A 57,671-nucleotide genomic window follows, 5' to 3' on the forward strand; every position below is an offset into this window, starting at 1 on the left:
CATACCAGCATGATCTCCAGCGGGAAATGCAATCGCTTGATCACCCGCCGCAGGGTGGAATTTGACAGTTGAAGTTGCAGTGGTGCCATCGCTCATTGTCCATCGACGGCCTTATTGCGACAGAACCGCAAAAAGCCCCGCGTGGTGCGGGGCTCTGAGCGCCTGGCAACCCGACTGAGCGAGTTAGCAGGACTTGTTCTGGCGGAGAGGGAGGGATTCGAACCCTCGGTGATGTTGCCACCACGCCTGATTTCGAGTCAGGTACATTCGACCACTCTGCCACCTCTCCTACACTCAACTTTGCGGCTGGTCACTGCCGCAAATTCTATCAGCGGACTTTAAGCGCGTAGCTCCGTGATGCCGCCCATATAAGGACGCAACACTTCAGGCACCGTCACTGAACCATCTGCATTCTGATAATTCTCAAGCACCGCCACCAAAGCGCGACCCACCGCCAAACCTGAACCGTTCAAGGTGTGCACCAACTCATTCTTGCCTTGCGCATTTTTAAAACGCGCTTGCAAACGACGTGCTTGGAAAGCCTCGCAGTTAGAGCAAGAACTGATCTCACGATAAGTCCCTTGCGCCGGCACCCAAACTTCCAGGTCATAAGTTTTGGTAGCGCCAAAACCCATGTCACCTGAACACAGCAACATCACGCGATATGGCAAGCCCAGTTTTTGCAAAATGGCTTCAGCGTGGCCTGTCATTTCTTCCAGCGCTTCGTAGCTTTTCTCTGGATGAACAATTTGAACCATTTCTACTTTGTCGAATTGGTGCTGACGAATCAGGCCACGTGTGTCACGCCCTGCACTGCCCGCTTCTGAACGGAAGCAAGGTGTGTGAGCAGTCAGCTTCATGGGCAAGTCTGACTCGGCCAAGATTTCATCGCGCACAACGTTGGTCAAAGTGACTTCTGAGGTGGGAATCAAATACAGCGCTTGATTGTCTGCAGCCTCTTCGCCTTCTTGACCGCCCTTTTTGGCAGCAAACAAATCGCCTTCAAACTTGGGCAACTGACCCGTGCCGCGCAGTGTTTCGGCATTCACCACATAGGGTGTGTAGCATTCGGTGTAGCCGTGTTGCTGCGTTTGCGTGTCTAACATGAACTGCGCCAAGGCGCGGTGCATGCGAGCAATTTGACCGCGCATGAACGTAAAGCGTGAGCCGGACAGTTTGATGCCGGTGTCAAAGTCGAGACCCAACTTTTCGCCAATGTCGACGTGGTCGCGCACTTCAAAGTCGAAGGTCTTGGGGCCTTTGCCGTCCACACTCCATTTGCGAACTTCCACATTGCCGTGTTCGTCCGCGCCAACAGGCACGCTTTCGTGGGGCAAGTTGGGCACGGCCAACAGCATGTCCTGCAACTCAGCCTGCAAAGCCTCTAAGCGAATGGCTGAAGCATCGAGTTCTGTTTTGATGCTGGCCACATCGGCCATCACCTGGTCAGTGCTTTCACCTTTGGACTTCAACATGCCAATTTGCTTTGACAAATTGTTGCGCTGACTTTGCAATTCTTCCGTGCGAGTTTGCAAAGTTTTGCGCTCATTTTCTAAAGCACGAAACTTTTCCACATTCAAAAAAGTTTGTGGATTTTTACGAGTTTCCAGGCGCGCCACAGCAGCGTCGAGGTCTTTGCGGAGTAGAAGGATGTCTAGCATGTTGAGAGAGAGATTGAAGCGGCCAAAAAATCAATGGCCATCGTTTAATTTGAGGCCCTTGGGCAAGGGGAATTTGATAGTTTCGGTGACACCGTCCAATTTGCGAATGGAGGTAGCACCCAATGCGCGCAAGCGAAGAATGACATCTTGCACCAACACTTCAGGCGCGGAGGCACCCGCTGTCAGGCCCACACGGTGTTTGCCAACAAACCATTCATTTTCCAGTTCGTCAGCACTGTCAATCATGTAACTGTCGGCGCCCATGCGGCTGCCCAATTCGCGCAAACGGTTGCTGTTGGAACTGGTGGGGCTGCCCACCACCACCAACACATCCACCTCAGGCGCCATCAGCTTGACGGCATCTTGTCGGTTTTGGGTGGCGTAGCAAATGTCTTGTTGTTTGGGCTCGCGCACCTTCGGAAAGCGTTGCTTCACGGCCAACAAAATTTCTGCGGCATCGTCCACACTCAAGGTGGTTTGCGTCACAACGGCCAAGAGTTCGGTTTGCTTTGGCTGAACTTTCAACACATCCTGAACGTCTTCTACCAAGTGAATGCCATCGGGCAATTGACCCATGGTGCCTTCCACTTCAGGATGGCCCTTGTGGCCAATCATGATGAACTCATAACCTTCTTTGTGCAGCTTGGCCACTTCCACATGCACCTTGGTGACGAGGGGGCAAGTGGCATCAAAAATATTGAAGCCGCGCGCTTCTGCTTCGGCTTGCACAGCTTTGCTCACGCCGTGAGCGCTGAAGACCAAAGTGGCGCCAGGCGGCACATCACTCAGTTCTTCGATGAAGATGGCGCCTTTGGTTTTGAGGTCGTTGACCACGTAGGTGTTGTGCACAATTTCATGGCGCACGTAAATGGGCCGGCCAAATTTGGCAATGGCCGCTTCCACAATGTCAATGGCACGGTCAACACCTGCGCAAAAGCCGCGAGGTTCAGCCAATAAAATTTCTTGTACGCCCATGAGTTGCCCGTTTCAATGATTGACTTCTTGGGTTTTACAAAATGCCAATGATGTGCACTTCAAACGTCACTGGCTGTCCGGCCAAGGGATGGTTGAAGTCGAACAACACCGCGCCATCTTCGGCCACTTGCATCACGGCGCCTGCATAGGTGCCATGGCCATCGGGTGTGGGGAACTGCACCACATCGCCAGGCACATAGTGTTCTTGCGCAGCACCCAATTGGGCCAACAATTTGCGGGCCACCCATTGCTGCATGTCGGGGTTGCGATCACCAAAGGCTACGCCTGCGGCCAATTCAAAGGTGGTGCGCACGCCCTCTTCCAAGCCCATCAAGCACGCCTCCATGCCGGGCGACAACTCGCCCGAACCCAACGACAGGGTGGCGGGCTTGTCCTCAAAGGTGTTGATGAGGGTGCCTTGTGGCCCTGCCAATCGGTAGTGCAGCGTCAAAAAGGATCCGGCTTGTACGGTGGTCATAGTGTGTCAATGCAAATAAGGCAATTCAATGCAGGCCAATGAAAAAGCAAAGCACCGCCAAAGGCAGGCTGAGGGCACAGACTCGAACTGTCCATCCCCGCATTGTAAAAAGCTTCTAGGCCTTTGGCCGGGAAATGCGCTGCAAAGGGGCATTTATCTGAAAGAACTGGCCCATGAACCTGCAAGAAATACCGCCTGACGCCCGTCCCCGCGAAAAAATGCTCGCCCGGGGACCCAGCGCCTTGAGCGATACCGAACTGCTGTCACTGCTGCTCAGAACAGGGGTGGCCGGCCGCAATGTGCTGCAATTGGCGCAAGACATGTTATTGGCCAGTGGCGGATTGGCCAACTTGCTCATCACGCCGGCTTATCAGCAGGGGCACATCAAAGGCTTGGGGCCGGCCAAACAAACCGAGCTGTTGGCCGTGATGGAACTGGCCAAACGGGCCATGTCGCAGCAGTTGCAAACACGTGAGGTGATGCAAAACGCCGCCAGCGTACAACTGTATTTGCAACTGCACATGGCCCACAAACACCACGAGGTGTTTGCCATGCTGTTTTTGGATGCTCAGCACAAATTGCTGTGCATGGAAACTTTGTTTCGCGGCACGCTCAGCCAAACCAGCGTGTACCCCCGCGAGGTGGTGCTGCGGGCGCTTCACCATCACAGCGCCGCCGTGGTTTTGGCGCACAACCATCCCAGTGGCTCGGTCCATCCCAGTCCCGCCGATTTGCACCTCACCCACACCCTCAAGTCGGCATTGGCCATGGTGGATGTGCGGGTGCTCGATCACGTCATTGTGGGCCCAGGCCAAGCCTTCTCCATGGCAGAGCAAGGTGTTTTGTAAGTGAAGCGAAAAATGGCACTGGCTTATGGCAACATTGGACCGTGAAATTTCAATCGCTTCAAGACCTCAAACACATTCAAAAGCAGATTGCCGAGGCGCAAGCCAAAGCAGCTGCTGAGGCGGCCGCGCGCGCCGCCGCTTTGAAGAAGGCTGAAGCCGAAAGGAATTTGTTCACACGGGCCATCGGCAAAGTGGCCCCTTTGCCTGTTCACAACAAAGCGCATCTGCCTAAAGCTCCCCGCGCACCCGTGGCCACGCAGTTGAAAAAAGACGAAGCCCAGGTCATTCAAGACTCCCTCAGCGATGAGTTTGATGTCAGCACCTTGCTCGACACCGATGAGGCCCTGAGTTTCAGAAGGCCCAGCGTTGGACCCGAAGTGACGCGCAAATTGCGCAAGGGCGATTGGTCGATTCAACGTGAAATTGATTTGCACGGCTTGCGCAGCGATGAAGCCCGCTTGGCTCTCACCACTTTCATTCGCGAAGCCCACAAGCACGGCATACGCTGTGTGCGTGTGGTGCATGGCAAAGGGCTTGGCTCGCCTGGTAAAACGCCTGTCCTCAAATCCAAGGTGCACAGTTGGCTGGTGCAAAAAAACCAGGTCATGGCTTTTGTGCAAGCCAAGCCTGCAGAAGGTGGCGCAGGTGCACTGGTGGTTTTGCTGACCCCCTCAGAGGCGCGCTAACTTTATTCAGCAGCTTGTCGCAGCGTTTGTGACACGGGCTGACGCAACACTTCCGACAAGCCCCACCATCCGGCCAGCCACGCCAGGCCAGCGCCAGACAAAGCGCCTGCTAAGGGCACCCACAAAGAGGCGGTCCAATCGAATTCAAAGACGTAATGGGCCAAGCCCCAACCGACGCCCACGGCCACCGAACTGGCCAAGAAACCAGCCAAAAGTCCAACACCCATCAGCTCTGCCGTTTGCACCTGGCTCAGCAATCGACCTGTGGCGCCCAACGCTCGCATGATGGCAAATTCACGTTTTCTTTCTTCGCGGGTTGAAGTGACCGCAGCCATCAGCACCAGCAGACCCGCAATCAGGGTGAAAGCAAACAAAAATTCAACCGCGCGAATGACCTGGTCCAAGACTTTTTGGACTTGGGTGATGGTGGCCCGCATGTCAACGCTGGTGATGTTGGGAAACTGTTGAAGCAAATTGCGTTCAAATGATTTTTGAGGCGGCGTTTTGAATGCAGCCATGTAACTCAAGGGCACGTCGGGCAACTCGTCGACGGGGTACATCACGAAGAAGTTGGCGCGCATCGAGCCCCAGTCCACTTTGCGAATGGAGGTGATGCGCCCTTCAGAGATCACACCACCCACATCAAAGCGCAGGCGATCGCCCATTTTCAAACCCAAGGTCTGGGCAATGCCCGCCTCGACGCTGACGGCATCTTTTTCGCCATCGGTCCAAGTGCCCTCAACCACGGCATTGTGATCAGGTTTGGCCGCTCGTGCGGACAAATTGAACTCACGATCGACCAAACGTTTGGCGCGGTCTTCAACGTAATCGGCCGGGCTGACGGCTTTGTCATTGATGGCAACCAAACGGCCGCGAATCATGGGGTACCAATCGTATTGCGCTACACCGGCTTGCGAGAGGGCAGATTGAAATGCAGCTGTTTGATCGGGCTGCACATTGATCACAAAACGATCGGGTGCATTGACGGGTGTGGCCTTGCGCCAACTGCTGATCAAATCGGTTCTGAGCAAGACCAACAACACCAAAGCCAACAAGCCCACAGACAACGCACTGACTTGGACCACGGCATACACCGGACGTGCCATCACTTGCCTTGTGGCCAACAGCAACCAACGTGGTGTGGCCGAGCTGGGCACCCATTGACGAAGCAACTTCAACAAGACCCACGTGATGGCCGCAAAGAACAAGGTGGCCGCCGCAAAACCGCCGACGGTCATCAAGCCCAGCTTCACATCACGGCTGGCCCACATCAAGGCAGCCGCAAAACCCAACAAGCCCGTGAACAACACCCCCACTGAAGCAGGTTGCAAACCACCCATGTCACGGCGAATAACGCGAATGGCCGGTACTTTGGCCAATTGCAAAACAGGCGGCAATCCAAAGGCCAACAACAGGGTCAAGCCCATGCCCAAACCCAAGATGGCCGGTGCACCCGAGCTAGGCGGCAACTGCGCATCCACCAGACCTGCCAACAACCAAACAAAGGCATGGTGAACACCATAGCCCAAAGCCAGACCCAAGAGGCTGGCCAGCACACCCGCTGTGACAAACTCAAAACCATATGCCAGTGTGAGCGTGCGTTGGCTTTGACCCAAGACGCGCAACAAGGCGCAACCATCCAAATGTCTGGCAGCAAATGTGCGCGCTGCGAGTGCCACTGCCACAGCACATAGCAAGGCTGCCAGCAGCGCTACCAGGTTCAAGAACTTTTCGGCACGGTCCAAAGTTTGGCGCATTTCAGGGCGGCCGCTTTCCATGGACTCTATTTGCACGCCTCTGATGTGGGGACTTTGCACTTGCTCGCGTGCCCAGTTCAAAAACTTTTGCACATCGCGCTGATCTTCAGCACCGGCCACCGCCATGCGATAACTGATGCGGCTGGCCGGTTGCACCAAGCCAGTGGCCGCCACATCTTGTTGATGCATCATGACGCGCGGTGCGAAATTCATAAAGCTGGCACCACGGTCGGGCTCGCGCTCAATGAGAGCGGCTATTTGAAAAGCTTGATCGCCCAACCACAAGCGATCGCCCAATTGCAAGTTGAGGCTTTCTAACAAAGGGGGATCGACCCACACCGTACCAGGCTTGGGCACATCACGCGTTGTGACCACTTCGTCGCTCAACATGCTGGGCTGCTGCACATTCGCTTTGAACAAGCTCATGTTGCCGCGCAAGGGATAACCTTCTGAGACGGCTTTCAAAGCCACCAACTTGGTCTCTCCTCCCTTGGCGTCGTCTGCACGTGCCATGCTGGGAAAGTTCAAGGTGGTTTGAGTTTTCAACGCGAGGGATTTGGCTTTTTCAAAAAAGACATCGGGCGTGGGCTTGTCACTCACCACCACCGCATCGCCGCCCAGAAGTTGCCTTGCGTCACGCCAAAGGCCTGCTTGCAAACGGTCTGCAAAAAATCCTACGGCTGACAGCGCCGCCACGGCCAGCACCACCGAGACGATGAGCAAATTCAGTTCGCCAGCGCGAAGGTCGCGCCACAGATTGCGCCAACCCAATTGAGTGGCGAGCAGCCACTCAGGCCTTGTAGCTTGCGTCAAAGCTTTAGTCATGCGCAACTGACTTGACGCTAGGCTCTGCCAGTTCAGTTTGCCATGTGAGGCGATGCGCAGCGCTGAAGCACAAGAAACGTTTGTTGGTGGCACGGCCAATGGCACAGAGGTCCACACGCTGTGCAACTTCCAAACCCATTTGGGTGATGCCACTGCGCGATACCGCAATGGAGACACCCATTTGCGCAGACTTGATCACCATCTCACTGGTCAGTCGACCGGTGGTGTAAAACACTTTGTCGTGGCCACTGACATCGTTCATTGCCATCCATCCCGCAATGGTGTCAACTGCATTGTGGCGGCCTACATCTTCCACAAACATCAGCATCTCTGCGCCTTTGAACAAAGCACAGCCGTGCACAGAGCCAGAAGATTTGTAAGTGGTTTCTTGCACGCGAATGGCATTGACCAAGGCATACAAGGTGGCTTGGTCAATGCGTGAATCGCGTGGCAATTGAATGGCATCGATGTCGTTGACCAGATCACCGAACACACTGCCCTGACCACAACCTGTGGTCACCACGCGTGCCGCCGTTTTGCTGCCTGCTTGGCTTTGACCTTCACGTGTCTTGATGGCAGCGACACCCGGCTGCCCCATTTCACCTTCGCCCAAGCTCCAATCGACCGTGATGGACTCAATTTCGGCAACAGAATGAATGAGGCGCTGGTTCAACAAAAAGCCCAACACCAAGAATTCAGGGCTGGCGCCCAATGTCATCAGGGTCACCAGTTCACGTTTGTCCAAGTACACCGTCAGTGCACGCTCTGCAGGAATGTGAACTTGCGAGCTTTCACCAAACTCGTTGACGACCTCAATCTGCCGCGTCAATTCGGCATGGGCTTGGGTCAGTCGGGGTTTGAGAGAAGATGGGTGCGACATGGGTAATACAAAGTTCAGGCACGAGCCTAACGCAAAAAGTCCCTCGCTGACTCAGCGAGGGACTTTCAACCTGTTGAATTCAGGGAAAAATCAGGATTTTTTAGCGGGCGCTGCTGCGGCGGGTGCAGCAGGCGTGGCACCCGGCTTGGCTGCCGCTGGTGCAGGTGCTGCTGCCACTGCAGGCGCTGCTGGTGCTGCGACGTAGGGGCCTGGATCTGCACAAGCTGGCGTTGCCACAGGCGGCGTGGTGGGCTTGCCAGTGGCCTTGGCTGTCTTGTAATAGTGCGCAGCCACTTTTTCACGTGACTTGCAAAGTTGATAGTCAGCGACTTTGTTGCCGTGGGCCGTTTTGGCTGCAGCTTCTGCCGCTTTGGCTTTGGCCTCGTCACTGGGTGCTGGCAACTTGGCCATGGCCGAGACGCTGAAAAGAGATGCCAACAACAGTGTGGCCAAGCTGATGAATGTTTTTTTCATGATTTGAATCCTCAAACGTCAGGCAGATGCCGAGGTAGAAGCAGCACCACCATGGGCGGGCGCTTCGGGAGATCGTTGCGCAGGAATCTTGCCTGCTTTGATGTCGTTGTACCAAAGTTCGTGATGCTCTTTGGCCCAAGTTTCGTCAACATAACCATCGCGCATGGCACTGTAGGCGCCTTGCATGCCAATGGTGCCCATGTAGATGTGGCCCATGAACATGGCCATCATGAGGATGGTGGCGACACCATGAATCATGTTGGCAATTTGCATGGTGCTGCGCTCGTACATGAGACCGGGAATAAGTTTGTCGAGAACCAAACCTGACGCCACCACAATAAGGCCCAAGCCCAAGACACCGAACCAGAACACCACTTTTTCACCGGCATTGAAGCGATGCGAAGGAACTTCTTGGCCAGAAAGCAAGCCACCGCCCTTCAACAACCAAGTAATGTCTTCTTTGCTGGGGAAGTTGTCCTTCAAGAAGGTCACAAACACAATGATGAGGGATACCGCAAACAAGGGGCCTGCAAAATTGTGGATGTTTTTCAAGGCATAAGTCAGCCAACCAAACAAAGCATTGCCAATGATGGGTTGAATGAAAAACTTACCGAAAGCCATCACCACGCCAGAAACTGCCAACAATACAAAGGCAATGGCATTGGTCCAGTGGGCAGCGCGCTCAAGGGGTGTAAAGCGTTCAATCTTGCGGCCAGTTTCAGCGCCATGCAATGTCATAGTGCCTTTGCCGTAGTAAAAAAGCGCAATGGCCAATGCTGCAATCAGCAACAAAGAACCCCCATAAGGAATGATCCAGTTGTTGCGAACTTGACGCCATGCCTCACCTGCGGTGGTGAGTTTGGAGCCTGGGTATTGCACAAAAGGCTGAATGAGGTTGCCGGCTTCGGGCGCTTGCGACGCTGGCAAGCTGCTGTAGCCCGTCACACCCGCACCCACTTGGCGCCACATGGGGGCATTGTTGCCAGGCTGAACCTTGCCACGCTCACCATTGTTTTGGTCTGCGTATTTAGGATCTGTGTTGGCGTCGGGTGCAATGGAAAAGATGTTGGCACTTTGAACACCCGGTGCGACTGCTTTGGCGCTTTCAGCTGCAGGCGCAGCAGTTGCAGGCTGCGTTTGTGCGGAAACGTTCCATACAGCCCCCAACATCAAACAAGCCGCCATCAGACCCGACTGAATGTGTGTGGATACCGAAGATCGGTTCATGGTTGCTCTCCCACTTTCAGTTGGATCGCGAGTGATCGTTTTGCCCATATTGAGCGCGTGTTTTGAGTTGCTGGGCCCAACTGTTTTTGTCGCCGGCTTTCCAGTCGGACGTAGTGAACACTTGAACGCCGGTGCCGGTGTGGGGCGCTGCGTCAAGTTTAGGTTGGCCTGCCAACTCTTGCACTTTGTCGCCGCAAGCGGAAAGGCCTGAAGCCAACAACACGGCGCAAGCCAGGCCTGTTAAACGATGGATGCGGCTCATGATTTGGCACCTTTCGAATCGGTTTTGCTGCCATAGGCAGTGCCCCAACCCCAAACTTCTGCGCCTTTGCCGCGTTGTACAACGCGGTTGCGGAAGATGTCGGCCACCACGTCGCCGTCGCCAGCAAGCAAGGCTTTGGTAGAACACATTTCGGCGCATGCAGGCAACTTGCCTTCTGCCAAACGGTTGCGACCATACTTTTCAAATTCGGCTTGGCTGCCGTTGGCTTCGGGGCCGCCTGCGCAGAATGTGCATTTATCCATCTTGCCGCGAACACCAAAGGTGCCTGCGCTTGGGAACTGGGGTGCGCCAAAGGGGCAAGCATAGGAGCAGTAACCACAGCCAATGCACACATCTTTGTCATGCAACACCACACCCTCTTCGGTGCGATAGAAACAGTTCACGGGACACACCGCCATGCAGGGGGCGTCTGAGCAGTGCATGCAGGCCACCGAAATGGATTTCTCGCCAGGCACGCCGTCGTTCAAAGTCACCACACGGCGGCGGTTCACGCCCCAAGGCACTTCGTGTTCGTTTTTACAAGCCGTGACACAACCGTTGCATTCAATGCAGCGCTCTGCATCACAGATAAATTTCATTCTTGCCATGTTTTACTCCTGTGTGTGGCAAAGGCTTTACGCCTTCTCCACATCGCAAACGGTGGTTTTGGTTTCTTGCATCATGGTGACGCTGTCGTAGCCGTAAGTGGTGGCCGTGTTGATCGCCTCACCGCGCACAATCGGTGCTGCGCCATTGGGGTAATGCGCCAGCATGTCGGCACCTTGCCAACGACCTGAAAAGTGGAAAGGCAAGAACACGGTGTCAGGCGCCACGCGCTCTGTCACCAAAGCTTGCACATTCAAGCGTGCACCCGTAGGTGTTTTGACCCATGCACGTTCACCATTGCGAATGCCGCGTTTGGAAGCAGTTTGAGGATTGATCTCCACAAACATTTCTTGCTGCAACTCGGCCAGCCATGGGTTGGAACGTGTTTCTTCGCCACCGCCTTCGTATTCCACCAAGCGGCCTGAGGTCATGATGAGCGGGAACTTCTCATGCACCTTGTCGGCAATGTTCTTGTCTTGAATGGTTTTGTACAAAGTGGGCAGACGCCAGAAGGCTTTCTTGTCGTCGTGCGTGGGGTACTTGGCCATCATGTCTGGACGGGTGCCATACAGTGGCTCGCGGTGCTGAGGAATAGGATCGGGGAAGTTCCAAACCACTGCACGGGCCTTGGCATTGCCGAAGGGATGGCAACCGTGGTTCTTCATGAACACGCGCATCATGCCACCAGAAGAATCGGTCTTCCAGTTTTTGCCTTCAGCTGCTTTGGCTTCAGCTTCGGTGAGTTCACTCCACCAGCCCAATTTCTTGAGCAGCACATGGTCGAGTTCGGGGTAGCCGGTGGTGATGTCAGCGCCCTTGGAATGAGAACCGTCTTCGGCCAACAAGGATTTACCTTCACGCTCCACGCCAAAGTTAGCGCGGAAGTTGCCGCCGCCTTCCATAACGTGTTTGGAGGTGTCGTACAAATTGGGGGAACCTGGGTGTTTGAGTTCGGGCGTGCCGTAGCAGGGCCATGGCAAACCAAAATAATCATCACCAAAGTCGTAGCCTGTTTCTTTGTCTTTACCGCCCTTGGATTTGAGCGTTTTGACATCAAACAAATGCATATTGCGCATGTGCGCTTTCAGGCGCTCTGGGCTTTGGCCGGTGTAGCCAATGGTCCAGACGCATTTGTTGATTTCGCGCAGGATGTCTTCGGGCACGGGTTCGTCCATGCCTTTGACTTTTTGCATTTTGTAGTTCTTGACCAGCTCTTTGCCAAAGCCCAATTTGTCGGCCAATTGGTACATGATCATGTGGTCAGAGCGGCTTTCCCACAAGGGATCGATGACCTTGTCGCGCCATTGCAATGAGCGATTGGACGCTGTGCAAGAACCGCTGGTTTCGAACTGTGTGGCTGCGGGCAACAAATACACCGCGCGATTGGGGTTCAGGTCTTCTGGCTTGCCAGGCATGGCCGCCATGGCAGCGGTTGCGGATGGATAGGGATCGACCACCACCAACAAGTCGAGCTTGTCCATGGCGCGCTTCATTTCCAAACCACGTGTTTGAGAATTGGGGGCATGGCCCCAATAGAACACGCCGCGCAAGTTGCTGTCTTGGTCGATGAGTTCGTTTTTCTCGAGCACACCATCGATCCAGCGCGACACCGTGATGCCGTTTTTGCCCATCATGGCAGGGCTGGCGTAGCGGCCCTTGATCCATTCAAAGTCAACATCCCACGCTTTGGCAAAGTGCTTCCAAGAGCCTTCAGCCAACCCGTAGTAGCCAGGCAATGAATCGGGGTTGGGGCCCACGTCGGTGGCGCCTTGTACGTTGTCGTGACCACGGAAAATGTTGGTGCCACCACCCGATTTACCGATGTTGCCCAACGCCAACTGCAAGATGCAAGAGGCACGAACCATGGCATTGCCAATGGTGTGCTGAGTTTGACCCATGCACCACACGATGGTGCTGGGGTTGTTTTCGTGCAGCATCTTGGCCACTTTGAAAACTTGCTCTTCTTTCACACCACAAGCTTCTTCCACTTTGTCGGGTGTCCACTTGGCCATGATGTCGGCCTTGACCGCTTCCATGCCGTACACACGGTCATTGATGTACTTCTTGTCTTCCCATCCGTTTTTGAAGATGTGATAGACGATGCCAAACAAGAAAGGAATGTCGGTGCCGGAGCGAATGCGCACGTACTCGTCGGCCTTGGCCGCAGTGCGTGTGAAACGTGGATCGACCACGATCATCTTGCAGCCATTTTCTTTGGCATGCAACATGTGCAACATGCTGACAGGGTGCGCTTCGGCCGCATTCGAGCCGATGTACAAAGCGCACTTGCTGTTCTGCATGTCGTTGTACGAATTGGTCATGGCGCCGTAGCCCCATGTATTGGCCACACCCGCCACCGTGGTGGAGTGGCAAATGCGCGCTTGGTGATCGGTGTTGTTAGTGCCCCAGAAACTCACAAACTTGCGCATCAAATAGGCTTGCTCGTTGTTGTGCTTGGAAGAGCCAATGAAATAAACGCTGTCGGGGCCACTGGCTTTGCGCAGCTCCATCATGCGTTCGCTGATTTCTTTCAGGGCCAAGTCCCAGCTGATGCGCTCGTACTTGCCATTGACCAACTTCATGGGATAGCGCAGGCGGTATTCGCCGTGGCCGTGCTCACGAAGCGCTGCACCTTTGGCGCAATGTGCACCCAAATTGATGGGCGAATCGAACACAGGTTCTTGGCGAACCCACACGCCGTTTTCAACAACGGCGTCAACAGCGCAACCCACTGAGCAGTGGGTACAAACGGTACGCTTCACTTCAACTTTGCCTGCGCCAATGATGGAGCCGCCTTGCGTGCCCGCCTGGGCTTTTTTCACCAAGCTCAGTTGCGAAGCGGCCAAGCCAACGCCAACCCCTAAGCCAGAACGGCGCAAGAAAGTGCGTCGATCGAGTGTGGGCAATGCCTGTGTGAGGCCGCGGCGCAAACTGTGCACGAACGGCGACGCTGAAGCACCTGAGGTGCCAGAATTCTTTTTGGTCAACAACATGAAACTCTCCAGAAGAGGTGAGTGTTTGAGAAAGGACTTAGACCAAGGTGGTCTTGTAGTAACGCTTGACGTGCTCGGATAGCTCGTAGCCACCACCGCGTTCGGGTTTGGCTTTTTGAGTGATTTGGGGCGCCAAGTCTTTTACTTGGGGTAAGAAACTTGTTGCAGTTGCCACAGCACCAACTGTGCCTGCACCAGCGAACAATGTGCGACGTGAAACTTTAGGGTTTTGCGTACTCATGAATGTTTCCTTGAAAGATGCTTAGGAAATACTTTGCATACCTCAGTGATGTTAACAGTTCGCCTTATTGCAACAATGGGGAAACCCTTATGTTTGTGCGCTTTCCGGCTTGACAATTTTCAAGTCAGCAAATCAAAACCTTGGGTCTCAATGTTCAAAAATGCTTGGGTGAACGCAGCCAATTGCGCAAAGAATTGCGCTCTGGGATGTTTCAAGATGACATCCAGCATCTCTTGAACCCAAGGCTGAACATGCTTTGCGAAGAACTCGCGTTGTTGTGTGAGGTTGGAGATGGCCACATCGTCACCCGCAATCAGATAGCGCATCACTTCGCAAAGGCACGCAAAATGGTCCTCTGTTTCCGACATGCTGTCGTCGCGCTCCAAGCCTAGCGCGGCCAAATCTTCACGCAATCTGGCAACCGGTTTGTCGTTGAGAAAACCACTCACGTAATGTGAGGCGTAAAGGTAAATTTCAGGCTTGCCCACACCCCCAAACAATTGGTTGTACTCCGAGGCGATGTCAGCATCAGTTGACACTCGCGATGCAGCAACAAGTTGACGCCATGGCTCTTCTAAAAATCCACCGGCCACGGGCGCATCCGTCACTGCAACGCGCAGTTGTGCCAACAATTCAGGACTGGGCACTTGATAAAACAATTGCGCGAGCAAGCCATAAATTTCAGCGCGCGCCGTTTCTTCGTCTAGGGCTGAGGACGATGACAGATTGGAAGTCATTTGGATTTCTTCAAGATTTGGGAGGGATGTTGGCAATCTTGGCCTCATCCGAATTGGAATAGATGTCGATGACGCGGCAATCGCCACACATCTTGAGGCGCTCTAATGCGGCACCTTGGAACATACTGTGACCGGCCAATTTACCCAACATGGCCTCGATGGCCTTGAGGGTGCCAAATGGTTTGCCACACTTTACACAACCATAGGGTTGAGATTGGTTCAAGACTTGCGCTTGCTTGCGCTCGGGCGTGCGCAAGAAACGTGGCACCAACTCAATGGCATCTTCGGGGCACGTGGTGGCACACAAGCCGCACTGCACACAGTTCTTTTCGATAAAACGCAGTTGCGGCAAATCGGGGTTGTCTTGCAATGCGCTGGCTGGGCATGCACTGACACAACTCAGGCACAACGTGCATTTGTCAGCATTGACTTTCAAAGCACCTAAAGGTGATGCTACAGGCAACGCAATGGCGCTGTTGCTGGCCTGCAATGCCGAGGGTGCATGCTCGCTCAAGTGGTCCAATGCCAATTCAAGGGTGCTGCGCTTTTCGGGGGCTACGGCGTACTTGGCATACACGGCCGGCACTTGGTTCTTCCATTTGGCTTGTGCTTTTGCGGCGCTGTTGGCTTGCAAACTAGCGTCTAAGTCCATGCCGTTTTTGGCACGCATAATTTGAAAATGAATGCCTTCGTAGCCTAGGCCCGCCAACAAACTCTGGGCAACGGCCATTTGCGCCTCTAGCCCCTCCAAATATTGTGGTGCTTCTTCGTGTGTGCAGAGCACCAAAACTTGATGCGCACCATAGGCCACTGCCGTTAGCCAAACTTCCAAACCCAAACTGGCGGTGTGCCACAAAGACATGGGAATGACATTGGCGGGGATGCCCTTGGCCAATTTGAGTTGCGCTGCACGGCCTAACTCTTCCACCACTTTGAGTCCGGCTTCTTGGCTGTGCAACATCAGCACTGCCTCTTTGCCACCTGCCGCATGGTAGGTAGACAATAGCGTTTTGATTTTCGAACCTTGCTCTTGTGCCTTGGGGTAGGCATACGTCAAAGCGCCCGTAGGACACACGGTGGTACAAGCGCCACACCCCACACACAAGTTGGGATTGACTTTGATTTGTTGGCGCGACTTGTCGCTTGAAATGGCCTCGGCAGAACAAATGTCGACGCAGGCATTGCAGCCCACCGTTTCGTTGCGGCTGTGTGCACAAAGTTTTTGTTTGTAAACAAAGAACTTGGGTTTTTCAAACTCGCCCACCATGTCGCGCAACTTGATGAGCGTCGCCAGATCCTGTCCGTTCCATTTGAAATAACCTTGTGGTGGCGCGTGTTGCAAAAACTGCGGACCTGTCGTGCCTGCAGGGCGGAGGTCCAAAATGAGGTCGAACTTTTCGGAAGCTTCTGTGGGCACACGGTTGAAATCAATGGCCCCAGCAGATTGGCAAACCTTGACGCACGCGCGGCTGTCATTGCACACGCTCATGTCGATCTGGTAATCCAAACCAATGGCGTTCTCGGGGCAAGCCTGCACGCAAGCATTGCAGCGTGTGCACAAATCCAGGTTGATGGGGTTGTTGTCAGACCATGACACATCAAAGGCGCCCAACCAACCGCTCATTGATTTCAATTCGCCAGCGATCACAGGGTATTGACGCTCTTGCGAGCCACCTGCTTCGCCAGCACCCTGTGCAAAGATCACCACTTGCAAGACATCGGCCAGCATGGCGGCAGCCTTTTCAGCTTGATCGAGAGGTCCAATGATCAACAAGCGCCCTTCACTTTTGAAAGGGACGACAGGCACTGGGTCGGGTTCAGGCAGATGGGCTGCGGCCAATAGCGCAGCCAGTTTGGGGGAGGCGTTTTGTGCATCGCTGCTCCAACCACCCGCCTCACGGATGTTCACAAATTTGATGGGGGACGTTGCGCCTTCTGTTTGTGAAGCCAACTCAGAGAAAAGCTTTTTCTCTTGGGTACAGGCCACCACCACTTCTTGACCCGATTGAATGGCCTTCTGAAATGCGCCCGCTTCTCGGCGGCAAAGTGTGCTGTGCAGTGTGAGCGATTCACCCAGCGCCTGACCCAGCTTCTGGGTCTGCAGGGGCATGGTTTGATTGCAATCGCAAATGAGTGTGGTCATGTTGTACCGAGTTGTTTTCTAGGGGCTCAGGGTTGTCTAAGTTGTTTGCGTTGGCAGCCAACTTTGTCTCTGCAGGTTTGGGAGTGTCGCCATCTGAAGTGCTGGACTGTGCCACATCTTCGGGGGCTTTCACCAAACCCAAAAATTGGGCGCCCACCATTTTGGCCAGCATGCCAGCGGGCAAAGGATCTGGCGTGTTGTAGTCGCCAATGTAAATGTCCAAACCGTCCATCACGTTGTAATGCGGATCGGTGAAAAGTTTTTTCATGGCCGCATTGCGAACTTCTGGGGAGACGCCTTGCGTCATGAACGTCGAAAAATCAGAATCAGGTGTCAATTGCTCAACATCCGACAACGTGGGCAACTTGGGTGGCTCAGCAGCAGGGTCGGCCGATTCAGGCTTGACATTGGCCACAGAAACTTCGCTGTTCTGTACAGAGGGCTGCGGTTTGTCTTGCACTTTGTTTGGACTGATGTCTTCTTCAGCCAATCCCAACTTCACAGCCTGTTTGCGCTGCGACCAACGGCTGAAAAAACCACCGGAATTCTCAGTCATGCGCCGTCCACCTTTCGGCCAGAGCGATCACTGGTGGTGACCTTGGCGGGTTGACCAAAACGATCGGTGAGCGCTTGAAAACTTTGCGGCCGCTGGCGGCGCTTCACCTCGGGTGTGTAATGTTGCTTGGCAAATTCACGCACCCATTCAACGATGTCGGGTGAAGCAGGAACCTGCTCGATGGTTTCTTGCGCGTCTAGCCATCGGCCAGCATCGTGATAACTGAGCGAGACGCGTTCGGGCACGGCCACCAGATCGTCGCTCAAGGCAGCTTGCTCTTCCATGCGCCACATCACAAAGAAACAGGGATCGGGCGAGGTGACGTTCAAAAGGTAGCCTTCTGCATCGTCTGGATACAACTCGACTTTGAAATTGGGAAACAGCCACAGCGCGCCATCCTCCCCCTCGCACAAGCACTTGGGGTGCTTGCCAAAGCCTTCTTCGTGGGGCGTGACGTCGTCCAGAATCCAACGCCAAGTCTGCCATTTGGCCATGTCACCCTGCACGCGCTCGCGGCGCATGACAACGGCAACATCAATGGAGGGTCTGGAACTCATGGGCGGATAGTACCAATGATTCAAAGTCATTGGCGCTTGTCCGCCTTTCAGACGGCGTGAAACTTCTGAAATTCAACGAATGCTCAGAAGTATGGGTCAGAAACTCAATAAGTTTCTAGGTGCAAACGGCCTTCTTTTTTGAGCGTGGCGCCCAACTGGTCCCAGTTCAGTCCTGCATGGGTGGCCACGTCGTGTAAAGCCAAGACCACGCCTTCTTCCATGCTCTTCAAACCGCACACATAGAAATACGTGTTGGGATCTTGAAGTAAGGCCACCAAATCGGCAGCACGCTCGCGCATGGCGTCTTGCACATAGCGCTTGGGCTGACCTGGTGTGCGCGAGAAAGCAAAGTTGATGTCAATGAAATCTTTGGGCAACTTTTGCAGCGGACCAAAGTAAGGCAGCTCTTCTTGGGTGCGGGCACCGAAGAACAACATGAGTTTGCCACCTTCAAACTTGCCCGTTTGACGCAAACGACGGCGCCACTCGGTCATGCCGCGCATGGGCGCACTGCCTGTGCCGGTGCAAATCATCACGATGTTGGACTTGGGGTGGTTGGGCATCAAGAAGCTGCTGCCGAACGGGCCGATCACTTGAATCGTGTCACCCACTTTCACATCGCACAAATAGTTGGAACACACGCCTTTGACCGGCTTGCCGTCGTGATCTTCCACCACGCGCTTCACCGTCAAAGACAAATTGTTGTAACCGGCGCGCTCACCATTGCGCGGGCTGGCAATGGAGTACTGGCGTGCATGGTGCGGCTTGCCAGAAGCATCCACACCTGGCGGCACGATGGCCACAGACTGACCTTCTAAAACTGGGAAAGGCATGCTGCCGAAATCAATCACGATGTGATGGGTTTCGTTGCTGGTGCCCGCCTCGTTCACTTTGAAATTGCCGACCACTGTGGCTTGTGTGGGCGTTTTAGGGCCATACAAGTTGGTGTACGCGTGCGCTGCGGACCAAGGTGGCAAGGTAGAACCATAAGCGGCGGAATTGAACACAACTTCGCCAGAGGCATTGACAGCTTGTGCAGGTGCAGCCTCTACGGCAGGGGCAGAAGTCACAGCTTGACTGTCCACACCCATGGCTTGAAGCTCAGCATCGCTCAAGGCGGCAGGCAAGTCATCCCATGTCAATTGCTCTTCGATGGAATAGGCCTTGGCCTTGGGCATGCTGCGCCAGTTGTCAATGGAGCCTGTGGGGCAAGGTGGCACACAGGCCATGCACAGATTGCATTTTTCAGCATCAACCACATAGTTGCGAGAGTCGTGCGTGATGGCGCCTACGGGGCAAGTGGCCTCGCAGGTGTTGCAACGAATGCAGATCTCGGGATCAATCAGGTGTTGCTGAATTAAAACGGCTTCTGTGGTCATGGCGTGTGGGTAAGATCTTTTCAGATCTCAGTTGAAACGAACGTAGTCGAAGTCTACAGGCTGACGGTTGATGCCCATGACAGGAGGGGCAATCCAGTTGGCAAACTTGCCTGGCTCTGTGACGCGGCCCATCAGGCTGCCCACATAAGCGCGGTCTTCGTTGGTAGGCAACCACTCGCCCACTTTGGCCATCCACTCTTCGGCTGTCACCACACGGCCATCGGGCGTGATTTTGGCGCCAGACAAAGAACCGATGTTGCGGTGGAAAGCTTTGTGAGGGGCTGTGAGCTTGAAAGGAATGCCTGCCTTTTCAATCACACGGTTCCAACGCTCAATGCCGCCTTTGGAATCAACGATGTAATCGTCACGCAGAACTTCGTTCAAGGCGTTCAACATGGGCACTTCTTTTTCAATCAGCTTGTCATTTTCAACAGCCAAGATCTTGTAAGTGTTGCCCTTCAACACGTGATCGTCATTGCGTTTGCCTTCTTCGTAGCGGCCCTTCAAGCCAGAGCTGTAGAAAGTCGCAGCATTAGAAGACTCGTCGGCACCAAACAAATCAATGGTGACGGAGAAGTGGAAGTTGATGTAACGCTGGATGGTGGGTAAATCAATCACGCCGGCAGCGCGCAGTTTGGCCACGTCATCGGTTTTGAGTTGGTTCATCACATCCACTGTGCGCTGGATGGTGCGGCTGACACCAGACTCACCCACAAACATGTGGTGCGCTTCTTCGGTCAACATGAACTTGGTGGTGCGTGCCAAAGGATCGAATGCAGATTCGGCCAAGGCGCACAATTGGAACTTGCCGTCACGGTCTGTGAAGTACGTGAACATGAAGAATGAGAGCCAGTCAGGGGTCTTCTCGTTGAAGGCTTGCAAGATGCGGGGATTGTCTTCGTTGCCGCTGTTACGTTGCAACAAAGCATCGGCTTCTTCACGGCCATCTCTGCCAAAGTATTTGTGCAACAAGTAGACCATGGCCCACAGGTGACGGCCTTCTTCGACGTTAATTTGGAACAGGTTGCGCAGGTCGTACATGCTGGGCGCTGTGAGGCCCAAGTGACGCTGCTGCTCCACAGATGCTGGTTCCGTATCGCCTTGCGTCACAATAATGCGGCGCAGGTTGGCGCGGTGTTCGCCTGGCACATCTTGCCAAGCTTTCTCGCCCTTGTGATCGCCGAAGTGAATTTGACGGTCTTGCTCGCCTGGGTTCAAAAACACACCCCAACGGTAGTCGCGCATTTTGACGTGACCAAACTGTGCCCAACCTTGTGGGTCAACGCTCACCGCGGTACGCAAATACACGTCCATGTCGGTTGAACCTTCAGGGCCCATGTCGTCCCACCAGTTGATGAAGTTGGGCTGCCATTGTTCCAAGGCGCGTTGCAACGTACGGTCTTCAGACAAGTTGACGTTGTTAGGAATCTTTTCGCTGTAGTTGATACCGGACATGTGAGTCTCCAGAAATTAAAGCAACGGTGGGGTCAAATTTTGGTTGCAGCAAAGACCACCGGGAACCTTGCTGCACAACACTTTCAAAAAACTTTTTGTACGTTGAGGCTTAAACGCGGTTCATGTCGAACTGCACTTTTTCGCCTTTGCCGTACACCTTCAAAGCACCTTTTTCACCCACGGCATTGGGGCGCTGGAAGATCCAGTTTTGCCATGCAGTCAGGCGACCAAAAATACGGGTGAGCATGTTCTCTTGGCTGGCAAAACGCAGGTTGGCTTCGAGGCCTGTCAGGGCGTCTGGCGACATGGCCGCGCGCTCTTCCAAGCACATGCGAATTTCGTCATCCCAATCGATGTCATCGGGTGCAGCGGTGACCAAGCCGAGTGCCAATGCAGCGTCAGCGTCCAATGCTTTGCCAATGGCGCCGCGCGCAGCTTCCATGGCGGGCACTTCTTCGTAGAAGCGACGTGCCAAACGGGACTGATCGTTCACCATGGGGTAGAAGCCAAAGTTGAACTCATTCAATTGAATGGTGGGCGCTTTGTCTGCATCATCGGGCAAGGCCAACATGTAAGTGCGGTCGGCACAGAAAGCCAACTCAGCGAAGGTGCCTACGAAGCAAGTGCCTGGTTCAACGAGTGCAAAAATGCTGCGTGAAGAAACGTCCAAGCGTGCCAAGGTACGGCGCAAGTGACCAATGGTTTCGCGCACGAACCAGTGGTCTTTGTGAGCCAACAAAGTCGCATCGCTGGCCAAGACTGCTTTGGCATCGCCTGTGGCTTTGAGCAACCAAGTGCCAATGTCGAGTTCATTGGTGCGCATGTGCAAAATGGCGTCGTCCAATTCACGCACCATTTGTAAAGGCCACCACTGAGCGCCAGCTGCCAAGATGCCGGCGATGTCTGTGGGTTGTGCAGATGCTGGTGCTTTCACAGTGAAGGTGGCCAGGCGCTTGGCCCGGTCAATTTCAACCGTCACGTTGTTGTAGCTGATGCGGTCGGCTTCAATGTTGCGCTGAATCGGTGTGAGCGCCACGCCTTTTTCTGCAGCAGGACGATCGCTTTTTGCAGCCAAATTGTCGGCACGCTGGCGCACCACTTGCTGGAATTGGTTGGGCTTGGCAATGGCATCGACCAAGCGCCAGTCTACGGCTTTTTGACCGCGCACACCTTCCACGCTGGTGCAGAAAATATCGGCCAAGTCGTGGCGCACGTGGCGCTTGTCGGTCACGCGTGTGAGGCCACCTGTGCCTGGCAATACGCCGAGCAATGGCACTTCGGGCAAAGACACTGCAGAAGAACGGTCGTCCACCAACACGATGTCATCGCAAGCCAAGGCCAACTCGTAACCGCCACCAGCACATGCGCCATTCAATGCAGCCACAAACTTCAAGCCAGAGTATTTACTGGAGTCTTCAATGCCGTTGCGTGTTTCGTTGGTGAACTTACAGAAGTTCACTTTCCAGCCGTGAGTCGACACGCCCAACATAAAGATGTTGGCGCCAGAGCAGAACACGCGATCTTTCAAGCTGGTGACCACCACAGAGCGAACTTCGGGGTGTTCAAAGCGGATGCGCTGCAAGGCATCGTGCAATTCAATGTCCACGCCCAAGTCATAAGAGTTGAGCTTCAATTTGTAACCAGGGCGAATGCCTGCGTTTTCGTCGATGTTGATCGACAGGGTGGCCACGGCACCGTCAAAGGCCAAGCTGATGTGCTTGTAGTTTTCGGGTGAGGTTTGGTAATTGACGATGGGCGCTGTGGTCATAAAGGTCTCCAATGAAGGTCTTTGTAAGGTCTGAATCTCTGGTGCGAGACTTAAAAAGCCATCGAACCGCGTTGACATGCAGTTTATTGCATTCAACTTAGGGACTCAACATGCAATTTAATGCAATTATTAAGTATTTACCCTATGTTTTGAGAATTTTTCCCAAACCCTACTCAACCCATTGAATGACTTTGCGAACTTCCGTTTTCAAGCGCTTGAAACTTTCTTCGGCATCTTGTGCACTGGTATCGATGCTGAGATCGGCTTTGGAATAAAACGCAGAGCGTCCTTCCAAAATGCGTTTCAAATCTTCCATCGCCTCGGGACTGGCGGCCATGGGGCGCAGGTCACCTTGCGCAGCGACGCGTGACATGTGGTCGTTGGCACTGGCTTGCAACCACACGGTGGTGCAATGGGTCAGCAGCAAATTGAAATTGGCGGAGTCAGAGACCAAACCACCCGGCGTGGCAATCACCACCTCTGGGTAAATTTGAATGGCCTCTTCCAATGCACGTCGCTCATATCGGCGATACGCATTGGCACCATACAAGTTGTGAATTTCACTGATTTGGCACCCTGCAAACTTTTCAATTTCACGGCTGAGTTCAATGAACGTAAAACCCAAATCATCGGCCAAACGCTGGCCCAGTGTGGTTTTGCCAGCCCCTCGCAAACCAATGAGGGCAATGCGGGTGCGGCGTGCTGTGGCGTCACCACTTTCACCAAACATTTCTGTCAACTGAACGCGCGCACGACGCAGATCGGCCTCTGTGCGCTTGCTGAGCAGTTCACGAATCAACAACCATTCGGGTGAGCTGGTGCTGATGTCACCCAACAATTCTGCCAATGAACATTGCAATGCATGCGACACCTGCAACAACACCAACACAGAGACATTGCCTGTGCCGTACTCCAAATTGGCCAAGTGCCGTTCTGACACATCGGCCGCTAAAGCGACTGCTTTTCGGGTCATGCCTTTGCGAGAACGCAAGTTGCGCACACGATCACCCAGCGCCATCAAAAATGGGCTGCGCAGGGGCTCTAAAGAGCTACCCACTTCAACAAATGCGGTCGATGATTCGGTCACCGAAGTCTCCAAAGACAATGAATTGGCGATGCTGATTTTTCAAAATAAAGGGAAAACCCTGATTTTTCATGACAGACAAAACATGCACTTTATTGCATACTCGTCCGCAAGCAAGATAGTGCATTTATACCGCGAGTTGTCCTAAAGCCCAAGCGTTTTAATGCACACCATCCAAATTTTTGATCAAGATCACGGAGATCAACATGACGCTGCCCTCAGCCCCACCCGCGCAATTCAACTTCGCGCAATTTTTGATCGCAGCCAACAACAGTCGCAAAGACAAGACCGCGCTCATCGACGATATCGGCAGCCTCACTTATGGCGAAATGGGTGAACAGATCAGAGCCTGTGCAGCGGGTCTGCGCAAGTTGGGACTCAAGCGCGAAGAGCGCGTGCTCTTGCTGATGCAAGACAGCACCGATTGGGTTGTGTCATTTTTGGGCGCTCTTTATGCTGGGGTGGTGCCCGTGGCGGTCAATACGCTGTTAACAGCGGACGACTATGCCTTCATGATCAACAACAGCCGCGCGCAAGCGGCCTTGGTGTCCTCCGCATTGCTGGGCACGTTGAATGCCGCCATTGCACAAGGCACCAAAAGCATCAAACACATCGTGGTCTCACGCCACGAGGGTGATTTGCCTGCACCCAACCTGCACTTCAAGGATTTCTTGGCTTCGGCAACAGGCCCCAGCTTGCCTGCCGAAACACATGCCGACGAACCCGCCTTCTGGCTGTTCTCTTCAGGTTCTACTGGCAACCCCAAAGGCACAGTGCATACCCAAGGCAATTTGTATTGGACTGCGCAGTTATATGGCAAAGGCGTGTTGGCTTTAACGTCTAACGACGTGGTGTTCTCAGCTGCCAAATTGTTCTTTGCATACGGTTTGGGCAATGCCCTCACCTTCCCGCTAAGCGTTGGCGCCAGCGTGGTCTTGATGGCTGAACGTCCCACACCCCAAGCCACCTTCAAACGTTTGGTGGAACACAAGCCCACCGTGTTTTACGGCGCGCCCACAGGTTACGGCGGTATGTTGGCAAGCCCTGACTTACCCACCAAAGACAAAGTGGCCTTGCGCCTTTGCTCATCTGCAGGCGAGGCCTTGCCCGCAGACATTGGCGAACGTTGGACGGCTCAATTTGGCTGCGAAATCATTGACGGCATTGGCTCGACTGAAATGCTGCACGTGTTCTTGTCCAACACACCAGGCGATGTGCGCTATGGCACCACTGGCAAACCTGTACCCGGCTACGAAGTGCAATTGCGCGGCGAACAAGGTGAAGTGCTGACCGGCCACAACGAGATCGGCGACTTGTACATCAAAGGCCCTTCAGCCGCTTTGATGTATTGGAACAACCGAGAAAAATCTCGCGACACCTTTCAAGGTGAATGGACCAAGAGTGGCGACAAATACTCGCGCGACCCCGAAGGCTATTACACCTATGCTGGCCGCAATGACGACATGCTGAAAGTCAGTGGCATCTATGTGTCACCTTTTGAAGTGGAATCAACCTTGGTTCAGCATCCCGCCATTTTGGAAGCCGCCGTCATTGGCAAAGTGGACGCCGATGGCCTGACCAAAACCAAAGCTTTCATTGTGCTGAAGGCGGGACAAAGCTTGACCGAAGAAGAGGTGAAGTCCTTTGTGAAAGAGCGTTTGGCGCCCTACAAATACCCACGCTTCATTCAATTCATCACCGAACTGCCCAAAACCGCCACAGGCAAAATTCAACGATTCCGTTTGCGCGATTTGGAAAACAAAAAGGCTTGAAAGCCTAAGCCTTCAAGCCTTTGCGAAGTGGCCTCATTCAGATGCCACTGCTTTTTGTATCAAGTGTTTTTTGACACAGTGATGGTTGGGAACTTGGCAGAAAAGTCCTTGGCCTTGGCCGCAATTTTGATGGCCACTTGGCGCGCCACCGATTTGTAAATGCTGGCCACTTCGCCATCGGGATCGGCCACCACAGTAGGTTTGCCATTGTCAGCTTGCAAACGAATTTGCATGTTCAAGGGCAAGGCACCCAGGTAGTCCATTTGGTAGTTCTCGGCCATTTTCTTGCCGCCATCAGCGCCAAAGATGTGCTCAACATGACCGCAGTTTGTACAGACATGAACCGCCATGTTTTCCACAATGCCCAAAATAGGCACGCCTACTTTTTCAAACATCTTGATGCCCTTTTTGGCATCCAACAAAGCGATGTCTTGGGGTGTGGTCACAATCACGGCGCCTGTCATGGGCACGCGTTGGCTGAGGGTGAGTTGAATGTCACCCGTGCCAGGAGGCATGTCGATGATCAAATAATCCAGGTCTTTCCAATTGGTTTGACGAAGCAGCTGCTCAAGGGCCTGAGTGGCCATCGGGCCGCGCCAAATCATGGCCTCGTCTTGGTTCACCAAGAAACCAATTGACATGACTTGCACGCCATAGTTTTCCATGGGCTCCATGGTTTTGCCGTCTTCGCTCTCAGGACGGCCTTCAATGCCCATCATCATGGGCTGGCTGGGGCCGTAAATGTCGGCGTCGAGCAAGCCCACACTGGCGCCCTCTGCGGCCAGCGCCAAGGCCAAATTGACTGCCGTGGTGCTCTTTCCCACGCCGCCTTTGCCAGACGCAACAGCGATGATGTTTTTGACTTGCGGCAGCAAGGCCACACCGCGCTGAGCTGCGTGAGCCACAATTTTCATGGTGACGTTGGCCGAGACATTGGTCACGCCGGGAACCTGCTTGGCAGCGGCAATGAGGGCATTGCGCAAACCCGGAATCTGGCTCTTGGCGGGATAGCCCAACTCAACGTCAAATGCCACATTGCCGCCGTCTACCACCAGGTTTTTCAGGGCTTTGGTGGAGACAAAATCTTTGCCGGTGTTGGGATCGATGACCGATTCGAGGGCTTTTTGGAGTTGTTCTGGGGTCGACATGTGAAACTTTCTGCGAATGGCCGGAAGTTTAGCGACATCAAGTGGCTGAAGCCCATAAAATCAAGGATTCCCCTACAAATTGACCCCTCATGTCTGCCTCGTCTGTTTCGAACCTCACTGCTGCCCAGCGACAAATTTTTGTCACGACCGCATTGCCTTATGCCAATGGCAATTTCCACATCGGTCACATCATGGAGTACATCCAGGCCGACATCTGGGTTCGCGCACAACGCATGCAAGGCCATGAGGTGCATTTCGTGTGCGCTGACGATGCGCACGGTGCCCCCATCATGATTGCCGCCGAAAAAGCCGGCATCACACCTCAACAGTTTGTGGCCAACATTGCAGCGGGCCGCAAACCCTATCTCGACGGCTTTCACATTGCCTTTGACAATTGGCATTCCACCGATGGCCCCGAGAACCACGAACTGGCGCAGCAAATTTACCGCGACCTCAAAGCCGCCGGCTTGATTGCCACCAAAACCATTGAGCAATTCTTTGACCCCGAAAAGTCAATGTTCTTGCCCGACCGCTTCATCAAAGGCGAGTGCCCCAAGTGTGGCGCCAAAGACCAGTACGGCGACAGCTGCGAATCTTGCGGTGCGGTTTACTCGCCCACAGAGGTCAAGAACCCCTACTCCGCTTTGTCTGGCGCAACACCCGTGCTCAAACAATCGGAGCACTACTTCTTCAAATTGTCTGACCCACGCTGCGTTGAGTTCCTTGAAAAATGGACACACGACACCGGCCGCCTGCAGCCCGAAGTGCTGAACAAAATCAAAGAGTGGTTTGCGAAAGACGAAGAGGGTCAAGGCGGCCTGGGCGACTGGGACATCAGCCGCGACGCACCTTACTTCGGCATTGAAATTCCCGACGCACCCGGCAAATATTTTTATGTGTGGCTCGATGCGCCCATTGGCTACTTGGCTTCGCTCAAAAACTATTTGGGCAAGATCGGTGTGGACTACAACGCCTACATCAACAACCCCAATGTCGAGCAGTACCACTTCATTGGCAAAGACATCACGTATTTCCATACGCTGTTCTGGCCGGCCATGCTGCACTTCAGCGGCCGCAAAACACCCAATGCGGTCTATGTGCACGGCTTCTTAACCGTCAGCGGCGAGAAGATGAGCAAGAGCCGCGGCACCGGCCTCGACCCGCTCAAGTATTTGAAGCTCGGCATGAACCCCGAGTGGTTGCGTTACTACATTGCCGCCAAACTCAATGGCCGCAACGAAGACGTCGATTTCAACCCCGAAGACTTCATGGCCCGCGTCAACTCCGACTTGGTGGGCAAGTACATCAACATCGCATCGCGCGCTGCAGGCTTCATTGCCAAGCGATTGGGCGGCAAGTTGGGCACGGTGTCGGCTGATGGCCAGGCTTTGCTGAAGCAATTGCACGAAGGCGTGCCCCCTATTGCCAAACTTTATGACGAGCGTGACTACGCCAAAGCCCTGCGCGAAGTGATGCTCTTGGCCGATCGCGTGAACGAGTACGTCGATCAAAACAAACCTTGGGAATTGGCCAAACAAGAAGGCATGGATGCACGCCTGCACGACGTTTGCACCACCTGCATTGAAGCCTTCCGTTTGCTCAGCCTGATGCTCAAGCCGGTGCTGCCTTCATTGGCCAGCAACGTGGAAAAATTCTTGAACATCGATGCCATGAACTTCACCCATGTGCAAGCTTCCCTGGGTGCAGGTCACGCCATCAACGACTACAAACATTTGATGCAGCGTGTGGATGTGGCCATGCTCGATGCCTTGTTCGAAGCGCCCGAGCCCATGGTTGAAGCGGCACCGCTGCCAGGTGGCGAGGCCATTGCGCCCACCATCTCGATTGATGACTTCGCCAAAGTAGATTTGCGCATCGCGCAGATCGTGCAATGCGAAGCAGTGGAAGGTTCGACCAAACTCTTGCGCCTCACTTTGGATGTGGGCGAAGGCAAACACCGCAATGTGTTCAGTGGCATTGCCAGCGTTTACAAACCTGAAGACTTGGTGGGCAAGCTCACCGTGATGGTGGCCAATTTGGCGCCGCGCAAAATGAAGTTTGGTGTGTCTGAAGGCATGGTGCTGGCCGCCAGCCATGCCGATGAAAAAGCCGAACCCGGCATTTATGTGTTGAACCCATGGCCCGGTGCAAAACCTGGCATGCGCATTCACTGATCGGCGTCACATCAAAGGCCATTTGCAACGCTACACTGACACATGGCCTTTTTCTTTCGCCCCAAGCTCGTTGACTCGTTAAAGGCTTACTCGCGCGAGCAGCTGGGCGCTGACATCGCCGCTGGACTTACCGTTGGCGTGGTGGCCTTGCCCTTGGCCATGGCCTTCGCCATTGCCTCTGGCCTCAAACCCGAAGCGGGTTTGTTCACCGCCATCATTGCAGGCTTCATCATTTCTGCATTGGGTGGCAGCAAGGTCCAAATTGGCGGTCCAGCCGGCGCCTTCATCGTCATTGTGTATGGCATCTTGGAACGCTATGGGTTGGCCAATCTAATCATTGCCACCGCCGCATCGGGCGTGCTCTTGTTCATCATGGGCTTGCTCAAATTGGGTACCCTCATTCGCTTCATTCCGGTGGCGGTGGTGATCGGTTTCACCAACGGCATTGCTGTGCTCATCATGCTGTCTCAGGCCAAAGATTTTTTGGGTCTCCAAGTGAACAACATGCCCGCCGACTTCTTTGGCATCTTGCGCGCTTTGAGCGATGCATTGCCCAGCTTTCAACCCACTTCTTTTGCTTTGGCTTTGGGATCTCTCCTGTTGATTGTGGTGTGGCAACGCACTTTTGCAGCTCGCCCGTCACAAACTCAAGCCAGTGGCTTGCGCCGCACATTGCAAGTCATCCCAGGCTCCATCGTGGCCTTGGTCGTAGCCACTTTGGTGGCGCAAAGCTTGAGCTTGCCTGTGGAAACCATTGGCAGCAAATTTGGCGGTATCCCTTCCGCGTTGCCCAGCTTTGTGTGGCCCGAGTTCAGCTTGGAGGCATTGAAGAACTTGAGCATGCCCATCTTCACCATCACCTTGTTGGGCGCCATTGAGTCATTGTTGTGCGCACGCATTGCCGATGGCCTGATTGGCGACAGGCACAACCCCAATCAAGAACTGATGGCGCAAGGCGTGGCCAACTTTGTCACACCCTTCTTTGGTGGCATGCCCGCCACAGGCACCATTGCGCGGACCGTGACCAACGTGAAAAGTGGCGGACGCTCGCCGGTCGCAGGCATGGTGCATGCGCTGACCTTGTTGGTGGTGGTGTGGGTGGCCGCGCCGCTGGCCAACCACGTGCCCTTGGCTGCCTTGGCCGCCATCTTGATGTTTGTGGCATGGAACATGGGTGAATGGCACGCATTTTCTGATTTGAAACAGTTCCGTGCGCCCTATCGCATCACCCTGCTGGCTGTGTTTTTGCTCACCGTGATGGTCGACCTGACAGTGGCGGTTGAATTTGGCTTGTTTGCGGCTTGCGTGACCTTCATTTACCGAATTTCCAACCTCAGCCGGGTGGAGCAACTGTCGCCTGTGGACACCCAAGCCCTGATTGGCCAAGACGGACGCATCAGCGCTTATCGGTTTTACGGCGCTTTGTTCTTTGGTGCGGTCAAACTGGTGGAGGCCATCGAAGACCACTTACCGCAAAAAGCGGTCATTTTGGACCTCAAAAACATCATTTACATCGATTCTTCAGGCGCTGATGCCTTGATGGCATTGGCGCAGGTCTGTCAAAAACGGCAGGTTCGACTCTTGATCTGTGGCCTGAACCACCAACCCATGGACATTGCCAAGCGCACAGGGCTTCTGGATTTGGTCGGCAAGGACTGCCAGCCCGATTGGGGCACGGGCCTCGAAACCGCCTTGTCGTCAGAAAACCTCTAGCGCCAGCCCGCTAAAATACGGACTTCTAACCAGAAAGCGCTTTGTCATGTCGCTCTTGCATTTTTTCCGTCGTCCAGACTATCAGTCCGACGCCACACAATTCATTGAACAGCTCAAAGCTGACCGCCCGCATTTGGATGCCGCCCAACAAGAAGCCCGCGCTTTGTTGTGGAACGCATCAGTTGACCGTCATGTGTTGAAAGAATTCAACGAAGGTCGCGTCGCTCAAAAACCTTACGTCTATCAGACTAAAGGTTGAAACTTTTGGAAAACACGGCCACATCTCCCGAGGTTCTTCCCGCGATTGACAACACCGCGGGCTTGCCCGAGGTCATCGACCACGTGGCCGTGGCACGCCTGTATGGCGAGCCTTTGTTTTCCATGCCCAACGACCTCTACATCCCACCGGATGCCTTGGAGGTTTTTCTAGAGGCCTTTGAAGGTCCTCTGGACTTGTTGTTGTATTTGATTCGCAAGCAAAATTTCAACATCCTCGACATTCCCATGGCGGCGGTCACGCGCCAGTACCTCAGCTATGTCGACGAAATTCGCGAGCACAACTTAGAGTTGGCCGCTGAATATTTGCTGATGGCGGCCATGCTGATTGAAATCAAATCACGCATGTTGCTGCCACCCAAGAAAGTGGCTGAAGGTCAAGAACCCGAAGACCCACGTGCCGAATTGGTTCGCCGTTTGCTCGAGTACGAGCAAATGAAAATGGCCTCCATGCAATTGGGCAATTTGCCCCAATACGGCCGCGACTTCCTGAAGGCACAGGTTTACATCGAGCAAAGTTTGCAACCCCGCTTCCCCGATGTTCATTTGGTGGAATTGCAAGAAGCCTGGCGCGACATTCTGAAGCGTGCCAAGTTGGTACAGCATCACAAAATTTCGCGCGAAGAGCTCAGCGTGCGCGAGCACATGAGCATCGTCTTGAAGCACCTTCAAGGCCGCAAGTTTGTGGAGTTTGAAAACTTGTTCGATCCCAGCAAAGGCACACCGGTGTTGGTGGTCACCTTCATTGCACTACTGGAACTGGCCAAAGAAACTTTGATTGAAATCACGCAAGCCGAAGCATTCGCTCCCATCTACGTGCGCTTGGCCTTCACACCTGCATAAGCCTGGCAAAACCACTGCCCCGAATGGGTCAGGAACTTGAAGCCGCTTCGCCTTTGGCACCCCGTCCCATCAATGCGGCGACGGCTTCGGCAGGTTTCAACTGGCCATCGAGCAAGGCCACAACCGCTTGTGCAATGGGCATTTCAACCCCCAAGGCCATTGCGCGCTTGACCACAGTGCGCGCGCTGTAAACCCCTTCGGCCACATGCCCCAATGATTGAACGGCTTGCTGCAAATCCATGCCTTGCGCCAGCAACAAACCCACTTTGCGATTGCGACTTAAATCACCTGTGGCAGTGAGCACCAAATCGCCCAAGCCAGACAAGCCCATGAAGGTTTCGGGCTTGGCGCCCAAGGCTACGCCCAAGCGCGTCATTTCAGACAAGCCACGTGTGATCAACGCGGCGCGGGCATTCAAACCAAGGTTCAAGCCATCGCACAAACCTGTGGCAATCGCCAATACGTTTTTAACTGCACCACCCACCTCAACGCCCACAATGTCCTCGTTGGCATAAACGCGCAAACTGGCACTGTGAAACGCATCCACCAACAACTGACGCACCTTGGGGTGCGCACTGGCAGCCACCAAAGCGGTTGGCTGTGCTGTGGCCACTTCCAAGGCAAAGCTAGGACCACTTAAAGCCCCCGCTTGAAGTTGGGGAGCGACTTGCTGACACACCTCATGCGGCATGGCACCCGATTCAACACCTTGGCTACCCGCTTCAAAGCCTTTGCAAAGCCAAGCCACGGGCACCTGCACATCTTTCAAGGTCATCAACATGCTGCGCAAAGCAGACATGGGCGTGCCAATCACAATCAAATCGTGCTGCTGTGCCCATGCGGCCAATTCAGACACAGGCGTGCTGACACACTGCAATGACGCAGGAAAAAGAATCCCAGGCAAATAGCGCTGATTGCTTCTTTGGGATTGAAGTTCTTTGGCAGCAGCAGGGTCACGCGTCCACAACTGAACGTGATGCCCTGTGCCCTCACGGCTGGCACTGATGGCCAGCGCGGTGCCCCAAGCACCTGCCCCGATGACCGCAATCTTCAGGCTCAAGCTGAGGCCTTGGTGATGAATTTACTGAACTTGAGGTGCAGCCGCCGCTTGGCCCGCAGCTTCAGCTTGTTGCTGCTCATACATGGCTTGGAAGTTGATTTCGGCCAAGTGCACAGGCGGGAAGCCAGCGCGAGTGACCATGTCGGCCACATTGCCACGCAGGTAGGGGTACACGATTTGGGGGCAAGCGATGCCCATGATGGGGCCCATTTGGTCTTCAGGCAAATTGCGGATTTCGAAAATGCCTGCTTGTTTGCACTCCACCAAAAAGACCGTTTTGTCTTCAATTTTGGTGTGCACGGTGGCCGTGACGCAAATTTCGTAAACGCCTTCAGCCGCCTGGTTGGCTTCCACACCCAATTGAATGTCGACCGCAGGTTGTTGTTGCTCCAACAAAATGGCGGGTGAGTTGGGCTGCTCCAAAGACGCTTCCTTCATGTAAACGCGTTGGATTTGGAACACGGGGGTGTTGGCTTCTGACATAAATAATTTTGCTTTGAGGGTGATCATCCCTGCGGCCGCTTGAACAAGCCCCAACCGCGGGTTCAGGTCAGATTATCACCGATGGCAGGGGGCGCAAAAGCCCCCCCTGCAAAGATCAGCTGGCTTGCAGCAACGGCATCAAGCCGCCTTTGGCATCCAAAGCCATCAGGTCATCACAGCCACCCACATGCGTCTCACCGATGAAGATTTGAGGCACTGTGCGGCGACCCGTGATTTTCATCATGTGTTCACGCGCTTCAGGTTGGGTGTCGATCCTGATTTCCTCAATGTCCGTGACGCCTTTGGACTTCAAGACTTGTTTGGCGCGGACACAGTAGGGGCAAACGGCCGTTGTGTACATCTTCACTTGTGGCATGACAACTCCAGATTCGATGGTTATGCTTTTTCAACAGGCAGGTTGGCTTCGCGCCATGACTTCAAACCGCCGGACAAGGCCTGCGCACGTTCAAAGCCCAGCTTCTGGGCTTGGGCCGCAGCGCGGCTGGCACGGCCACCCACTTGGCAGACCATGATGACCGGCAGGCTTTTGTTTTTGACCAACTGGGGCAGTTGTTGCTCAAGCTGACCCAAGGGAATGTTTTTGGAGCCGACCACATGGCCTTGGGCAAATTCGGCAGGCTCGCAGACATCAATGACCACCGCTTTTTCACGGTTCATGAGCAGAACCGCTTCGGAAGGTTCCACCCCACCGGCAGCACCTTTGGTAATGGCTGGCCAAAAAAGCGCCAAGGCTGAGGCCGCAGCCACGGAAACCAACATCCAGTTTTCAATCAAAAAATTCACAAAAAACCCTTAAAAAGTTCACATGCAGCACATTTCACGGCCGCACGCCAGATTCGAATTCTAAAATGGCGAACGGAAAACCGTATTGTCCTCTCTGATTAAACCTTTCACCATGTACAAATTCGTTCTCATTCGCCACGGCGAGTCCACTTGGAATTTAGAAAATCGCTTCACTGGCTGGACCGATGTTGATTTAACCCCCACCGGCATTGAACAAGCCAAAGCCGCTGGTCGTCTTCTGAAAGCCGAAGGCTATGAGTTTGACTTGGCCTACACCAGCGTCTTAAAGCGCGCCATTCACACGCTGTGGCACACCTTGGATGCCATGGACCGCCAATGGCTGCCTGTGCACAACAGCTGGCGTTTGAACGAGCGTCACTACGGTGCGCTCCAAGGCTTGAACAAAGCTGAAACTGCCAAAAAGTATGGCGATGATCAGGTTTTGGTCTGGCGCCGCAGTTTTGACACGCCGCCACCCGCTTTGGAGCCGCAAGACCCCCGCTGCGAACGTGGTGACCTGCGTTACGCCAAGATCAACGCCCAAGACGTGCCATTGACCGAATGCCTCAAAGACACGGTGGCGCGTGTGGTGCCTTTTTGGACCGAGTCCATGGCACCTGCCATCAAAGCAGGCAAGCGCGTGGTGGTGGCCGCCCACGGCAACTCCATTCGAGCACTGATCAAGTACTTGGACAACATTTCAGACGACGACATCGTGAACTTGAACATCCCCAATGGCATCCCATTGGTGTACGAGCTCGATGCCAATTTAAAGCCTGTCAAAAAATACTATTTGGGTGATGCCGAAGCAGCCGCCAAAGCGGCAGCGGCTGTGGCCAGCCAAGGCAAGGCCTAATTACCACCAAGACAATCCCTGATGCCTCCAAACTTGGGCGTCAGGGTGTATATTGGTTCAAAAGGAGACCCTCTGGGTCAATGAACATGGGTCAAAAATTGAAAATAGTGGGCTGGTTAAGCGTGGGCGCCTTGGCGGGTGCACTCACTACGGTGTCCTTGCAAACCACGGCACGAGGCGCGTTTGCGCCTTTGCCACTCGAAGAGTTGCAGCAATTGGCTGCCGTGTTTGGCATGGTGAAAAGCGACTACGTCGAAGCTGTGGATGAGAAAAAACTCATCACTGAAGCCATCTCGGGCATGGTCGCCAGTCTCGACCCCCACTCTCAATATTTTGACAAGAAAAGCTTCAAAGAATTCAGCGAAGGCACATCCGGTCGATTCGTCGGCGTGGGCATTGAGATCACCCAAGAAGAAGGTGTGGTCAAAGTGGTGTCACCCATTGAAGGTTCTCCCGCAGACCGGGCTGGCCTCAAAACCAATGACCTGATCACCAAGATTGACGACACTTTCGTCAAAGGCTTGTCCATGAACGATGCGGTGAAACGCATGCGTGGCGAGCCCAACACCAAAGTGCTCTTGACCATTTTCCGCAAAGACGAGAGCCGCACCTTCACCGTCACCATCGTGCGGGAAGAAATCAAAACACAATCGGTCAAAGCCAAACTTTTGGATTCTGGTTACGGTTGGATTCGGGTGTCTCAGTTCCAAGAACGCACCGTCGAAGACTTTTCTAAGAAGATAGAAGACATGTACAAACAAGAACCCAAGCTCAAAGGCTTGGTGCTTGATTTGCGCAACGACCCCGGTGGTTTGCTCGATGCAGCAGTGGCCTTGTCTGCCGCTTTCTTGCCAGAAAACGCCACGGTGGTGTCCACCAACGGCCAGTTGGAAGAAAGCAAGTTTGTCTACAAAGCAGCGCCGCAGTTTTGGCGCCGCAGTGCCGATGTCGATCCCATTCAGCGACTCACCCAAAACACCCAAGGTCAGTTGAAAAAAGTACCGCTGGTGGTGTTGGTCAATGAAGGCTCTGCTTCAGCCAGCGAAATTGTGGCCGGTGCATTGCAAGATCACAAACGCGCTGTGGTCATGGGCAGCCAAACATTTGGCAAAGGCTCCGTGCAGACGGTGCGCCAACTGGGTCCTGACACCGCATTGAAACTCACCACAGCGCGTTACTACACACCCAGTGGTCGCTCCATCCAAGCCAAAGGCATCTTGCCCGACGTGATGCTGGACGAAACCGAGAACGGCAATGTGTTTGCAGCCTTGCGTACACGTGAAGAAGATTTGGAAAAGCATTTGGGCAATGGCCAAGAAGCCGAGAAGAAAAACGAAGAGCGCCAAAAGGCACGTGAAGAAGCGCTGAAGAAATTGGAAGCAGAAGCCAAAAAACCACAGTCCGAAAGACGACCCCCTGAGTTTGGCTCCGACAAAGACTTCCAACTCAACCAAGCCTTGAACCAACTCAAAGGTTTGCCCGTCAAAGTGAGCGCCACTTTGGCCGCGCGCAAAGAAGAGAAAAAAGACAAGTAAGCGCCCATGAGGGACGACCAACTCCTGCGCTATTCGCGCCACATTCTGCTGGACGAATGGGGTGTTGAAGGGCAGGAGCGAGTGAACGCATCGCATGCACTCATCATTGGTGCGGGTGGCTTAGGCTCTCCAGTTGCTTTGTATTTGGCCAGCGCAGGCGTAGGCCGCATCAGCCTGGTGGACAATGACCACGTAGATGTCACCAATTTGCAGCGCCAAATTGCGCACACACAGGCACGTGTGGGCCAAGCCAAAGTTGAATCGCTGCGTGCCGCCATGAGCGCCATCAATCCCGATGTTCACATCAGCACACATGCCATGAAGGCTGATGCCACTTTGTTGCACAGCTTGGTTCCCCAAGCCGATGTGATCCTGGATTGCACCGACAATTTCGAAATACGCCACGCCATCAACTTGGCATGTGTGACGCATGGCAAACCCCTGGTCTCTGGCGCTGCCTTGCGTCTTGATGGCCAATTGGCGGTGTACGACACACAGCACACCGAGTCACCGTGCTACGCCTGTGTGTTTCCGCCGACTCAAAATTTTGAAGAAACCCGATGCGCCACCATGGGCGTGCTGGCACCGCTGGTTGGCGTGATCGGCAGTTTGCAAGCCACCGAGGCACTCAAAATTTTGAGTGGTATGGGCAGCAGTTTGCGCGGACAACTGATGATGTTCAATGCGCAACACATGGAATGGCAAACCCTTCAAACACATCGCCAAGCCCATTGCCCTGTGTGCAGCAGCTTGCGCCGCTAAGCGTTTGCCTGAAGGTCCTCGGCAGGTAAATGCCTCTATGATTGCCGCATGAATTCTCTCCAAGCTTGGTTGCCCTTTCTCAAGTGGCCGCGCTTAAGCGCTCAGCTGTTTCGACAAGAGTGGCTCGCCGGCTTTTCGGTGGCCCTGCTCATGGTGCCGCAATCGGTGGCCTACGCCGCGTTGGCGGGCATGCCCTTGGTCACCGGTCTCTACGCGGCTTTATTGCCAGCTGTGGTGGGCGTGATGTGGGGTGGGTCAACCCGTTTGTCCATTGGCCCCTCCGCCCTCACCTGCGTTCTCATCAGTGCGTCGCTGGCTGGCATGGCGCAACCGGCCAGTTCACATTGGGTGCACTTGGCCGTTTGGTTGGCACTCATTGCGGGCGCCTTGCAATTGCTGATGGGCATCATGCGTTATGGCTGGCTGCTCAACCTGATCAGCTCGCCCGTCATGATGGGATTTACACAAGCTGCAGGTTTGTTGGTCATGGCCTCTCAATTGCCCGCCATCACAGGCTGGCAAGCAGGCGGCTCTGTGCAAGTGTCAGATCTGGCATTTGGACTGATCAGCCTGGCCTCCCTCTTTGCCGCCAAAAAATGGTTGCCCAAATGGCCCAGCATCATGTTGGTGGTGGCCGCGTCTGCGGTCATCAGCTATGCCATCGGTTTTGCCGAACAAGGTGGCACAGTGATTGGCGCTTTGCCAACGTCCTTGCCCGAACTTTCGCTACCGCCTCTGATCACTTGGACCGAGCTGGGCATGTTGGCGGGGCCTGCGGTGTTGATCGCCTTGGTGAGTTTTTTGGAGGCTGCTTCAAGCGCCAAAACTGAAAATCAAAAAGACGGCACCTTATGGCAAGAGAACCAAGATTTGATTGGACAAGGACTGGCCAAAATCACTTCTGCGCTTTGCGGCAGTTTTGCAACCAGTACCTCGTTTTCCAGGTCCGCCATCAGTTTGGCATCAGGCGCCAAAACTGGGTGGGCCGTGATCGGCACCACGTCCTTTGTGCTCTTGGCGGTGTTTGCTTCACCCGCCTTGTTTCATGTGCCGCGAGCGGTGTTGGCGGCCATTGTGATTTTGGCTGTCTCGAGTTTGATTCAACCCAAAGCTTTTGTGAAGCTCTGGCACATATCACGCATTGAAGCCATCACGGCTGGCCTGACCTTTGCCATCACACTGCTCAGCACGCCTCGAATTTATTGGGGTGTATTGGCTGGGGTGCTGATGGGCCTGAGCCACTTTTTGCATACGCGTCTTCATCCACGCATCATCGAAGTGGGCCTGCATGAAGATGGCAGCCTGCGCGATCGTCACCTTTGGCAACTGCCCGCCATCACGTCCGATGTGCTTGCTTTGCGCATGGATGCCGAGCTCGACTTTGCTGCGGCCAGCAGCTTTGAAAAATACATCACTGAAAAATTGCGTGATTTGCCGCACATTCAACATGTGTGCTTGTTTGCACAGCCCATCAATCGCATCGATGCCACGGGCGTCGAAACCATGCAGCAGTTGCGCAAGCAATTGACACAAGCTCACATCCAGCTGCACATCAGCGGCATCAAACTGCCCGTTGAAAAAGCACTGCGTTTGGCAGGCGAGTTAGATGGCAAAGACGGCGTAAAGTTGTACCGCACCGACATTGAGGCCGTCAACGCATTGCGCGCCTTGCAAGCCTTGCCCGACGACATTTCAGGCATGGCCATTTAAATTCAGGCACTCACAATCCAGCCTTCGAGTGGATCAAAATTGGGCAAGCCATAGTTGGCCAGTTGCCCAGCCGCTTCAGCCGCAGCGTGTTGCGTTGCAGCCCAAGCGACTTGCACCATGCACAGCACCGCATCCAAGCTGTCGCCCGATGCATCGGCCAACAAAGTGTCGTGCTGTGAAGCACTCAGTTTCAAGCGAAGACCCAAGCGCGTTTGCGCCATGTCAAGGGCGTGCAAAATGTCTTTGCGTGCCACCCACCGTTCAGGCGTTTGTTTTTGTTTGTCGTCGCTTTTGTAACTTCTGTGCCCCACCACTTCACGCGCCAGCAAACCTGGGTAGGCTTCTAAAGCAACACAGTCGGGCCGCCCTGTCTGCAGGCCAGGCAAGGTCCAAGCAGCTTGCCGCAGCAAAGGCACACCTGCATGCATCATCCAAGCCACAGGAGGATTGACCCATTTCATGGAGGGGCTAGACCCCGCAGGTAGATCTGTCTTGCGATGCGCAAACTTCGACCCTGCCGGCCTGGCATCGCAGAAAGATTTGAACAACTGCCGCAATTCCTCGCGCGAATGGGCGGCAAAGCGGTCCATGCATTCAGGCCAGGTGCTTGGCCAGTGAACAGCTTCTACCCATTCTCTGGGCAAGCCAAAGGGCAAATCAAAACCGCCTACACAGGGCTGACCATCGGGCGCAGGTTGTTGAAGGAATTCTTGAAACGATGAGAGGGTTTCAAACTGTTGCAATTGCTTCAGTTGAACACTGCCTCGGTGCACGGCACCCAATGCCACCACGATGGGTTTGCGCTTGCTGGGGCTGCTTGAAAAATCGCATCCCAGCAAACACAAGGCAGAAAGATCAGGCGCGCCCAATGATGGAAGCCGTGGCCATCAGTTCTTCCAGCAATGCCAGAGAAACTGAACCAGAGACACTGTAGGGGTCGAGCTCTGCACGCTCGGAGTACTTGAGCAAGATGCTGGTGTTGACACGTGCCACATCGACTTGGCCCATGGTCCAACCACTGAAGCGGCGCTCTGAAATTTCTTCGTAATGCAGCAAGACCACATCTTTGTGACGCGCGTCTTTTTGAATGTGGCCATAGAGGTCACTGACGGCTTCACGACCACCTTCGATGGCCTGCAAAAAGATACCGCCGCCGTAAACCAGAATGCCTGTGATGCCAGTGCTGGGGTTGAACTGTCGAGACTGCGCCAAAATGGATTCAATGACATCGGGGTGAGCATCCACCGCACGACTGGCGTAAAGTAAACGGACCAACATGTTCAGGCCTTTCTGGGGATCAATGACAAGAATTCACGGCGCAAGTTGGCGTCTTTCAAGAACACACCGCGCATGACCGAATTGATCATTTTGCTGTCCATGTCTTTGACACCCCGCCAGCCCATGCAAAAGTGGCTGGCCTCCATCACGATAGCCAAACCATCGGGTTGTGTTTTGCGCTGAATCAAATCAGCCAACTGAACCACAGCTTCTTCTTGAATTTGAGGACGTCCCATGATCCATTCGGCCAAACGAGCGTACTTGGACAGGCCAATGACGTTGGTGTGTTCATTCGGCAAGACGCCAATCCAGATTTGACCAATGACAGGGCACAGGTGGTGGCTGCAAGCGCTGCGCACAGTGATGGGGCCCACAATCATGAGTTCGTTCAAATGCTCGGCATTGGGAAACTCTGTGACTTCGGGGCCTTCAACATAGCGGCCTTTGAAGACTTCCTTCAAATACATTTTGGCCACACGCCGCGCTGTGTCTTGGGTGTTGTGATCGTTTTGCGTGTCGATCACCATGCTGTCCAACACCGTTTGCATTTTGCCTGCAACTTCGTCGAGCAAATGATCTAACTCACCGGGCTGGATGAACTCAGCGATGTTGTCGTTGGCATTGAATCGTTTGCGCGCAGCCTTGATGCGCTCGCGAATCTTCACGGAAACCGGCGTACCAATGTCCTCAGCGTTTAAATGGACGGGTGCATTCATAAGCGTTTTTTGAAAAGTCAAACCCTGATCCTACCAGTGATTGATGCCATTGCAAGGTGTAGGGCTTGGCAACAACAGGGCATGCCGAGGTGCTCAGTAACGATTTCCTGTCAGCCAAATTGCAAAACGCATCAAGCCAAAGGCCACCCAGTCCATGCCGCGCTGAAGCTTTGAGCGCGTCAGCAACGCCTCTGCGACGACCCGTTGACTGCCCGTCTCAATGGCTTGGCTCAAAGCTTCGTGCAATTGCTTGGCAAAAAACCCATCGACCACCACCACATTGGCTTCGCGGGCTAACAACAAGCTAAAGGGGTCGAGGTTGGAAGAACCCACGGTGGCCCAAGGATGGGCATGATGCGCATCGATGACGGCCACTTTGGCGTGCAAAAAACTCTCGGTGTATTCGTAAATCTCAACCCCTGCGGCCATCAATTGACGGTAAACCGGTCGGACAGCGTGGTATTGCATGAAGTACTCGTACCGCCCTTGCAACAAGAGTTGTACCCGAACACCCCTTTGAGCCGCGTGAATCAGCGCTTGGCGCAATTTGCGGCCCGGCAAGAAATAGGCATTGGCCATCACAATGTCGTGGCGCGCCATGCCAATGGCACGCCGATAGGCCTTTTCAATTTGACTGCGATGCAACACGTTGTCTCGCAGCAGCAAGCCAGCTCGCGCCACCCAACTCTGACCTTGCGCCGCTTGGGCATCTTGTAACCATGGCAGATGCACACCAGCGGCCCTGAATGAGCTGAATGCCTCCGGAAAGTTTTGTTGTCGCACATGTCGAACGGCTTGCATGCGCCACCACAGTTGCGTCGTAGTCTCTTGCACTTGCTGCACCAGCGCACCTGTGGCGCAAACGGCAAAATCCAAACGAGGTGATTTCAAAGCCCCGTAATAAGGGTCATGCCAATCGTCCAAGACATTGATGCCGCCACAGAAAGCCAAGTGACCATCGATGACACACAGTTTGCGATGCAAGCGTCGCCATCGACTGGGGATCAAAAGGCCCAAGGTCCCAAGCGGGGAGTAAACACGCCACACCACACCAGATTCATCGAATCGAGCTCGCCACTCTTCGCTCAAACGAGGCGTCCCCACACCGTCCACCACCACCCACACCCTCAACCCTCTTCGGCCAGCCCTCTCCAAGGCTGCAGCCACCAGCGCACCCGCTGCGTGAAAGTCAAAAATATAAGTTTCGAGGTGAATGTGCGAACGGGCAGCATCAATGGCCCGAATCAGCTCTGGAAAAAACTCTGCGCCACCCTTCAACAACTTGATTTGATGGCCATCGTGCAAAGGGGGACGGTTTTTCATCGTTCAAACTTTGCGACCAAGGGCAAATGGTCAGACATGCGTTGCCAAATTTTGCCATGCGGGACCATTTGACTCACTGGCGTTAAGCCTCTGGCGTAGACGTGATCGAGTTGCACCATGGGCAAGCGAGAGGGGTAAGTGGGCTGCGCATCGGTTGGCCATTCGTGCAAGCTTTCGCGCTGCATCATGCGTGTGATGCGGGTACCCCAATCGTTGAAATCGCCCGCCACCAACAAGGGGGCATCTTCAGGCACTTCACGTGCAATGTACTTGTGCAATTGCGCGACTTGGCGCACACGGCTGGCCGGAATCAAGCCTAGATGCACCACGATGACATGGACAGAGATGGGCGCAGTGGGACTGCTGTGTGCCGCTCTGGCATCCCCCACCTGAACCTCCACATGCAACAAACCCCGCTGCTCAAAGCGATGGTCTGAGATGTCTTCATGCCGATGCGAGACGACTGGCCAGCGCGACAACAAAGCGTTGCCGTGTTCCCCATGACGAGTGACCGCATTGGTTCGATAGACCGCCTCATAACCAGGTGGCGCTAAAAATTCTGCTTGTGGCAACTCCGGCCAATGCTTGAAGTATTTCTCTTCTCGGCGATGGACTTTTCTGACCTCTTGCAGGCACACGATGTCCGCATCCAACTGCTCAATGGCCAAACCCAAGTTGTGGATTTCCAAACGTCGCGCTGGCCCCAAACCTTGTACACCCTTGTGGATGTTGTAGGTGGCCACTTTCAAAAAGGCTGGCTTTTCAGTGGGCATGGTTAAGCGCCATCCTGTGCCATCCAGTGTGGCAACATCAAAATGGCTTCGGCATTTGACGGCGAGAAGCAAAGGTCTGCGGCATCACGCCAAGCATGCCATTGGTGCTCGGTGTGTTCTGTTGGGCTGAGTTGAACTGGCAGCCTGTGGGGCAAGGCCAAGCCAAACACACGCTCTCGGTTATGCGTGACATGGGGCGCATAACGCCATCGCCAAGCCGGGTAAATTTCGTAGGTGTTTTCTAGTCCCCAATCGGTCAATTTCAAATGGGGGTGCAAAGCGTCTAAGCCTGTTTCTTCCATCACTTCACGGCGCGCCGTTTCTTCCCAAGTTTCATGGACAGCATCTTTGCTTCCTGTCACCGATTGCCAAGTGCCCGCATCGGCGCGGCGAATCAGCAAGACATCGGCTTGGGCGGTGTAAATCACCACCAAGACAGACTCAGGAATTTTGTAGGAACTGGCACTCATTGCATGAACATTCTGCATGAACTTTCAGGTTCAAGCTGCACTTTCACAGACAGCTTGATGAAACGCCTATGATCACCCCATGCACCGTTCAGAAACAACCCCCTCCTCTCCAGTGGCCTTGAGCGCTTCTGCCACCCAACTGACTTGGCAAGAAAATGGCCATGACTGTCAGGATGAATGGCGCAGCGAACGCGGCGCGCCTGCTCCCAAACGGGTTGTCTTGGCCGATGACACCCTCAGTGCCGACAGCGCTTACCGCTTGGCCTGTGCCGGAACCGGCATGCTGTGGCGAGGTGACTTCCAGAACGCCCGCTTGTTGCTGCAAGCTTTGGCACGCCGTTGCGATGCGCCTAAAAAAGTGCGTCGAGCGTCCAAAACCCATCCTGAGGTGACGCACACCCCCCAAGAGAATTTCCATTTGCACCGCCAAGCCCAATCGCAGCGCGCGCGCACCTTGAGCATGATCTTGATTCAAGTCAATCCAGACCGACAGATCAGCCTGCGCCGAGCGCCCGATTGGCGCGAAGCGATGAAGGAAGCTTGGGGCCCCGCAGGCACCACAGGCTGCGTCACTTCTTTGCGTGAATTGCTCGGACTGGTGGGTGCGCATGAATGGCATCAAAAGGGCATGGAAATTTCTGCCCTGGGCAGCGCGCCCCACAACCGCATTCACCCCAGCTATGGCGTTTTCTCACCCGTGCGCGGCGAGTACATTCAGTTGGTGGCCGACGCGCCTTTGCCCAGCACCGAATTGGCATTTGACATTGGCACGGGCACAGGCGTGCTGTCTGCCGTTTTGGCCAAGCGAGGCGTCAAACGCGTGGTGGGCACCGATCTCGATCCGCGTGCCTTGTCTTGTGCCAAAGACAACATCCAGCGCTTGGGCCTGAAAGACAAAGTTGAATTGGTACAAGCCAACCTCTTTCCAGATGGCAAAGCACCCCTGATCGTCTGCAACCCCCCTTGGTTGCCCGCACGTGCCAGCGCCCCCATTGAACGGGCCATCTACGATGAAAACAGCGCCATGCTCAAGGGCTTCTTGGCAGGACTGGCAGCGCACCTTGCACCCAAGGGCGAAGGCTGGTTGATCTTGTCAGACTTGGCGGAGCATTTGGGTTTGCGAACTCGCGCAGAACTCGAAGCGTGGATTGCAGAGGGCGGCTTGAAGGTGATTGGCAAACTCGACACCAAAGCCGAGCACAAGAAAGTTCAAGATCAAAGTGATCCTTTGCATGCCGCTCGTGCTGCAGAGCTCACTTCTTTGTGGCGCCTGGCTGCCAAGTAATCTACCCAATTTAAAGCAGAACGTGGGCAACATGCCCTCATGAAAAAAGGCCGCTGATGCGGCCTTTTTGCTTTAAGCCTTGACGGCTTCGGGGTTGCGCACACGAATGTGCAATTCGCGCAATTGTTTTTCGTCCACAGGGCTGGGGGCTTGGGTCAGCAAGCACTGCGCACGTTGTGTTTTGGGGAAGGCAATCACGTCGCGGATGGACTCGGCACCGGTCATCAAGGTGATGATGCGGTCCAAACCGAAGGCCAAGCCGCCGTGAGGTGGCGCGCCGTATTGCAAAGCGTCGAGCAAGAAGCCAAACTTGAGTTGGGCTTCTTCGGGTGTGATCTTCAAAGCATCAAACACTTTTTGTTGCACGTCGGCGCGGTGAATACGCACAGAACCACCGCCAATTTCCCAACCATTCAAGACCATGTCATAGCCTTTGGCAATGCACTTCTCGGGGGCTGTGACCATCCAGTCTTCGTGGCCGTCTTTGGGCGCTGTAAAGGGGTGGTGCACGGCGGTGTAACGCTGTGACTCGTCGTCGTACTCGAACATGGGGAAATCGACCACCCACATTGGCGCCCAACGGTCTTCGAACAAGCCAGATTTTTTGGCGAATTCGCTGTGACCAATTTTGAGGCGCAAAGCACCGATTGAATCGTTGACCACTTTGGCTTTGTCGGCACCGAAGAACAAGATGTCGCCGTCTTGTGCGTTGGTGCGTTTCAGAATTTCGGCAATGGCGGCATCGTGCAAGTTCTTCACGATAGGGCTTTGCAAACCGTCGCGGCCTTTGGCCACTTCGTTGACCTTGATCCAGGCCAAACCTTTGGCGCCGTAAATTTTGACGAATTCGGTGTAACCATCGATCTCGCCGCGGCTGATGTCAGAACCACCGGGTACGCGTAAGGCCACCACACGACCACCAGGCGTTGTGGCAGGTGTGCTGAACACTTTGAAGTCCACATCGCCCATGATGTCGGTCAATTCTGTGAACTCCAACTTGACGCGCAAGTCGGGCTTGTCTGAGCCGAAGCGGTGCATGGCTTCGGCGTAAGCCATGACAGGGAAGGTGCCCAGGTCAATGTTCAAAACCTTCTTGAACACGCTGCTGATCATGCCCTGGAACATGTCACGGATTTCTTGCTCGCCCAAGAAGGACGTTTCAATATCAATCTGCGTGAATTCGGGCTGACGGTCGGCGCGCAAGTCTTCATCGCGGAAGCACTTGGTGATTTGGTAGTAACGGTCGTAGCCGGCCACCATCAACAATTGCTTGAACAACTGAGGCGATTGGGGCAACGCAAAGAACTGACCATCGTGCACACGGCTTGGCACCAAGTAATCGCGCGCGCCTTCGGGCGTGCTCTTGGTCAGCATGGGGGTTTCAATGTCGATGAAGCCGTTCTCGTCCAAGAACTTGCGCACTTCCATGGCCACTTTGTAACGCAGCATCAGGTTGTTTTGCATGTAGGGACGGCGTAGGTCCAGCACGCGGTGCGTGAGGCGAGTGGTTTCAGACAGGTTGTCGTCGTCCAACAAGAAAGGCGGCGTGACCGAGGGGTTGAGCACCGTCAGTTCGTGGCACAAGATTTCAATCTTGCCGCTTTTGAGGTTGTCGTTGGTGGTGCCTTCGGGGCGCGCACGGACCAAGCCTTTGATCTGAATGCAAAACTCGTTGCGGAGGCCTTCAGCGGTTTTGAACATGTCGGCGCGATCGGGGTCGCACACCACCTGCACATAGCCTTCGCGGTCACGCACGTCGACGAAGATCACGCCACCGTGGTCACGACGGCGATTGACCCAACCGCACAAAGTGACGGTTTGGCCCATCAGGGCTTCGGTGACAAGACCGCAGTAGTGTGAACGCATAGACATGGAGAGGATCTTTCAGTTGAAAAATTGAAGCGGGTCTGAACCCACTTACAGAGAATTTGAAGAAGCAGGCTGAGTGTTGTCGGCAACTGACTTCACGGGCAAAGCGTCTGGGCCACCCGGCACCACGACACCCATCGAGATGATGTACTTGAGCGCATCGTCGACACTCATGTCGAGCTCAACCACACTGCTTCGCGGCATCATCAAAAAGAAGCCCGACGTAGGGTTGGGCGTGGTGGGCACATACACACTGACGCAATCGCCAGGCAAGTGACGTGCCACTTGGCCACCCGGCGCACCCGTTAAAAAGGCGATGGTCCAAGAGCCCTGATGAGGGTACTGCACCAACAGCGCTTTGGAAAAAGCGTTGCCACTGCCAGAAAACAAAGTGTCGGCCACTTGTTTGACGCTGGAGTAAATGCTGTTGACCACTGGAATGCGGGTGATCACTTTGGACCATTGACGCAACCACCATTGACCAAAAATATTGGCCACGAAGACGCCCGTGCCGAAAATAACCAGTGCCACCAAGGCCACACCCAAACCTGGCACGTGCCGCAAGGAGTCGGCCAACGAATGCATGCCAGGAATGATCGCGTCCAAGGCTCCTAGAACGGCCAAGAAAATACCGTCCATGGTGCCCACCAGCCAAGTCAGCAGCCACACGGTGACACCCATGGGCAGCCAAACCAGCATGCCAGTCAGGAAGTAATGGCGGAGTTTCAAGTTCATTCAGCAGGTCTCAGTGACAGGCACAAGAAGCACCGCAAGCCGCTGGCGCAGCCGAAGCACTCGGTTCGGCAGAGGGCGTCGAACCGCCTGCATCGGAAGATGTTGAGGCAGCACCGGCTCCTGCGCCCGCCACAGCAGGCGCAGACGTGCCAGAAGAGCCGCCTTTAAAGTCGGTGGCATACCAGCCATTGCCTTTGAGCTGAAAACCAGCGGCAGTGAGCTGTTTATTGAAAGTGGGCGCGCCACAGGAAGGGCATTTTGTCAGAGGGTCGTCTGACATTTTTTGCAATACATCCTTGGCATGGCCACAGGAATCACACTTGTAAGCGTAGATGGGCATGTTGAAGGTTCTCGCGTGGAATTCACAAAACCCTCAATTATAGGCGGGTGCCTGCCAGTGCATGGTGTGCACCGTGCTTGTTTCTGAGGGCTTGCGGGCCTAGAGAGCCCACCAACATGCCAGTCAAGCTGGCCAACACACCGGCCAATTGGGCCGGAAACTCTTCGCCTGCGGGGGTCATGAGGAACAAGAGCCATGCCAAAAGTCCCAAAACGATGGCAAAAATGGCGCCTTGGGTCGTTGCCTTGGACCAATAAAGGCCAAACACCAAGGGGACAAATGCGCCCACCAAGGTCACTTGGTAGGCACCAGAGACCATGTCATAAATGGAACTGCCTTGCATCAAGATGGCATAGGTCAAGACCAAGCCACTGAACACCAAGACCGTGATGCGCATGGCCAACAAGGCCTGCTTGTCGCCTTGGTGCGGGAAGAATTGACGCCAAATGTTTTCTGTGAAAGTGACGCTGGGGGCTAGCAAGGTGGCCGAAGCACACGATTTGATGGCCGACAACAAAGCGCCAAAGAACAAAACTTGCATGACAAATGGCATTTGCTCCATCACCAAAGTGGGCAAGACCTTTTGGGGATCCTCTTTGATGAGTTGAGCCGCCTTCTCGGGCATGATGATCAACGCGCTGACCACCAAGAACATCGGCACAAAGGCAAACAAGATGTAGCAAATGCCGCCAATGATGGGGCCCTTGGTGGCCGCTCCCAGGCTGTTGGCCGACATGACCCGTTGAAACACGTCTTGCTGAGGAATCGAACCAAACATGATGGTGATGGCCGCAGCCACAAAGAACAAGATCTCTTTCAACTCAGGCTCTGGCAAGAACTTGAACATGTCTTGACTGACCGCCAATGCAATCACCTTGTCGGCGCCACCCGCTTGGTTGCCTGCAAAAATGGCCAAGGTGGCCAAACCCACCACCAAAATGATCATTTGAATGAAGTCAGTGATGGCCACTGACCACATGCCACCAAACAAGGTGTAGGCCAATACCGAGACCACCCCAATGGCCATGCCCATGGGCATGCTGACCACACCGCCGGACAACATATTGAAAACCAAACCGAGGGCGGTCACTTGGGCTGAGACCCAACCCAAATAACTGACCATGATGATGATGGAACACAAAACCTCAACCGTGCGACCATAACGCTCGCGGTAATAGTCACTGATGGTCAACAAGTTCATGCGGTACAACTTGGCGGCAAAAAATACGCCCACCAAAATCAAACAACTGCCCGCACCAAAGGGATCTTCCACCACACCATTCAAGCCACTGTTGACAAACTTGGCTGGAATTCCCAACACCGTTTCGGAACCAAACCAAGTGGCAAAGGTGGTGGTGACAATCATGGCCAAAGGCAGATGTCGACCTGCAATGGCAAAGTCAGCAGAACTTTTAACGCGCTTGGCGGCCACCAAACCAATGGCAATGGTGATCAGTAAATAGGCAATGACCAAAGTCAACAACACAACAACGCTCCTTAGATTTGTTGGAATCTTTCGAGTGCTTGAAGCACGATGAGGGTGGACACAAAACCAATCACCACATACACAATGGCTTGCAACAGTCGGTTGGTGCGTTGCTGCTCAGCCAAGAGGGCTGCCAGTTGATTTCGCTCATGCGCACTGGCGGTGGTTTGTTTCAAATAGTCATGCATCAACCGAGGCAGTTGAGGCAAGATTTTGGCGTATTGAGGGGCTTGCTCGCGCAATTGCTGAATGAAACGCTTAGGGCCCACTTGGTCAATCATCCACTGCTCTAGGAAGGGCTTGGCCGTGTTCCACAAATCGAGCTCTGGGTCTAATTGACGTCCCAAACCTTCAATGTTGAGCAAGGTTTTTTGGAGCAGCACCAACTGCGGTTGAATTTCAACATTGAAGCGCCGCGACGTTTGGAACAAACGCATGAGCACCATGCCCAATGAAATTTCCTTGAGGGGTCTGTCGAAGTAAGGCTCGCACACAGAGCGAATGGCAGACTCCAACTCATCAACGCGCGTGGTGCTGGGCACCCAGCCAGACTCGATGTGCAATTCGGCCACACGTTTGTAATCGCGCCGGAAAAAAGCGCTGAAGTTTTGCGCCAAATATTCTTTGTCAAATTCGGTGAGCGTGCCCACAATGCCAAAGTCTAAGGAGATGTAGCGCCCCAAGCTTTCAGGTTCCACGCTGACCTGGATATTGCCTGGATGCATGTCGGCGTGAAAAAATCCATCGCGAAAAACCTGCGTGAAAAAGATCGTCACGCCATCTTTGGCCAGTTGCGGAATGTCGACACCGGCACTGCGCAATGCGTCGACTTGACTGATGGGCAAGCCCTTCATGCGCTCCATGACGATCACTTCAGGATGGCAATAGTCCCAATACATTTCGGGGATCAACACCAAATTCAAGCTTTGCATGTTGCGGCGCAACTGCGCAGCATTGGCAGCTTCGCGCACCAAGTCCAATTCGTCGTGCAAATGTTTGTCAAACTCGGCCACCACTTCGCGCGGCTTTAAACGTTTACCGTCTGCACTGACTTTCTCGAGCCAACCTGCCATCATGCGCATCAAGCTCAGGTCTTTTTCAATGGCGGGCAACATGTTGGGGCGCAAGACCTTGACCGCCACTTCTTGAACCATCCCTGTCTTGTCTTTCAACAACGCAAAATGCACTTGCGCAATCGAGGCGCTGGCCACAGGCACTCGGTCAAAGGACTCGAAGATCTCAGACACCGAGCGGCCAAAGGCCCGCTCAATGGTGGCCACAGCAATGTCAGAGCTGAAAGGGGGCACTCGGTCTTGCAACTTGGCTAACTCTTCAGCAATGTCTTCTGGCAGCAAGTCACGCCGCGTCGACATCACTTGTCCAAATTTGACAAAAATAGGGCCCAAGCCTTCCAAAGCCAAACGCAAACGCTCACCGCGAGGCTTGGTATACGAACGACCCAAACTCAAGAGATGCGCCAACACGCGCAACAAAGGCTGCTTGAAATTGGACAAGACCATTTCGTGCAGGCCATAGCGCCAAACCGTCCAAACAATGAAGCTGCCGCGAAGGAAGCGGTTCATGATGCGGCCTTGCGTGCAAATTGTTGGATGGCTTGCACGGCTTGCTTGCCCATGCCAACCAGCGTGTGAGCGGCCGCATCGCCCAACCAATAGGAGAGGTCTTCGGTCACGTCCCATCGCACATGATCGATCAGCCAATTGACTTCGGCGGCCAACTGCACATCGCCTTCAACATGCACGCCAGGCTTTTCACCTTTGAGAACAGCAGCGGCCATGTCGAAGGGGGATGCATCGGTCAATGTGAGCTTCAAATCTGTACGCTGACCATTCACGCGTTCAAACATGCCAGCCGGTGTAGGCGTCAGTTGAATCAGTTTGTCTTGCCATTGCAACTGAATGCAGCGGCCCTTTTGACGGGCCAATCGATTTTGCGCTTCCGGTTCACGGCTGATGACGTGATTTAAAAACAAAACCACCCGATTGAGGGTCTCATCGACCACCCAAGCGGGCGGCCGAGTTTGGGTTGCAAATTGGGTGATCGCGTCGCTCACCAAAGAAAAAGGGGACTGTGTTGCCATAGTCCCCAATTATTCCCGAAAGGCCGGCTTCTGCCAGCATTTCGGACTAGATAGTCCTGAATTTATTGCAGGGCTTGAACACCTGCCACCAGCCAACCGCTGTCGCCGTTTTTGGGCTTGGTCATGTTCCAAACTTCACGGAAGGGGCTGGGTGCAGCATCGGCTTCTTCGCGGATGACACCATTGAACTCCACGCTGGCCATGTACGCATCTGGCAACTCTTCAATGCCCAGCAACAAGGCGTCCAACTTGACCACTTCGGTTTTGTTGGGTTGGCCTGGGAAGTTGGCTTCACGCTCGGCCAATTGGCTCTTGATTTCTGACAGCATGCCGTCGGTCATCATGGCGCGCAAAGAGCCCATGTCTGCACGGTCCCATGCGTCTTGCAAGGTGATGAAGTTGCGCTTGGCCGCTTCCACAAAGTTCTCGCTGTCGAAACCGGCAGGTACACCCCATGTTTGCGAACCTTGCAGGGCGTTGGGCACAGAACCACCAATGGCAGAACCAATCATGGAGCCACCTGTTTGGGGGTTGGCTTCGGGGGTGCTGTCAAAGGCTGTTTGTTGTCCTTCCCAAGGACGGGCAGACGCATCATTGCCCACTTTTTCAGGGTTGTACTGGCGCAAGGTGACGGGCGTATCAGGCGTATTGCCGGCACCTTGATAAGCCAGGCCATCTTGAGAAGTATTTTTGCTGCGTGAACGCAAGAAATAACCGATGACCGCCACAGCCACCATGGCCAACAATGCAAACATCAGCATGTTGCCAAACGCTTCACCCATGCCCAAACTGTGTGCCAACCAGGCCAGACCCAAGCCAGCGGCCAAGCCACCCAACATGGCGCCCCAAGGACGTTTTGCAGGTGCAGGTGCTGGCGCTGCTGTAGGCGTTGCGGGTTTGGCAGGGGCCGCCGCTTGCGTAGGTGCCGCTGCAGGCGCAGCTGGCTTCACGGCCTCACGCTGCGTAACGTTGCCAGATTGTTGACCCACAGATTTGCCACCGCCCAATCGGCGTGCTGCTTCGGCGTTCAAAGCGCCCAAGGTCAATACCAGTGTCAATGCGATGCTTAGAAATTTATTCACTTTGTCTCCGACAAATTCAGAAAAAAACCGTCAGCATTTAATGCCGACATGCAAGGCTACCACCCCTGCACTCAAATTGTGAAAATCGACGTGTCCAAATCCGGCATTTTTCATAAGGGCTTTCAGCTCTTCTTGACTGGGATGCATGCGAATGGATTCAGCCAAATAGCGGTAACTGGCATCGTCACCAGCCACCCACTTGCCCAGCTTGGGCAGCACGTTGAAAGAGTACCAGTCGTAGGCTTTCTCAAGGGGTTTGGCCACTTTGGAAAACTCCAACACCAGCAACTTGCCGCCCGGTTTTAAGACGCGGCACATTTCTTGGAGCGCTGCATCTTTGTGGGTCATATTGCGCAATCCAAAGGCCACGCTGACCACGTTGAAATGGTCATTGGGAAATGGCAGTTTTTCAGCGTCACACACCAAGGTGGGCAACACCACACCCTCATTGACCAGCCTGTCGCGGCCTGTCCGCAACATGGCTTCATTGATGTCGGTGTGAACCACTCGGCCTGTGGCACCCACTTTTTTGGAAAAGGCCAGCGACAAATCGCCCGTGCCACCGGCAATGTCCAGCACTTGATCGCCCTCTTGCAAGTTGGCCACCTGCACGGTATAGGCCTTCCAGACGCGGTGCAATCCGGCCGACATCAAGTCGTTCATGACATCGTATTTGGAAGCCACAGAGTCAAACACGCCGCGCACGTGTTTGGCTTTTTCCTTTTCGTCAACCGTTTTGAAACCGAAATGGGTCGAGCTCATGATGTCGTTCTCTTCAATGTGAATGACCGCAAGCGCCAGCAGCGGCTACGGGCATGGGATCGTCTCGCTGCGCACCTGCAGCCAGCAAGCGTTCGTTGTACTGGGTCCAAAGCTGGTCTTGTTCGGACCCTAAGAAGTACAAGTAATCCCAGGAAAAAATGCCACTGTTGTGACCGTCAGAAAAGGTCGGTTGCACGGCGTAATTGCCAACTTGCGCCAGCTCTACAACGTCCACGTCGCGCTTGCCTGTTTGCAAGACCTCTTGGCCAGGACCATGGCCTTGCACTTCGGCCGAGGGTGAATAAACACGCATCAACTCGAAAGGAATTCGGAAAGTTTTGCCATCCGAAAAACTGATTTCCAAGGCTTTGCTTTGACCATGAAGGGTCAAGGCCTCTGGCGTTGGAGCGCCTGCTGTCAATCCGGCCATGCGATGCTTTCTTTAAACCAAAACGCGTTCAATGCCACCCGCATTGGCGGCAGCCACATACTCGGGCATCCACTGGTCGCCCAAAATGTGCTTGGCCATTTCAACCACGATGTAGTCGGCTTCTAGCAAGCCATTTTGCAAATCGTCACCGTAACGCGACAAGCCCTGCAAGCAGCTTGGGCAGCTGGTCAACACCTTGATGTTGTCTTTGGCGCCCACCATGCCAGCGTCACGCATTTGCGTTTCACTCTTGCGAATTTCTTCTTCCTTGCGGAAGCGAACTTGCGTAGCGATGTCGGGACGCGTCACACCCAAGGTGCCTGACTCTCCGCAGCAACGATCTGACTTGAGGACTTGCGGGCCCAACAAAGATTTGACGGTCTTCATGGGGTCTTGCAACTTCATCGGACTGTGGCAAGGGTCGTGGTACAGGTAGGCGCCGTTGTTGTTCAGCGTCATGCCCTTTTCAAGCAGGTACTCGTGAATGTCCACGATGCGGCAGCCAGGGAAGATCTTGTCAAACTCGTAGCCTTGCAATTGGTCGTAGCAGGTACCGCAGCTGACCACCACCGTTTTGATGTCGAGGTAGTTCAGGGTGTTGGCCACGCGGTGGAACAACACGCGGTTGTCGGTGATGATTTTCTCGGCCTTGTCAAACTGACCACTGCCCTTTTGCGGGTAGCCGCAGCACAAGTAACCTGGTGGCAAAACAGTTTGCACGCCGGTGTGCCAGAGCATGGCCTGCGTGGCCAAGCCGACCTGGCTGAACAAGCGTTCCGAGCCGCAACCGGGGAAGTAAAACACCGCCTCTGTTTCGGGGGTGGTGGCCTTTGGGTTGCGAATGATCGGCACGTAATCTTGATCTTCAATGTCGAGCAAAGCGCGCGCCGTTTTCTTGGGCAAACCACCGGGCATCTTCTTGTTGATGAAGTGAATCACTTGCTCTTTGATAGGCGCTGCACCAATGCTGGCCGGTGGTGCCTTGGTTTGCTTGCGCGCAAAAGTTTTAAGCAAGTCGTGCGCAAAGCGCTGAACCTTCATGCCCACACCCACCATGCCGGCACGCGCCAGCTTGATGGTTTCGGGGTTGGTGGCGTTGAGCATGAACATGGCCGCGGCATTGCCGGGACGGAATGTTTTTTGCCCCATTTTGCGCAACAAGTTGCGCATGTTCATGGACACATCACCAAAGTCAATTTTGACCGGGCAAGGTGTTAGGCATTTGTGGCACACCGTGCAGTGGTCGGCCACATCTTCAAACTCTTGCCAATGCTTGATCGACACACCGCGGCGGGTTTGCTCTTCGTACAAGAAAGCTTCAACCAACAGGGATGTGGCCAAGATTTTGTTGCGGGGGCTGTACAGCAAGTTGGCGCGTGGCACGTGCGTGGCACAAACCGGTTTGCACTTGCCGCAGCGCAAGCAGTCTTTGACGCTGTCGGCAATGGCGCCGATGTCGGACTGTTGCATGATGAGCGATTCGTGGCCCATCAAACCAAAACTGGGCGTGTAGGCATTGGTCAAGTCGGCTTGGATTTCCATGCCTTCAGGACCCGCCACATGGCGCATCAATTTGCCTTTGTTGAAACGACCTTCGGGATCAATGCGCTGCTTGTAATCGGCAAAGGGCTTGAGTTCAGCGTCGCTCAAAAACTCCAGCTTGGTGATGCCAATGCCGTGCTCACCCGAAATCACACCGTCCAAGCTGCGCGCCAAAACCATGATGCGCGACACCGCTTCGTGCGCGGTTTGCAACATGTCGTAGTCGTCCGAGTTGACTGGAATGTTGGTGTGCACGTTGCCGTCACCGGCGTGCATGTGCAAAGCAACCCACACACGGCCTTTCAGCACGCGTTTGTGGATGGCCACACACTCGTCAAAAATAGGTTGGAACGCAGCGCCCGAGAAAATGGTTTGGAAAGGCGCTTTGATTTGCGTTTTCCAGCTGGCGCGCAAAGTGTGGTCTTGCAATTGGGGGAACAAGGTTTCGACGCCTTGCAACCAGCCTTGCCACAAATCACGCACATCCCGCACCACAGCCAAAGCTTGCGCCACACGGTCTTCAAGCAGCTCGGCGGATGCAATTTCGCTGGTGTCATCGTCTTTGCCCAAAGGCAAGTTGCCTTTGCTTAAAAACAGCTCTAACTCGTTGCACAACTTGATCTTGTTGCGCATTGACAATTCAATGTTGATGCGCTCAATGCCATCGGTGTACTCTGCCATGCGGGGCAAAGGAATCACCACGTCTTCGTTGACTTTGAAAGCATTGGTGTGGCGGCTGATGGCCGCCGTTTTCTTGCGATCTTGCCAAAACTTTTTGCGCGCTTCGGGGCTGATGGCGATGAAGCCTTCACCACTGCGCGAGTTGGCAATGCGCACCACCTCAGAAGTGACCTTGGCCACATCGTCGGCGTTATCGCCTGCAATGTCGGCCAGCAACACCATCTTGGGAAAGCCGCCACGTTTGGACTTGGTGGTGTAACCCACCGCGCGCAAATAGCGATCGTCCAAATGCTCTAAGCCTGCCAACAAAACGCCCGAGCGCTTTTGTTCGGCAAACATGAAATCTTTGATTTCCACGATGCTGGGCACGGCATCTTTGGCATTGCCAAAAAATTCCATGCACACCGTGCGTGTGTGATCGGGCATGCGGTGCAAAACCCAGCGCGCGCTGGTGATAAGGCCGTCACAGCCTTCTTTTTGCACACCCGGCAGACCCGCCAAAAACTTGTCGGTAACGTCTTTGCCCAAGCCTTCTTTGCGGAACACGGTGCCAGGAATGTCCAAGCGTTCTTCACGGACCAGCGTGGTGCCATTGGCCTCAAAGTATTTCAATTCAAAGCTGGCCACTTCCACATCATGGATCTTGCCCAGGTTGTGTCCCAAACGTGTGACTTCGAGCCACTGCGCATCGGGCGTGACCATGCGCCAGCTGGCCAAGTTGTCGAGCGCCGTGCCCCACAACACAGCCTTCTTGCCGCCTGCGTTCATGGCAATGTTGCCGCCAATGCAGCTGGCTTCAGCCGACGTGGGGTCCACCGCAAACACCCATCCGGCGCGCTCTGCGGCATCGGTGACACGCTGGGTGACCACACCCACTTCGGTCCACAAGGTGGGCACTTCTTTATCGAGGCCAGGCAACTTCACCATCTCGATGCCCGACATGGCTTCGAGTTTTTCGGTGTTGATGACGGCACTGTTCCATGTCAGTGGCACAGCCCCCCCGGTGTAACCGGTACCGCCTCCACGTGGAATGATGGTCAAGCCCAAGGTGAAACAGCCTTTGACCAAATTGGCCATTTCGGCTTCGGTATCGGGCGTTAACACCACAAACGGGTATTCAACGCGCCAGTCGGTGGCGTCGGTGACATGGCTCACGCGCGACAAGGCATCGAACTTGATGTTGTCTTTGGCCGTGAGCTTGCCCAAGGCCTTTTGCGATTTGCGGCGCAAGGTCGCCATGGCGGTAAAGGTTTGGTCAAAGCTGGCAACAGCCTGTTTGGCCAGTACCAATAACTCACCCACCAAGCCATCGCGCAAAGCATCTGCGTCAGGCGTGCGTCGCTTTTGCACCTCACCCAAGCGATGTTGCAAGGCCTCCACCAACAATTTGCGGCGGTCGGGGTTGTCCAGCAAGTCGTCTTGCAGGTAGGGATTTCGCTGAACGACCCAAATATCACCCAACACTTCGTACAGCATTCGCGCGGACCGACCCGTGCGGCGCTCATCACGAAGCTGGTTCAAAAGGTCCCAGGCGCGAGAGCCCAGCAAACGAATCACAATTTCTCGGTCAGAGAAGCTTGTGTAGTTGTAGGGAATTTCGCGCAAACGAGGCGATGAATCGTCCGCTTGGAGCAGGTGTTGGAGGGTGGTAGGTGCGTTCATGAGATTTAAGCCCGATTTTACGTCAGGGGGTCAATCACGCACCGCAGGTGGGGACAGACCGGCAATTTGAGCTGCGTCATGGAAACCCCGGGTTGTCACCAAACGGTCATGGCACTGTAATAGCATCTGGAAGTCAGTCCTCGCATCAGGCGATGACACAACAATAGGAGTACTTATGAATTACAAAAAATCCCTGGCCGCGCTGGCCATTGCAGCCTTCAGCGTTGGCGCACAAGCCCAAACCGAGATTCAATGGTGGCACTCTATGGGCGGTGCTTTGGGCGAGTGGGTCAATGACCTTGCCAAAGATTTCAATGCCAGCCAAAAAGATTACAAAATTGTGCCCACCTTCAAAGGTGGTTACGACGAATCCATGACGGCTGCCATTGCAGCTTATCGCTCTGGCAA

The 57,671-nt window shown here is 54.4% G+C and carries 53 protein-coding genes, 1 tRNA gene and 1 pseudogene (1 of these 55 running past the window's edge); 13 read left to right on the forward strand and 42 right to left on the reverse strand.

Going from position 1 to position 57,671, the window contains the following annotated elements:
• The 5 genes and pseudogenes from B9Z46_RS15235 to B9Z46_RS09010 form a co-directional block, all read right to left on the reverse strand.
• Positions 1-89: pseudogene (locus B9Z46_RS15235) on the reverse strand (IS6 family transposase); the annotation flags it as partial.
• Between the two features lie 110 nt (positions 90-199).
• Positions 200-289: transfer RNA gene (locus tag B9Z46_RS08995), tRNA-Ser, on the reverse strand.
• Between the two features lie 49 nt (positions 290-338).
• On the reverse strand, positions 339-1,661 hold the full coding sequence (serS, locus tag B9Z46_RS09000) for a serine--tRNA ligase (protein ID WP_108255884.1): 1,323 nt from the start codon (positions 1,659-1,661) through the stop codon (positions 339-341).
• A gap of 30 nt (positions 1,662-1,691) precedes the next feature.
• On the reverse strand, positions 1,692-2,636 hold the full coding sequence (gene ispH, locus B9Z46_RS09005) for a 4-hydroxy-3-methylbut-2-enyl diphosphate reductase (protein ID WP_108255886.1): 945 nt from the start codon (positions 2,634-2,636) through the stop codon (positions 1,692-1,694).
• Between the two features lie 34 nt (positions 2,637-2,670).
• On the reverse strand, positions 2,671-3,114 hold the full coding sequence (locus B9Z46_RS09010) for a peptidylprolyl isomerase (RefSeq protein WP_055359896.1): 444 nt from the start codon (positions 3,112-3,114) through the stop codon (positions 2,671-2,673).
• Between the two features lie 173 nt (positions 3,115-3,287).
• Between B9Z46_RS09010 and radC the strand changes: the two genes are divergently transcribed.
• Positions 3,288-3,962 carry a DNA repair protein RadC gene (radC, locus tag B9Z46_RS09015; protein WP_055359895.1) on the forward strand — a complete coding sequence of 225 codons (675 nt, stop codon included), beginning with the start codon at positions 3,288-3,290 and terminating at the stop codon, positions 3,960-3,962.
• A gap of 41 nt (positions 3,963-4,003) precedes the next feature.
• Positions 4,004-4,648 carry a Smr/MutS family protein gene (locus B9Z46_RS09020; protein WP_108255888.1) on the forward strand — a complete coding sequence of 215 codons (645 nt, stop codon included), beginning with the start codon at positions 4,004-4,006 and terminating at the stop codon, positions 4,646-4,648.
• Positions 4,649-4,650: 2 nt separating this feature from the next.
• Here the strand turns inward: B9Z46_RS09020 and B9Z46_RS09025 are convergent, their stop codons facing one another.
• The 16 genes from B9Z46_RS09025 to B9Z46_RS09100 all read right to left on the reverse strand — a co-directional run bounded on the left by B9Z46_RS09025 (position 4,651) and on the right by B9Z46_RS09100 (position 23,595).
• A complete protein-coding gene (locus B9Z46_RS09025) occupies positions 4,651-7,230 on the reverse strand; it encodes an ABC transporter permease (protein ID WP_108255890.1) in 2,580 nt (859 codons plus the stop codon).
• Positions 7,223-8,110 (reverse strand): formate dehydrogenase accessory sulfurtransferase FdhD, encoded by an 888-nt coding sequence (locus tag B9Z46_RS09030; RefSeq protein WP_108255892.1) that lies wholly within the window; start codon positions 8,108-8,110, stop codon positions 7,223-7,225. Before B9Z46_RS09030 ends, B9Z46_RS09025 begins: the two co-directional genes overlap by 8 nt.
• A gap of 90 nt (positions 8,111-8,200) precedes the next feature.
• Positions 8,201-8,584, reverse strand: a complete 384-nt coding sequence (locus tag B9Z46_RS09035; protein WP_108255894.1) for a hypothetical protein — start codon at positions 8,582-8,584, stop codon at positions 8,201-8,203.
• Between the two features lie 18 nt (positions 8,585-8,602).
• The gene (locus B9Z46_RS09040; RefSeq protein WP_108255896.1) at positions 8,603-9,769 is read right to left on the reverse strand and encodes a formate dehydrogenase subunit gamma; all 1,167 of its coding nucleotides are present in this window, start codon (positions 9,767-9,769) and stop codon (positions 8,603-8,605) included.
• A gap of 58 nt (positions 9,770-9,827) precedes the next feature.
• The gene (locus B9Z46_RS09045; RefSeq protein ID WP_108255898.1) at positions 9,828-10,073 is read right to left on the reverse strand and encodes a hypothetical protein; all 246 of its coding nucleotides are present in this window, start codon (positions 10,071-10,073) and stop codon (positions 9,828-9,830) included.
• Positions 10,070-10,681: a formate dehydrogenase FDH3 subunit beta gene (gene fdh3B / locus B9Z46_RS09050; RefSeq protein ID WP_055359888.1), complete on the reverse strand. Its 612-nt coding sequence runs from the start codon at positions 10,679-10,681 to the stop codon at positions 10,070-10,072. Before fdh3B ends, B9Z46_RS09045 begins: the two co-directional genes overlap by 4 nt.
• A 27-nt stretch (positions 10,682-10,708) precedes the next feature.
• Entirely contained in the window at positions 10,709-13,672 is a 2,964-nt protein-coding gene (locus B9Z46_RS09055; RefSeq protein ID WP_108255900.1) for a formate dehydrogenase subunit alpha, read from the reverse strand.
• A 37-nt stretch (positions 13,673-13,709) separates the two neighbouring features.
• Entirely contained in the window at positions 13,710-13,913 is a 204-nt protein-coding gene (locus B9Z46_RS09060; protein WP_108255902.1) for a formate dehydrogenase, read from the reverse strand.
• 119 nt (positions 13,914-14,032) lie between these two features.
• Positions 14,033-14,650 (reverse strand): molecular chaperone, encoded by a 618-nt coding sequence (locus B9Z46_RS09065; RefSeq protein ID WP_055359885.1) that lies wholly within the window; start codon positions 14,648-14,650, stop codon positions 14,033-14,035.
• 10 nt (positions 14,651-14,660) lie between these two features.
• A complete protein-coding gene (locus B9Z46_RS09070; RefSeq protein ID WP_108255904.1) occupies positions 14,661-16,760 on the reverse strand; it encodes a 4Fe-4S binding protein in 2,100 nt (699 codons plus the stop codon).
• Complete coding sequence (locus B9Z46_RS09075; protein WP_108255906.1) at positions 16,720-17,349, reverse strand: DUF3306 domain-containing protein; 630 nt, start codon at positions 17,347-17,349, stop codon at positions 16,720-16,722. Before B9Z46_RS09075 ends, B9Z46_RS09070 begins: the two co-directional genes overlap by 41 nt.
• Positions 17,346-17,906, reverse strand: coding sequence for a DUF3305 domain-containing protein (locus B9Z46_RS09080; protein WP_108255908.1), 561 nt, complete (start codon positions 17,904-17,906; stop codon positions 17,346-17,348). Before B9Z46_RS09080 ends, B9Z46_RS09075 begins: the two co-directional genes overlap by 4 nt.
• A 104-nt stretch (positions 17,907-18,010) precedes the next feature.
• Positions 18,011-19,285, reverse strand: coding sequence for a benzoyl-CoA 2,3-epoxidase subunit BoxA (gene boxA / locus B9Z46_RS09085; RefSeq protein WP_108255910.1), 1,275 nt, complete (start codon positions 19,283-19,285; stop codon positions 18,011-18,013).
• 27 nt (positions 19,286-19,312) lie between these two features.
• Positions 19,313-20,740 (reverse strand): benzoyl-CoA 2,3-epoxidase subunit BoxB, encoded by a 1,428-nt coding sequence (boxB, locus tag B9Z46_RS09090; protein WP_055359882.1) that lies wholly within the window; start codon positions 20,738-20,740, stop codon positions 19,313-19,315.
• 109 nt (positions 20,741-20,849) lie between these two features.
• Complete coding sequence (gene boxC, locus B9Z46_RS09095) at positions 20,850-22,508, reverse strand: 2,3-epoxybenzoyl-CoA dihydrolase (protein WP_108255912.1); 1,659 nt, start codon at positions 22,506-22,508, stop codon at positions 20,850-20,852.
• Between the two features lie 169 nt (positions 22,509-22,677).
• Positions 22,678-23,595 (reverse strand): helix-turn-helix transcriptional regulator, encoded by a 918-nt coding sequence (locus B9Z46_RS09100; protein WP_055361838.1) that lies wholly within the window; start codon positions 23,593-23,595, stop codon positions 22,678-22,680.
• 203 nt (positions 23,596-23,798) lie between these two features.
• Between B9Z46_RS09100 and B9Z46_RS09105 the strand changes: the two genes are divergently transcribed.
• Positions 23,799-25,364, forward strand: coding sequence for a benzoate-CoA ligase family protein (locus B9Z46_RS09105; RefSeq protein ID WP_108256432.1), 1,566 nt, complete (start codon positions 23,799-23,801; stop codon positions 25,362-25,364).
• Between the two features lie 59 nt (positions 25,365-25,423).
• Here B9Z46_RS09105 and apbC read toward each other — a convergent pair whose 3' ends face one another.
• The gene (gene apbC / locus B9Z46_RS09110; RefSeq protein WP_055359880.1) at positions 25,424-26,512 is read right to left on the reverse strand and encodes an iron-sulfur cluster carrier protein ApbC; all 1,089 of its coding nucleotides are present in this window, start codon (positions 26,510-26,512) and stop codon (positions 25,424-25,426) included.
• A gap of 89 nt (positions 26,513-26,601) precedes the next feature.
• On the opposite strand from apbC, the gene metG reads away from it, so the two are divergent.
• Genes metG through B9Z46_RS09130 form a run of 4 tightly spaced genes read left to right on the forward strand, consistent with a single transcriptional unit; the run spans position 26,602 to position 31,518 of the window.
• On the forward strand, positions 26,602-28,686 hold the full coding sequence (gene metG / locus B9Z46_RS09115; RefSeq protein ID WP_055359879.1) for a methionine--tRNA ligase: 2,085 nt from the start codon (positions 26,602-26,604) through the stop codon (positions 28,684-28,686).
• 42 nt (positions 28,687-28,728) lie between these two features.
• A complete protein-coding gene (locus B9Z46_RS09120; protein ID WP_108255916.1) occupies positions 28,729-30,399 on the forward strand; it encodes a SulP family inorganic anion transporter in 1,671 nt (556 codons plus the stop codon).
• A gap of 55 nt (positions 30,400-30,454) precedes the next feature.
• Positions 30,455-30,658, forward strand: coding sequence for a DUF3460 family protein (locus tag B9Z46_RS09125; RefSeq protein ID WP_108256435.1), 204 nt, complete (start codon positions 30,455-30,457; stop codon positions 30,656-30,658).
• A 5-nt stretch (positions 30,659-30,663) separates the two neighbouring features.
• Positions 30,664-31,518, forward strand: a complete 855-nt coding sequence (locus B9Z46_RS09130) for a ScpA family protein (protein WP_055359876.1) — start codon at positions 30,664-30,666, stop codon at positions 31,516-31,518.
• Positions 31,519-31,546: 28 nt separating this feature from the next.
• On the opposite strand, the gene B9Z46_RS09135 is transcribed toward B9Z46_RS09130, so the two are convergent.
• The 4 genes from B9Z46_RS09135 to B9Z46_RS09150 form a co-directional block, all read right to left on the reverse strand.
• Complete coding sequence (locus B9Z46_RS09135) at positions 31,547-32,572, reverse strand: NAD(P)H-dependent glycerol-3-phosphate dehydrogenase (protein WP_108256437.1); 1,026 nt, start codon at positions 32,570-32,572, stop codon at positions 31,547-31,549.
• Positions 32,573-32,599: 27 nt separating this feature from the next.
• Entirely contained in the window at positions 32,600-33,061 is a 462-nt protein-coding gene (secB, locus tag B9Z46_RS09140; RefSeq protein ID WP_055361835.1) for a protein-export chaperone SecB, read from the reverse strand.
• Between the two features lie 115 nt (positions 33,062-33,176).
• Complete coding sequence (gene grxC / locus B9Z46_RS09145; RefSeq protein ID WP_108255918.1) at positions 33,177-33,437, reverse strand: glutaredoxin 3; 261 nt, start codon at positions 33,435-33,437, stop codon at positions 33,177-33,179.
• A 20-nt stretch (positions 33,438-33,457) separates the two neighbouring features.
• A complete protein-coding gene (locus B9Z46_RS09150; RefSeq protein ID WP_055359874.1) occupies positions 33,458-33,865 on the reverse strand; it encodes a rhodanese-like domain-containing protein in 408 nt (135 codons plus the stop codon).
• A 112-nt stretch (positions 33,866-33,977) separates the two neighbouring features.
• On the opposite strand from B9Z46_RS09150, the gene gpmA reads away from it, so the two are divergent.
• The 4 genes from gpmA (at position 33,978) to B9Z46_RS09170 (ending at position 38,728) form a co-directional block, all read left to right on the forward strand.
• The gene (gene gpmA, locus B9Z46_RS09155; RefSeq protein WP_055359873.1) at positions 33,978-34,721 is read left to right on the forward strand and encodes a 2,3-diphosphoglycerate-dependent phosphoglycerate mutase; all 744 of its coding nucleotides are present in this window, start codon (positions 33,978-33,980) and stop codon (positions 34,719-34,721) included.
• Positions 34,722-34,807: 86 nt separating this feature from the next.
• Positions 34,808-36,256: a S41 family peptidase gene (locus tag B9Z46_RS09160; protein ID WP_108256439.1), complete on the forward strand. Its 1,449-nt coding sequence runs from the start codon at positions 34,808-34,810 to the stop codon at positions 36,254-36,256.
• A 6-nt stretch (positions 36,257-36,262) separates the two neighbouring features.
• Positions 36,263-37,018 (forward strand): HesA/MoeB/ThiF family protein, encoded by a 756-nt coding sequence (locus B9Z46_RS09165; protein ID WP_108255920.1) that lies wholly within the window; start codon positions 36,263-36,265, stop codon positions 37,016-37,018.
• Between the two features lie 48 nt (positions 37,019-37,066).
• Positions 37,067-38,728 (forward strand): SulP family inorganic anion transporter, encoded by a 1,662-nt coding sequence (locus B9Z46_RS09170; protein ID WP_108255922.1) that lies wholly within the window; start codon positions 37,067-37,069, stop codon positions 38,726-38,728.
• A 2-nt stretch (positions 38,729-38,730) separates the two neighbouring features.
• On the opposite strand, the gene B9Z46_RS09175 is transcribed toward B9Z46_RS09170, so the two are convergent.
• The 6 genes from B9Z46_RS09175 to nudB all read right to left on the reverse strand — a co-directional run bounded on the left by B9Z46_RS09175 (position 38,731) and on the right by nudB (position 43,288).
• The gene (locus B9Z46_RS09175) at positions 38,731-39,597 is read right to left on the reverse strand and encodes a DUF429 domain-containing protein (protein ID WP_233245971.1); all 867 of its coding nucleotides are present in this window, start codon (positions 39,595-39,597) and stop codon (positions 38,731-38,733) included.
• A complete protein-coding gene (locus B9Z46_RS09180) occupies positions 39,584-40,006 on the reverse strand; it encodes a BLUF domain-containing protein (RefSeq protein WP_108255924.1) in 423 nt (140 codons plus the stop codon). The genes B9Z46_RS09175 and B9Z46_RS09180 overlap by 14 nt, the downstream gene beginning before the upstream one ends.
• Before the next feature lie 2 nt (positions 40,007-40,008).
• A complete protein-coding gene (gene folE / locus B9Z46_RS09185) occupies positions 40,009-40,722 on the reverse strand; it encodes a GTP cyclohydrolase I (RefSeq protein WP_055359869.1) in 714 nt (237 codons plus the stop codon).
• Positions 40,723-40,815: 93 nt separating this feature from the next.
• Positions 40,816-42,045, reverse strand: a complete 1,230-nt coding sequence (clsB, locus tag B9Z46_RS09190) for a cardiolipin synthase ClsB (protein ID WP_055359868.1) — start codon at positions 42,043-42,045, stop codon at positions 40,816-40,818.
• Positions 42,042-42,818 carry an endonuclease/exonuclease/phosphatase family protein gene (locus B9Z46_RS09195; RefSeq protein ID WP_108255926.1) on the reverse strand — a complete coding sequence of 259 codons (777 nt, stop codon included), beginning with the start codon at positions 42,816-42,818 and terminating at the stop codon, positions 42,042-42,044. Before B9Z46_RS09195 ends, clsB begins: the two co-directional genes overlap by 4 nt.
• Positions 42,819-42,820: 2 nt before the next feature.
• The gene (gene nudB / locus B9Z46_RS09200) at positions 42,821-43,288 is read right to left on the reverse strand and encodes a dihydroneopterin triphosphate diphosphatase (RefSeq protein WP_108255928.1); all 468 of its coding nucleotides are present in this window, start codon (positions 43,286-43,288) and stop codon (positions 42,821-42,823) included.
• A 79-nt stretch (positions 43,289-43,367) separates the two neighbouring features.
• Between nudB and B9Z46_RS09205 the strand changes: the two genes are divergently transcribed.
• Positions 43,368-44,573: a class I SAM-dependent methyltransferase gene (locus B9Z46_RS09205; protein ID WP_108255930.1), complete on the forward strand. Its 1,206-nt coding sequence runs from the start codon at positions 43,368-43,370 to the stop codon at positions 44,571-44,573.
• A 72-nt stretch (positions 44,574-44,645) separates the two neighbouring features.
• Here B9Z46_RS09205 and aspS read toward each other — a convergent pair whose 3' ends face one another.
• The 10 genes from aspS to B9Z46_RS09255 form a co-directional block, all read right to left on the reverse strand.
• Positions 44,646-46,445, reverse strand: coding sequence for an aspartate--tRNA ligase (aspS, locus tag B9Z46_RS09210; protein WP_108255932.1), 1,800 nt, complete (start codon positions 46,443-46,445; stop codon positions 44,646-44,648).
• Positions 46,446-46,490: 45 nt separating this feature from the next.
• Positions 46,491-47,177 (reverse strand): DUF502 domain-containing protein, encoded by a 687-nt coding sequence (locus B9Z46_RS09215; protein ID WP_197274906.1) that lies wholly within the window; start codon positions 47,175-47,177, stop codon positions 46,491-46,493.
• Positions 47,178-47,187: 10 nt separating this feature from the next.
• Positions 47,188-47,517 (reverse strand): FmdB family zinc ribbon protein, encoded by a 330-nt coding sequence (locus B9Z46_RS09220; RefSeq protein WP_055359864.1) that lies wholly within the window; start codon positions 47,515-47,517, stop codon positions 47,188-47,190.
• 37 nt (positions 47,518-47,554) lie between these two features.
• Positions 47,555-49,003 carry a sodium:solute symporter family protein gene (locus tag B9Z46_RS09225; RefSeq protein WP_108255934.1) on the reverse strand — a complete coding sequence of 483 codons (1,449 nt, stop codon included), beginning with the start codon at positions 49,001-49,003 and terminating at the stop codon, positions 47,555-47,557.
• Positions 49,004-49,014: 11 nt separating this feature from the next.
• Entirely contained in the window at positions 49,015-50,586 is a 1,572-nt protein-coding gene (gene ubiB / locus B9Z46_RS09230; RefSeq protein ID WP_108255936.1) for a ubiquinone biosynthesis regulatory protein kinase UbiB, read from the reverse strand.
• Positions 50,583-51,104 (reverse strand): hypothetical protein, encoded by a 522-nt coding sequence (locus B9Z46_RS09235; protein WP_108255938.1) that lies wholly within the window; start codon positions 51,102-51,104, stop codon positions 50,583-50,585. The genes ubiB and B9Z46_RS09235 overlap by 4 nt, the downstream gene beginning before the upstream one ends.
• Positions 51,105-51,166: 62 nt before the next feature.
• Positions 51,167-52,186, reverse strand: a complete 1,020-nt coding sequence (locus B9Z46_RS09240; protein WP_108255940.1) for a Tim44 domain-containing protein — start codon at positions 52,184-52,186, stop codon at positions 51,167-51,169.
• Positions 52,187-52,216: 30 nt separating this feature from the next.
• A complete protein-coding gene (gene ubiE, locus B9Z46_RS09245; RefSeq protein ID WP_108255942.1) occupies positions 52,217-52,948 on the reverse strand; it encodes a bifunctional demethylmenaquinone methyltransferase/2-methoxy-6-polyprenyl-1,4-benzoquinol methylase UbiE in 732 nt (243 codons plus the stop codon).
• A 13-nt stretch (positions 52,949-52,961) separates the two neighbouring features.
• Complete coding sequence (locus tag B9Z46_RS09250) at positions 52,962-53,378, reverse strand: gamma-butyrobetaine hydroxylase-like domain-containing protein (protein ID WP_108255944.1); 417 nt, start codon at positions 53,376-53,378, stop codon at positions 52,962-52,964.
• A 12-nt stretch (positions 53,379-53,390) separates the two neighbouring features.
• The gene (locus tag B9Z46_RS09255) at positions 53,391-57,263 is read right to left on the reverse strand and encodes a DUF3683 domain-containing protein (RefSeq protein ID WP_108255946.1); all 3,873 of its coding nucleotides are present in this window, start codon (positions 57,261-57,263) and stop codon (positions 53,391-53,393) included.
• A 175-nt stretch (positions 57,264-57,438) separates the two neighbouring features.
• Here B9Z46_RS09255 and ugpB point away from each other — a divergent pair, with 175 nt between their 5' ends.
• Positions 57,439-57,671, forward strand: the beginning of a protein-coding gene (gene ugpB / locus B9Z46_RS09260) for a sn-glycerol-3-phosphate ABC transporter substrate-binding protein UgpB (protein ID WP_055359856.1). It continues 1,072 nt past the right edge of the window; 233 of the gene's 1,305 nt are visible here — the first part of the coding sequence; the start codon lies at positions 57,439-57,441; its stop codon lies off the right edge, out of view.

The sequence above is a fragment of the Limnohabitans sp. Hippo4 genome, from assembly GCF_003063605.1.
Taxonomy (GTDB): domain Bacteria; phylum Pseudomonadota; class Gammaproteobacteria; order Burkholderiales; family Burkholderiaceae_C; genus Limnohabitans_A.

What these genes read in the sequence shown, in the direction of transcription:
- ispH (WP_108255886.1), bottom strand. Translation starts at nt 2,636, where the DNA reads ATGGGCGTACAAGAAATTTTATTGGCTGAACCTCGCGGCTTTTGCGCA.
- serS (WP_108255884.1), bottom strand. Translation starts at nt 1,661, where the DNA reads ATGCTAGACATCCTTCTACTCCGCAAAGACCTCGACGCTGCTGTGGCG.
- gpmA (WP_055359873.1), top strand. Translation starts at nt 33,978, where the DNA reads ATGTACAAATTCGTTCTCATTCGCCACGGCGAGTCCACTTGGAATTTA.
- radC (WP_055359895.1), top strand. Translation starts at nt 3,288, where the DNA reads ATGAACCTGCAAGAAATACCGCCTGACGCCCGTCCCCGCGAAAAAATG.
- folE (WP_055359869.1), bottom strand. Translation starts at nt 40,722, where the DNA reads ATGAATGCACCCGTCCATTTAAACGCTGAGGACATTGGTACGCCGGTT.
- ubiB (WP_108255936.1), bottom strand. Translation starts at nt 50,586, where the DNA reads ATGAACCGCTTCCTTCGCGGCAGCTTCATTGTTTGGACGGTTTGGCGC.
- B9Z46_RS09060 (WP_108255902.1), bottom strand. Translation starts at nt 13,913, where the DNA reads ATGAGTACGCAAAACCCTAAAGTTTCACGTCGCACATTGTTCGCTGGT.
- B9Z46_RS09205 (WP_108255930.1), top strand. Translation starts at nt 43,368, where the DNA reads ATGCACCGTTCAGAAACAACCCCCTCCTCTCCAGTGGCCTTGAGCGCT.
- B9Z46_RS09040 (WP_108255896.1), bottom strand. Translation starts at nt 9,769, where the DNA reads ATGGCGGCTTGTTTGATGTTGGGGGCTGTATGGAACGTTTCCGCACAA.
- boxA (WP_108255910.1), bottom strand. Translation starts at nt 19,285, where the DNA reads ATGACCACAGAAGCCGTTTTAATTCAGCAACACCTGATTGATCCCGAG.
- B9Z46_RS09030 (WP_108255892.1), bottom strand. Translation starts at nt 8,110, where the DNA reads ATGTCGCACCCATCTTCTCTCAAACCCCGACTGACCCAAGCCCATGCC.
- B9Z46_RS09055 (WP_108255900.1), bottom strand. Translation starts at nt 13,672, where the DNA reads ATGTTGTTGACCAAAAAGAATTCTGGCACCTCAGGTGCTTCAGCGTCG.
- B9Z46_RS09195 (WP_108255926.1), bottom strand. Translation starts at nt 42,818, where the DNA reads ATGCCCACTGAAAAGCCAGCCTTTTTGAAAGTGGCCACCTACAACATC.
- B9Z46_RS09180 (WP_108255924.1), bottom strand. Translation starts at nt 40,006, where the DNA reads ATGTTGGTCCGTTTACTTTACGCCAGTCGTGCGGTGGATGCTCACCCC.
- B9Z46_RS09075 (WP_108255906.1), bottom strand. Translation starts at nt 17,349, where the DNA reads ATGACTGAGAATTCCGGTGGTTTTTTCAGCCGTTGGTCGCAGCGCAAA.
- apbC (WP_055359880.1), bottom strand. Translation starts at nt 26,512, where the DNA reads ATGTCGACCCCAGAACAACTCCAAAAAGCCCTCGAATCGGTCATCGAT.
- B9Z46_RS09255 (WP_108255946.1), bottom strand. Translation starts at nt 57,263, where the DNA reads ATGAACGCACCTACCACCCTCCAACACCTGCTCCAAGCGGACGATTCA.
- B9Z46_RS09045 (WP_108255898.1), bottom strand. Translation starts at nt 10,073, where the DNA reads ATGAGCCGCATCCATCGTTTAACAGGCCTGGCTTGCGCCGTGTTGTTG.
- grxC (WP_108255918.1), bottom strand. Translation starts at nt 33,437, where the DNA reads ATGCCACAAGTGAAGATGTACACAACGGCCGTTTGCCCCTACTGTGTC.
- B9Z46_RS09120 (WP_108255916.1), top strand. Translation starts at nt 28,729, where the DNA reads ATGGCCTTTTTCTTTCGCCCCAAGCTCGTTGACTCGTTAAAGGCTTAC.
- boxB (WP_055359882.1), bottom strand. Translation starts at nt 20,740, where the DNA reads ATGTCCGGTATCAACTACAGCGAAAAGATTCCTAACAACGTCAACTTG.
- B9Z46_RS09170 (WP_108255922.1), top strand. Translation starts at nt 37,067, where the DNA reads ATGAATTCTCTCCAAGCTTGGTTGCCCTTTCTCAAGTGGCCGCGCTTA.
- B9Z46_RS09080 (WP_108255908.1), bottom strand. Translation starts at nt 17,906, where the DNA reads ATGAGTTCCAGACCCTCCATTGATGTTGCCGTTGTCATGCGCCGCGAG.
- aspS (WP_108255932.1), bottom strand. Translation starts at nt 46,445, where the DNA reads ATGTCTATGCGTTCACACTACTGCGGTCTTGTCACCGAAGCCCTGATG.
- B9Z46_RS09160 (WP_108256439.1), top strand. Translation starts at nt 34,808, where the DNA reads ATGGGTCAAAAATTGAAAATAGTGGGCTGGTTAAGCGTGGGCGCCTTG.
- secB (WP_055361835.1), bottom strand. Translation starts at nt 33,061, where the DNA reads ATGTCAGAAGCCAACACCCCCGTGTTCCAAATCCAACGCGTTTACATG.
- B9Z46_RS09035 (WP_108255894.1), bottom strand. Translation starts at nt 8,584, where the DNA reads ATGAAAAAAACATTCATCAGCTTGGCCACACTGTTGTTGGCATCTCTT.
- clsB (WP_055359868.1), bottom strand. Translation starts at nt 42,045, where the DNA reads ATGAAAAACCGTCCCCCTTTGCACGATGGCCATCAAATCAAGTTGTTG.
- fdh3B (WP_055359888.1), bottom strand. Translation starts at nt 10,681, where the DNA reads ATGGCAAGAATGAAATTTATCTGTGATGCAGAGCGCTGCATTGAATGC.
- B9Z46_RS09105 (WP_108256432.1), top strand. Translation starts at nt 23,799, where the DNA reads ATGACGCTGCCCTCAGCCCCACCCGCGCAATTCAACTTCGCGCAATTT.
- B9Z46_RS09065 (WP_055359885.1), bottom strand. Translation starts at nt 14,650, where the DNA reads ATGACTTCCAATCTGTCATCGTCCTCAGCCCTAGACGAAGAAACGGCG.
- B9Z46_RS09025 (WP_108255890.1), bottom strand. Translation starts at nt 7,230, where the DNA reads ATGACTAAAGCTTTGACGCAAGCTACAAGGCCTGAGTGGCTGCTCGCC.
- B9Z46_RS09235 (WP_108255938.1), bottom strand. Translation starts at nt 51,104, where the DNA reads ATGGCAACACAGTCCCCTTTTTCTTTGGTGAGCGACGCGATCACCCAA.
- B9Z46_RS09250 (WP_108255944.1), bottom strand. Translation starts at nt 53,378, where the DNA reads ATGGCCGGATTGACAGCAGGCGCTCCAACGCCAGAGGCCTTGACCCTT.
- ubiE (WP_108255942.1), bottom strand. Translation starts at nt 52,948, where the DNA reads ATGAGCTCGACCCATTTCGGTTTCAAAACGGTTGACGAAAAGGAAAAA.
- B9Z46_RS09215 (WP_197274906.1), bottom strand. Translation starts at nt 47,177, where the DNA reads ATGAACTTGAAACTCCGCCATTACTTCCTGACTGGCATGCTGGTTTGG.
- boxC (WP_108255912.1), bottom strand. Translation starts at nt 22,508, where the DNA reads ATGACCACAGCGCCCATCGTCAATTACCAAACCTCACCCGAAAACTAC.
- B9Z46_RS09070 (WP_108255904.1), bottom strand. Translation starts at nt 16,760, where the DNA reads ATGCCCCTGCAGACCCAGAAGCTGGGTCAGGCGCTGGGTGAATCGCTC.
- B9Z46_RS09165 (WP_108255920.1), top strand. Translation starts at nt 36,263, where the DNA reads ATGAGGGACGACCAACTCCTGCGCTATTCGCGCCACATTCTGCTGGAC.
- metG (WP_055359879.1), top strand. Translation starts at nt 26,602, where the DNA reads ATGTCTGCCTCGTCTGTTTCGAACCTCACTGCTGCCCAGCGACAAATT.
- nudB (WP_108255928.1), bottom strand. Translation starts at nt 43,288, where the DNA reads ATGAGTGCCAGTTCCTACAAAATTCCTGAGTCTGTCTTGGTGGTGATT.
- B9Z46_RS09010 (WP_055359896.1), bottom strand. Translation starts at nt 3,114, where the DNA reads ATGACCACCGTACAAGCCGGATCCTTTTTGACGCTGCACTACCGATTG.
- B9Z46_RS09220 (WP_055359864.1), bottom strand. Translation starts at nt 47,517, where the DNA reads ATGCCCATCTACGCTTACAAGTGTGATTCCTGTGGCCATGCCAAGGAT.